At 68.2% G+C, this 40,854-nt stretch carries 42 protein-coding genes and 11 pseudogenes; 31 read left to right on the top strand and 22 right to left on the bottom strand.

Translation table 11 applies throughout. The features are described from left to right. Positions 1 to 624: 624 nt before the first annotated feature. The gene (locus ACZ7M2_RS51385) at positions 625 to 1,539 is read right to left on the bottom strand and encodes an AraC family transcriptional regulator (RefSeq protein WP_471601200.1); all 915 of its coding nucleotides are present in this window, start codon (positions 1,537 to 1,539) and stop codon (positions 625 to 627) included. Positions 1,540 to 1,681: 142 nt separating this feature from the next. On the opposite strand from ACZ7M2_RS51385, the gene ACZ7M2_RS51380 reads away from it, so the two are divergent. From ACZ7M2_RS51380 to ACZ7M2_RS51370, 3 genes are all read left to right on the top strand, one after another. Further along, a complete protein-coding gene (locus ACZ7M2_RS51380) occupies positions 1,682 to 2,092 on the top strand; it encodes an organic hydroperoxide resistance protein (protein ID WP_471601199.1) in 411 nt (136 codons plus the stop codon). A 264-nt stretch (positions 2,093 to 2,356) separates the two neighbouring features. Then, positions 2,357 to 3,397, top strand: a complete 1,041-nt coding sequence (locus ACZ7M2_RS51375) for a hypothetical protein (protein ID WP_471601198.1) — start codon at positions 2,357 to 2,359, stop codon at positions 3,395 to 3,397. A gap of 166 nt (positions 3,398 to 3,563) precedes the next feature. Then, positions 3,564 to 3,773, top strand: a complete 210-nt coding sequence (locus ACZ7M2_RS51370; RefSeq protein WP_471601197.1) for a hypothetical protein — start codon at positions 3,564 to 3,566, stop codon at positions 3,771 to 3,773. Between the two features lie 173 nt (positions 3,774 to 3,946). On the opposite strand, the pseudogene ACZ7M2_RS51365 reads toward ACZ7M2_RS51370, so the two are convergent. Next, positions 3,947 to 4,755 (bottom strand): annotated as a pseudogene (locus tag ACZ7M2_RS51365) (transposase family protein). A gap of 115 nt (positions 4,756 to 4,870) precedes the next feature. Further along, a complete protein-coding gene (locus tag ACZ7M2_RS51360) occupies positions 4,871 to 5,683 on the bottom strand; it encodes a class I SAM-dependent methyltransferase (protein ID WP_471601196.1) in 813 nt (270 codons plus the stop codon). Positions 5,684 to 5,971: 288 nt separating this feature from the next. Here ACZ7M2_RS51360 and ACZ7M2_RS51355 point away from each other — a divergent pair. Next, a pseudogene (locus ACZ7M2_RS51355) lies at positions 5,972 to 6,193 on the top strand (IS5 family transposase); the annotation flags it as partial. Between the two features lie 181 nt (positions 6,194 to 6,374). Then, on the top strand, positions 6,375 to 6,665 hold the full coding sequence (locus ACZ7M2_RS51350; protein WP_471601195.1) for a hypothetical protein: 291 nt from the start codon (positions 6,375 to 6,377) through the stop codon (positions 6,663 to 6,665). A 24-nt stretch (positions 6,666 to 6,689) separates the two neighbouring features. Here the strand turns inward: ACZ7M2_RS51350 and ACZ7M2_RS51345 are convergent. The 3 pseudogenes from ACZ7M2_RS51345 to ACZ7M2_RS51335 form a co-directional block, all read right to left on the bottom strand. Further along, positions 6,690 to 7,013 (bottom strand): annotated as a pseudogene (locus ACZ7M2_RS51345) (IS701 family transposase); the annotation flags it as partial. Positions 7,014 to 7,243: 230 nt separating this feature from the next. Next, a pseudogene (locus ACZ7M2_RS51340) lies at positions 7,244 to 8,046 on the bottom strand (aminoglycoside phosphotransferase family protein). Between the two features lie 57 nt (positions 8,047 to 8,103). Continuing rightward, positions 8,104 to 8,439, bottom strand: a pseudogene (locus tag ACZ7M2_RS51335) (formylglycine-generating enzyme family protein); the annotation flags it as partial. A 19-nt stretch (positions 8,440 to 8,458) separates the two neighbouring features. Here ACZ7M2_RS51335 and ACZ7M2_RS51330 point away from each other — a divergent pair. Together ACZ7M2_RS51330 and ACZ7M2_RS51325 are read left to right on the top strand one after the other, a co-directional pair. After that, positions 8,459 to 9,118, top strand: a complete 660-nt coding sequence (locus ACZ7M2_RS51330; protein ID WP_471601201.1) for a polysaccharide deacetylase family protein — start codon at positions 8,459 to 8,461, stop codon at positions 9,116 to 9,118. Positions 9,119 to 9,189: 71 nt separating this feature from the next. After that, entirely contained in the window at positions 9,190 to 9,516 is a 327-nt protein-coding gene (locus ACZ7M2_RS51325; RefSeq protein WP_471601194.1) for an ankyrin repeat domain-containing protein, read from the top strand. A gap of 15 nt (positions 9,517 to 9,531) precedes the next feature. Here the strand turns inward: ACZ7M2_RS51325 and ACZ7M2_RS51320 are convergent. Next, positions 9,532 to 9,783 (bottom strand): annotated as a pseudogene (locus tag ACZ7M2_RS51320) (IS110 family transposase); the annotation flags it as partial. 3 nt (positions 9,784 to 9,786) lie between these two features. On the opposite strand from ACZ7M2_RS51320, the gene ACZ7M2_RS51315 reads away from it, so the two are divergent. The 5 genes from ACZ7M2_RS51315 to ACZ7M2_RS51295 all read left to right on the top strand — a co-directional run bounded on the left by ACZ7M2_RS51315 (position 9,787) and on the right by ACZ7M2_RS51295 (position 13,439). Continuing rightward, positions 9,787 to 10,068, top strand: coding sequence for a MarR family winged helix-turn-helix transcriptional regulator (locus tag ACZ7M2_RS51315; RefSeq protein ID WP_471601193.1), 282 nt, complete (start codon positions 9,787 to 9,789; stop codon positions 10,066 to 10,068). A 314-nt stretch (positions 10,069 to 10,382) separates the two neighbouring features. Further along, the gene (locus tag ACZ7M2_RS51310) at positions 10,383 to 11,144 is read left to right on the top strand and encodes a helix-turn-helix domain-containing protein (protein ID WP_471601192.1); all 762 of its coding nucleotides are present in this window, start codon (positions 10,383 to 10,385) and stop codon (positions 11,142 to 11,144) included. A gap of 72 nt (positions 11,145 to 11,216) precedes the next feature. After that, positions 11,217 to 12,056: a phytanoyl-CoA dioxygenase family protein gene (locus ACZ7M2_RS51305; protein ID WP_471601191.1), complete on the top strand. Its 840-nt coding sequence runs from the start codon at positions 11,217 to 11,219 to the stop codon at positions 12,054 to 12,056. Then, positions 12,053 to 12,355, top strand: coding sequence for a hypothetical protein (locus ACZ7M2_RS51300; protein ID WP_471601190.1), 303 nt, complete (start codon positions 12,053 to 12,055; stop codon positions 12,353 to 12,355). Before ACZ7M2_RS51305 ends, ACZ7M2_RS51300 begins: the two co-directional genes overlap by 4 nt. Before the next feature lie 100 nt (positions 12,356 to 12,455). Next, positions 12,456 to 13,439: an acetylxylan esterase gene (locus tag ACZ7M2_RS51295; RefSeq protein WP_471601189.1), complete on the top strand. Its 984-nt coding sequence runs from the start codon at positions 12,456 to 12,458 to the stop codon at positions 13,437 to 13,439. 84 nt (positions 13,440 to 13,523) lie between these two features. On the opposite strand, the gene ACZ7M2_RS51290 is transcribed toward ACZ7M2_RS51295, so the two are convergent. Continuing rightward, the gene (locus ACZ7M2_RS51290; protein WP_471601188.1) at positions 13,524 to 14,165 is read right to left on the bottom strand and encodes an alpha-galactosidase; all 642 of its coding nucleotides are present in this window, start codon (positions 14,163 to 14,165) and stop codon (positions 13,524 to 13,526) included. Between the two features lie 351 nt (positions 14,166 to 14,516). Between ACZ7M2_RS51290 and ACZ7M2_RS51285 the strand changes: the two are divergent. Next, positions 14,517 to 15,615: pseudogene (locus tag ACZ7M2_RS51285) on the top strand (integrase core domain-containing protein). Here the strand turns inward: ACZ7M2_RS51285 and ACZ7M2_RS51280 are convergent. The 4 genes from ACZ7M2_RS51280 to ACZ7M2_RS51265 all read right to left on the bottom strand — a co-directional run bounded on the left by ACZ7M2_RS51280 (position 15,527) and on the right by ACZ7M2_RS51265 (position 18,016). After that, positions 15,527 to 16,519: an FAD-dependent oxidoreductase gene (locus tag ACZ7M2_RS51280; protein ID WP_471601187.1), complete on the bottom strand. Its 993-nt coding sequence runs from the start codon at positions 16,517 to 16,519 to the stop codon at positions 15,527 to 15,529. The pseudogene ACZ7M2_RS51285 and the gene ACZ7M2_RS51280 sit on opposite strands and share 89 nt — an antisense overlap. Further along, the gene (locus ACZ7M2_RS51275) at positions 16,443 to 16,904 is read right to left on the bottom strand and encodes an FAD-dependent oxidoreductase (protein ID WP_471601186.1); all 462 of its coding nucleotides are present in this window, start codon (positions 16,902 to 16,904) and stop codon (positions 16,443 to 16,445) included. Before ACZ7M2_RS51275 ends, ACZ7M2_RS51280 begins: the two co-directional genes overlap by 77 nt. A gap of 78 nt (positions 16,905 to 16,982) precedes the next feature. Next, positions 16,983 to 17,546: a zinc-binding dehydrogenase gene (locus tag ACZ7M2_RS51270; protein WP_471601185.1), complete on the bottom strand. Its 564-nt coding sequence runs from the start codon at positions 17,544 to 17,546 to the stop codon at positions 16,983 to 16,985. Continuing rightward, a complete protein-coding gene (locus ACZ7M2_RS51265; RefSeq protein WP_471601184.1) occupies positions 17,543 to 18,016 on the bottom strand; it encodes an alcohol dehydrogenase catalytic domain-containing protein in 474 nt (157 codons plus the stop codon). The genes ACZ7M2_RS51270 and ACZ7M2_RS51265 overlap by 4 nt, the downstream gene beginning before the upstream one ends. Before the next feature lie 213 nt (positions 18,017 to 18,229). Here ACZ7M2_RS51265 and ACZ7M2_RS51260 point away from each other — a divergent pair, with 213 nt between their 5' ends. From ACZ7M2_RS51260 to ACZ7M2_RS51250, 3 genes are all read left to right on the top strand, one after another. Next, the gene (locus tag ACZ7M2_RS51260; RefSeq protein WP_471601183.1) at positions 18,230 to 19,183 is read left to right on the top strand and encodes a LysR family transcriptional regulator; all 954 of its coding nucleotides are present in this window, start codon (positions 18,230 to 18,232) and stop codon (positions 19,181 to 19,183) included. A 136-nt stretch (positions 19,184 to 19,319) separates the two neighbouring features. Continuing rightward, the gene (locus tag ACZ7M2_RS51255) at positions 19,320 to 19,601 is read left to right on the top strand and encodes a hypothetical protein (RefSeq protein WP_471601182.1); all 282 of its coding nucleotides are present in this window, start codon (positions 19,320 to 19,322) and stop codon (positions 19,599 to 19,601) included. Positions 19,602 to 19,787: 186 nt separating this feature from the next. Then, complete coding sequence (locus ACZ7M2_RS51250; RefSeq protein ID WP_471601181.1) at positions 19,788 to 20,570, top strand: SDR family NAD(P)-dependent oxidoreductase; 783 nt, start codon at positions 19,788 to 19,790, stop codon at positions 20,568 to 20,570. A gap of 48 nt (positions 20,571 to 20,618) precedes the next feature. On the opposite strand, the gene ACZ7M2_RS51245 is transcribed toward ACZ7M2_RS51250, so the two are convergent. After that, positions 20,619 to 21,269, bottom strand: coding sequence for a GntR family transcriptional regulator (locus ACZ7M2_RS51245; RefSeq protein WP_471601180.1), 651 nt, complete (start codon positions 21,267 to 21,269; stop codon positions 20,619 to 20,621). Between the two features lie 127 nt (positions 21,270 to 21,396). On the opposite strand from ACZ7M2_RS51245, the pseudogene ACZ7M2_RS51240 reads away from it, so the two are divergent. From ACZ7M2_RS51240 to ACZ7M2_RS51225, 4 genes and pseudogenes are all read left to right on the top strand, one after another. Beyond that, positions 21,397 to 21,885, top strand: a pseudogene (locus tag ACZ7M2_RS51240) (NAD(P)/FAD-dependent oxidoreductase). Beyond that, on the top strand, positions 21,879 to 22,313 hold the full coding sequence (locus tag ACZ7M2_RS51235) for an Hsp20/alpha crystallin family protein (RefSeq protein ID WP_471601179.1): 435 nt from the start codon (positions 21,879 to 21,881) through the stop codon (positions 22,311 to 22,313). Before ACZ7M2_RS51240 ends, ACZ7M2_RS51235 begins: the two are co-directional and overlap by 7 nt. A gap of 121 nt (positions 22,314 to 22,434) precedes the next feature. Then, positions 22,435 to 22,815, top strand: a pseudogene (locus tag ACZ7M2_RS51230) (DUF2267 domain-containing protein); the annotation flags it as partial. A gap of 113 nt (positions 22,816 to 22,928) precedes the next feature. After that, positions 22,929 to 23,314: pseudogene (locus ACZ7M2_RS51225) on the top strand (DUF2267 domain-containing protein). Here the strand turns inward: ACZ7M2_RS51225 and ACZ7M2_RS51220 are convergent. Further along, the gene (locus ACZ7M2_RS51220; protein ID WP_471601202.1) at positions 23,276 to 23,836 is read right to left on the bottom strand and encodes a hypothetical protein; all 561 of its coding nucleotides are present in this window, start codon (positions 23,834 to 23,836) and stop codon (positions 23,276 to 23,278) included. The pseudogene ACZ7M2_RS51225 and the gene ACZ7M2_RS51220 sit on opposite strands and share 39 nt — an antisense overlap. Positions 23,837 to 23,916: 80 nt before the next feature. Between ACZ7M2_RS51220 and ACZ7M2_RS51215 the strand changes: the two genes are divergently transcribed. Further along, entirely contained in the window at positions 23,917 to 24,369 is a 453-nt protein-coding gene (locus ACZ7M2_RS51215; protein ID WP_471601178.1) for a hypothetical protein, read from the top strand. 416 nt (positions 24,370 to 24,785) lie between these two features. Here the strand turns inward: ACZ7M2_RS51215 and ACZ7M2_RS51210 are convergent, their stop codons facing one another. Further along, the gene (locus ACZ7M2_RS51210; protein WP_471601177.1) at positions 24,786 to 25,607 is read right to left on the bottom strand and encodes an SDR family NAD(P)-dependent oxidoreductase; all 822 of its coding nucleotides are present in this window, start codon (positions 25,605 to 25,607) and stop codon (positions 24,786 to 24,788) included. Positions 25,608 to 25,705: 98 nt separating this feature from the next. Between ACZ7M2_RS51210 and ACZ7M2_RS51205 the strand changes: the two genes are divergently transcribed. Next, on the top strand, positions 25,706 to 26,344 hold the full coding sequence (locus ACZ7M2_RS51205; protein WP_471601176.1) for a TetR family transcriptional regulator: 639 nt from the start codon (positions 25,706 to 25,708) through the stop codon (positions 26,342 to 26,344). Between the two features lie 28 nt (positions 26,345 to 26,372). Here the strand turns inward: ACZ7M2_RS51205 and ACZ7M2_RS51200 are convergent, their stop codons facing one another. Then, the gene (locus tag ACZ7M2_RS51200; RefSeq protein ID WP_471601175.1) at positions 26,373 to 26,789 is read right to left on the bottom strand and encodes an MmyB family transcriptional regulator; all 417 of its coding nucleotides are present in this window, start codon (positions 26,787 to 26,789) and stop codon (positions 26,373 to 26,375) included. Positions 26,790 to 26,859: 70 nt separating this feature from the next. Then, positions 26,860 to 27,480, bottom strand: a pseudogene (locus tag ACZ7M2_RS51195) (STAS domain-containing protein); the annotation flags it as partial. 122 nt (positions 27,481 to 27,602) lie between these two features. Between ACZ7M2_RS51195 and ACZ7M2_RS51190 the strand changes: the two are divergent. After that, positions 27,603 to 27,992: a helix-turn-helix transcriptional regulator gene (locus tag ACZ7M2_RS51190; RefSeq protein WP_471601174.1), complete on the top strand. Its 390-nt coding sequence runs from the start codon at positions 27,603 to 27,605 to the stop codon at positions 27,990 to 27,992. A gap of 545 nt (positions 27,993 to 28,537) precedes the next feature. Continuing rightward, positions 28,538 to 29,107 (top strand): DinB family protein, encoded by a 570-nt coding sequence (locus tag ACZ7M2_RS51185; protein ID WP_471601173.1) that lies wholly within the window; start codon positions 28,538 to 28,540, stop codon positions 29,105 to 29,107. Positions 29,108 to 29,493: 386 nt separating this feature from the next. Here the strand turns inward: ACZ7M2_RS51185 and ACZ7M2_RS51180 are convergent, their stop codons facing one another. Next, positions 29,494 to 30,795: an FAD-dependent monooxygenase gene (locus ACZ7M2_RS51180; protein WP_471601172.1), complete on the bottom strand. Its 1,302-nt coding sequence runs from the start codon at positions 30,793 to 30,795 to the stop codon at positions 29,494 to 29,496. Positions 30,796 to 31,223: 428 nt separating this feature from the next. Continuing rightward, the gene (locus ACZ7M2_RS51175) at positions 31,224 to 31,748 is read right to left on the bottom strand and encodes a GNAT family N-acetyltransferase (RefSeq protein ID WP_471601171.1); all 525 of its coding nucleotides are present in this window, start codon (positions 31,746 to 31,748) and stop codon (positions 31,224 to 31,226) included. 147 nt (positions 31,749 to 31,895) lie between these two features. Between ACZ7M2_RS51175 and ACZ7M2_RS51170 the strand changes: the two genes are divergently transcribed. From ACZ7M2_RS51170 to ACZ7M2_RS51160, 3 genes are all read left to right on the top strand, one after another. After that, a complete protein-coding gene (locus ACZ7M2_RS51170; protein ID WP_471601170.1) occupies positions 31,896 to 32,342 on the top strand; it encodes a hypothetical protein in 447 nt (148 codons plus the stop codon). Next, positions 32,320 to 32,772, top strand: a complete 453-nt coding sequence (locus ACZ7M2_RS51165) for a hypothetical protein (protein WP_471601169.1) — start codon at positions 32,320 to 32,322, stop codon at positions 32,770 to 32,772. The genes ACZ7M2_RS51170 and ACZ7M2_RS51165 overlap by 23 nt, the downstream gene beginning before the upstream one ends. A gap of 293 nt (positions 32,773 to 33,065) precedes the next feature. Then, positions 33,066 to 33,731 carry an AfsR/SARP family transcriptional regulator gene (locus ACZ7M2_RS51160; RefSeq protein WP_471601168.1) on the top strand — a complete coding sequence of 222 codons (666 nt, stop codon included), beginning with the start codon at positions 33,066 to 33,068 and terminating at the stop codon, positions 33,729 to 33,731. Between the two features lie 26 nt (positions 33,732 to 33,757). On the opposite strand, the gene ACZ7M2_RS51155 is transcribed toward ACZ7M2_RS51160, so the two are convergent. Then, positions 33,758 to 34,783: a hypothetical protein gene (locus tag ACZ7M2_RS51155; RefSeq protein ID WP_471601167.1), complete on the bottom strand. Its 1,026-nt coding sequence runs from the start codon at positions 34,781 to 34,783 to the stop codon at positions 33,758 to 33,760. A gap of 866 nt (positions 34,784 to 35,649) precedes the next feature. Here ACZ7M2_RS51155 and ACZ7M2_RS51150 point away from each other — a divergent pair. The 4 genes from ACZ7M2_RS51150 (at position 35,650) to ACZ7M2_RS51135 (ending at position 39,100) form a co-directional block, all read left to right on the top strand. Then, positions 35,650 to 36,834, top strand: coding sequence for an IS701 family transposase (locus ACZ7M2_RS51150; protein WP_471601166.1), 1,185 nt, complete (start codon positions 35,650 to 35,652; stop codon positions 36,832 to 36,834). Between the two features lie 274 nt (positions 36,835 to 37,108). Next, entirely contained in the window at positions 37,109 to 37,351 is a 243-nt protein-coding gene (locus ACZ7M2_RS51145) for a hypothetical protein (protein ID WP_471601165.1), read from the top strand. Positions 37,352 to 37,403: 52 nt separating this feature from the next. Beyond that, a protein-coding gene (locus ACZ7M2_RS51140; protein WP_471601164.1) for an IS630 family transposase occupies positions 37,404 to 38,482 on the top strand; the annotation gives its coding sequence in 2 pieces (ribosomal slippage) (positions 37,404 to 37,902 and positions 37,902 to 38,482; 1,080 coding nt in all). A gap of 174 nt (positions 38,483 to 38,656) precedes the next feature. Further along, a complete protein-coding gene (locus ACZ7M2_RS51135; protein WP_471601163.1) occupies positions 38,657 to 39,100 on the top strand; it encodes a DUF6188 family protein in 444 nt (147 codons plus the stop codon). Here ACZ7M2_RS51135 and istB read toward each other — a convergent pair. Continuing rightward, positions 39,097 to 39,882 carry an IS21-like element helper ATPase IstB gene (gene istB / locus ACZ7M2_RS51130; RefSeq protein WP_471601162.1) on the bottom strand — a complete coding sequence of 262 codons (786 nt, stop codon included), beginning with the start codon at positions 39,880 to 39,882 and terminating at the stop codon, positions 39,097 to 39,099. The two genes, ACZ7M2_RS51135 and istB, sit on opposite strands and share 4 nt — an antisense overlap. After that, on the bottom strand, positions 39,879 to 40,394 hold the full coding sequence (locus tag ACZ7M2_RS51125; RefSeq protein WP_471601161.1) for a Mu transposase domain-containing protein: 516 nt from the start codon (positions 40,392 to 40,394) through the stop codon (positions 39,879 to 39,881). The genes istB and ACZ7M2_RS51125 overlap by 4 nt, the downstream gene beginning before the upstream one ends. Positions 40,395 to 40,854 lie beyond the last annotated feature (460 nt).

Here is a 40,854-nt window from a genome sequence, read left to right as displayed (position 1 = left end):
CCACAAGTCCCCCAGAACTCTCGTGGAATGACGAAGCGTCAGCCCAACGACCATACCCACCGTGGGGGCCCCATGACGGGGTAATCGCGAGCGTCCCGGGTGGCTGTACGGGCGGGAGTTCGCGGCCGTGCCGTCAGGGCCCGGCCACCAGCCCAGCAGGAGGATTCCACGCAGAGTCCCGCCACGCCCCCGCCCGCCACGTCCGGGCCGTCGACCGGCGGTCTGGTCCGCTCCCGCGGGTCGATCGTTGCCGCCCGGGGTCGCAACGCCATCCCCTCGGACGGCGGCGGTACCGGCAAGAGCGACGGCAAGCTGCTGCCACCGACCGTGGCCTCCCCCAAGGAGGAGCGACGGTGACCCCTGTCGGCGTACAGGTCAAGGTGCACAAGCGTGTACAGGAAGCGCGCACAGCTCTAACGGTCTCGTGCTGTGGCGACTGTCGGATTGCGACCATGGTGTTGAGATCTCCGGTACTCGCGGAGCAACGGCCGCATCTCCGTGAGCGACATGGCAGAGAGTAACGAACCCGGGGAGATCGGCGCCCGATACGGACCTCGAGCGGTCAGCGGCAGATCGGGATGGCGTCCAACAGGAGGCCGTCGTCGTCACGGCGTGCTGACCGGGCTACCTCCGCGACTGCTGGCGGTAGCGACCGGGGGCCAGGCCGTGCTCTCGTTTGAACGCTTTGGCGAAGGCGAATTCGGAGGTGTATCCCGTGAGCTGGGCGACGGTCTGTACCGGCTTGTCGCTGTCGCGCAGCAGTTGCGCCGCCAGGGTCATCCGCCACCAGGTCAGATAGCCCAGCGGCGGTTTGCCGACCAGCGAGGTGAACCGGCGGGAGAAGGCCGCGCGCGACAGTCCGGCCTTCGCGCCCAGCGCTTCGACCGTCCACTGCCCGGCGGGTTCCTGGTGGATATGGCGCAGTGCTGCGGTGATCGCTGGATCGCGCAGTGTTGCGGCCCACCCGGTGGCCGGGCCGTCGTCGGTTTGCTCGTCGAGCCAGGCCCGCAGGATGTACAGCAGCATGATGTCCAGCAGGGCCGACACGACCGCTTCGGTTCCGTGGTCGGGATTGGCGATCTCCTCGCCGAGCAGGTTGACGGCAGCATGTAGCGGCGTGCGGTGGCCCAGACGTGCCGGAAGGTGGATGACCTCGGGCAGTTCCGCGAACAGTGGATGTGGCCGGGTCTGGTCGAGCGTGTATGCGCCGCACAGCAGGACCGTCGTGGCTCCCTCGCCGTCGTCGGCGCTCGGCGCTAGCTCCCGCAGGGAGGCCGAGGGTGCGCCTGTCAGGGACGTCGACGGGCTGTCGGCCAGAGCGTGTCCGCAGCCGTGCGGAAGGCACACCACATCGCCCACGCTCAGGGCGATCGCGGCGCCCGCCGGCGGGATCAGCCAGCAGGTCCCTTCCAGCACCACATGGAAGCCGGTCCCGGAGAACGGCTCGGCCCGCACTCCCCACGGAGCGCGCTTGCGGATTTCACTGGAATGCGGGCGCCCCGTACGCATGACGCCGATCGCATCGCTGAGTACGTCCATCGCCAGATCGTATCGCGAGACTGCCAAGCACGAGACGATCAGATATGAAACGGAGACGGTGAGCCATGGGGAGCGGCTCCTGACCTCCATACGCTGAGTGCGCCAAGCAGATTGACCGATCGGTCTACCAGAAGGGCAGGACATGAGTCTGTACACCGCCGTCGCGACCGCGACCGGCCGCGACGGCCGCGCCTTCAGTTCGGACGGCAAGTTGGACCTCGAGCTGGCCCTCCAGAAGGAGTTGGGCGGCACCGGCGACGGCACCAACCCTGAGCAGCTCTTCGCGGCGGGCTATGCGGCATGCTTCGCCACCTCCATGCAGTTGGTGGCGCAGAAGAAGAAGATCGACGTCTCGGGCATGTCGGTCACCGCCGAAGTCGGCCTCGTCCCCAACGGGCAGGGCGGCTTCCAGCTCGAAGTCAGCCTGCGTACGAAGCTACCGGACAGCCTGCCCCGGGAAGTCGGTCGCGGGCTCATCGAGGCCACCCACCAGGTTTGCCCGTACTCCAACGCCACGCGCGGCAACATCCCGGTCGAGCTGCTCGCCGAGTAACCGCCGCCCGCTAAACACCACCTGGACCGCAACCGCCACAGTCCGCGATCCAGGTGGCGTCGTTCTACCCGGTTGCCCCACGGCACGGGGCAACGCTGTCCTGTCTCAGATAAGTCTGGGCATGTCAGGGCCCTGAACTGCAGTGCCCAGACTCGGCTGAGACGCTGAGAGCCGATGCGTCTACTCAAGTCCGGGCATTCATGTCTCGGGATCGTCCTGGTGCGCATGCTGGCGGCCGGAGGGGCGATCGTAGACTCGCGCGCCATGGAAGAGATCTTCAGGCTCGGAGAGATCAGCTGCCCATCGGGGGCCCTGGTCATCGTTGACGGCGGTCATCTGGGGTTGTGGAGCGGAGAGCGGTCTCCGGCGGAGATCGATCCTGCTCTGCTTGGCGTTGACGACCCGGAGATGGCTGCCGAAGTGCTCAACTCGGTGGACTTTGCCGTGGTCGGCCCGGACGCCTCGGCAGCGGCCCGCAGCTTCGACCGGCAGCCAGGTGCCATGCTCCACGACATCCCGGACTCTCGGGCAGTGGAGCTTGGGAGGATGTTCCAAGAGCACTGCCTGGCCGCTGGTCTGGACGCTCGCTTGGAGGCGTTGCCGAACCGCGAACCACATGCCCAACGCGCGCGCCGCACTGCTGTTGAAGGCGGCGGTAGTTTCCTGATGTTCGGGGTGCCTGTCGTTGTGGTGGGAGGGGTGCCCAGCGATCATCATCTGCCGGTGCTCGCTTCGCGGGTCGACTTTGGAGACGGTGTCGGGCCGCGCTGGTCAGAGATATCGGTTCGGATGAGCAACGCCCCAGCGGAGTCATCTGTGCTGCTGGGTGACATCCGCGTCGACTGGGCCCGCGTGCTATTCGGCGATGCCGATGCCCTGAACGTCTGGCAGCACGACGAGCCCGTGGACGGCTTGGCCGACGTCGCGTTCTGGGGTGCTGCCGCAGAGGAAGCCGCCGCGACGTTCGCAGCTTCGGAACTGGGCGAACCCGGCGAGGATGGTGTCCGCGGGTGGACTGGGCTGGCCGTGGCGGAAGCGATGGAGAAGGCTCTCGCTGTGCAGAGCTGGAAGGAGGAGACCGGGCGCCGCATGATGGTGGACTTCCGGCCCCATTCCCATCACTGGCAGGTCATGCGACAGGTTCGCGCCTCTGAAGTCGAGGCCGGAACTGTGGATGTCGGCGATGCCCGACTGCTTTGTGCGATGACGAGCTGGGGCGACGGCTACTTCCCCGTGTCGGCCGACCTGGACGCGTCAGGTGTTGTGGTCGCGGTGCGGGTGAGATTCTCCGACGCGACTGAGTAGTCCTTTTGCCTCCGTGGAGGCCGGGGCGTTGACGGGCGACGCCCTGGGCTGAGCGAGACGACGGCGGCGTGGGTTGTCTCAGTTGGCGATGAGTGTGGCGATGCCTTCGAGGTTGCCGAGCCGATACTCGATCTCCGCGGCTGATGCCTTGACGGTCCTCGTGAGCATGAAGCAACACCTGGGCCACCAGCTCGACCAGATCAGCAACCGGCAACTGACCGAACGCATCAGCGAACTCACCGAGACAAACCGGCGACTCGAACGCGAACTGGCCCAACTCGGACCGCTGCAGGATCAGGTCCAACGACTCCAGAAGGATCTCGACGCGGCCCGCACCAGCCAGCGACAGCTGATCCGGGACGGAAATCAGCGCTAACCGGCCGACTATGCCCAGCCTGGCATCTCACGCATATGGGCCAGATGCCGGCCATCGTCACCCCGCTCGCAGCTCAGAGTGCGACCGGTCGGTATCTCAGGGCTTCGTCGACGATCTCCTCCGCAGAGGCATCCTAAGAAAAGATCAGGTCACTGACGTTTTCTCAGCGTTGATCATTTCCGGATGCCGTTGAGAACGATGGCGGCTCGGGCGATGTCGCCGACCCGCCTGGGGCTGAGCGTGACGTGCTGCAGAGTGCGCCACCGCTGCTTGAGCTCGGCTGCGGCGCGTTCCCCGAGGGCACGGATGCCTCTGATCAGGCTGTTGGTGGCGAGTGTGTCCGCGTGCAGGGTCTTTTCGGAGCGGCCCTTCGGACGCCGGACCGGGACAACGATGCCGATCCCCACGCCGATGTAGCCTTTGTCGGCGAGGGTGGGCAGGCCGTCGGCGGCGGCCTTGTACAGCGCGGGCAATGCGTGGATGCGTGCGGCGGTGATGTCGGGGGTGGAGCCGGGCTCGGCGTCGGAGACCCACAGCGGGGTGTCGTCCGGGGCGGACAAGAACTGCAGGTTGCCGCCGAAGGCTTTGTGTTTCTGGCTGAACCACAAGTCGTTGCCGTTGTCGCGGACTCCCGCGACGCGGTCGGACTCGATCAGCGTGCCGTCGAGGATCACGTGGGTCATGCCCTCGCGTCGGCAGCGGTCCAGGACCTGGTGGAGGTCCGGGGCCTGGGCGGCGAGGACATCGATGCCTTCGTGCAGATAGCGGTAGCCCGTGGCCTGGGAGACGCCGGCGTCGCGGCCAGGCAGTGGACGCATCCGCGCTCGCGGAACCAGCGCAGCACCAGCACGGCTTGGCGGAACGGGCCGAGCGCGCGGCTGCCGCGCGGAGTGCCAATTCGCCGCCGGTGCGTGGCCAGCAGACTGGACAGGTACTCCACGACATGGCGAGGGACGTCGAGCGTGGCAACGTAGATGACCAACGTGAGGCCTTTGGTGGTTACGGACACGATCTTGTGGTGAGACTTGTCCTACCAGGGGCTTTACGTCTGTTCGAGCCTGAGGCCCGCATACCCGATCCGCGCTGGATCGAGTGGCTCAAGCCTTCTCGGCGCGGATCGAGTAGGTGAGGGGAGTGCGGGGAGCGCCCTCGGGATGCCGGTAGATGTCGCCGTCGTGGCGCTCAAGCGACTGGCGTTGGAGGTAGAAGGTGTAGTCGTGCTCGTGAAGAAAATGGATCCGTAGCCCAACTCCGGCGATCGCCGAGACCACGGTCGACAGACTGTGCCGCCACTCGACTGTCTCGTTGGCCTCGGTTGTTGCCGCCTCATCGGCGTACGTACCGGGGCCTCCCGAGGCTTCCGGACCTTCATCGAAGTAGTCGTGTGTGACCGTGCTTCCGGTCCCGTCGTCGAGGACGAAGCTGAAGGGATGGAACTCCGCGAGGTACAGGTGTCCACCTGGGGCGAGCAGTTCGGCGACCACCGATGCCCAGCGACTGATGTCGGGAAGCCAGTTCAGCGCCCCGAAGCTGACGTAGACAATGTCGAAGGTCTCCCCCTCGACCGCTGAGACCGCGTTGTAGACGTCCGCGATCACGAAGCGTGCGTCGATGCCGAGATCGGTTGCGAATCGTGAAGCCGCTTCGATCGCGGGTGGAGAGAAGTCCAGCCCGGTGACCTGGGCTCCTCGTGCCGCCCACGACAGCGTGTCCCGGCCGAAGTGGCACTGCAGATGGATCAGGCGCTTGCCCCTGACATCCCCCACCTCGGCTGTCTCGAAGTCCTTGAGCGAATCGGGCCGGGCCCGGAACCCTTCCATGTCGTAGAAGTCCGCGCCCAGATGAATGGGCACCCGCTCGTCCCAGTACGCCTTGTTCAACTCCCGCCAGCGCCCTGCCAGGTCACCCATGAGTCCGGACGATACACGGAGGCGGGACTGGCCCACTACGCTGTCGGACTCGCCAACCAACCAGTGGCCATGTCCAGGTCGATCGGCTCTTGAAATCCCACTCCGGATGCGCGTATGGGGACAGCTCCGCCAACGCAGCGTTGATCTTCCGCGCCCGTCGACTGGCTCACGAGGGCGGCTGCCCAGGCAAGCTGCGGCGGGCGAGTTCGCGCCGGAGGTCGAGGTTCTCGCAGTATTGCCATCGCCTCCAACGAGGCGTTCACGGGCTGGTCCCGTGATGAGCCTGAAGACCACGTTCTGGGCCGGTCTCGGGGAGGCTTCACCACCAAGATCCACCTCGCGTGCGAACAAGGTCAACGGCGACTGTCGCTGCTGGTCACCGCTGGGCAACGAGGTGACAGCCCGCAATTCACGGCCATCCTGCAGGGCATACGGGTGCCTCGTCCCGGACCGGGACGGCCGCGCGTTCGCCCGCTGCGGGTGCGGGGCGACAAGGCCTATTCATCCCGAGCATGCCCAACCCCCGCTACACTCCCCACCGCCAGGCCGTTGACCAGGAGAAATACAGAAGTCCGGCTGGAGTGAGTACTCCATCCGTAGATCGTGATCACGGATGAGAAGGCCTCCCGTCCCGATAGCCTGCGGTGAGGCCGCCACGGCGGCTTCACCCCAATGGTAGGAAGGATGTGCCGTGATCCGTCCGGAGGTTGCTGACTTCACCGCCCTGGGCAAACTCCCGTCCGAGGACGGCGAGCCCGACGAGGCTCTTGAGGAGGCCGTCGAACGCGCGGGAGCTCTTCTGGATCTTATTGAGCGACCCGTGACCGATGAGGAGGCCCATGCCTTGGCGGACTGCTTCGGCGACGACGAATGCTTCGGCGTGGCCCCGGTCCTCCTGCATCTCATCGAGACGGCTCCTCACGCGCGTGAGGACCAGCCTGAAGCCGCTCGACGATGGCGCGATGGTCTGACGAGCCAGTAGTACTCCAGGCGTAGATCTTGATCTTCACGTCCGGGCGGCGGCTTGCCTGCGGTAATGGCACCGGCGTGCGCGGGCTCGGTGCTGGCGTCGCCAGTGTGACCAGCTCAGACGGTGTGCGAGGTCGTGGACCGGGCTGATCGGGGCCGCGAACAGGTGCTGGATTTCGTTGCTGGTCAAGGGGATCAGGCCGTTCGGGGTGGGTCGGTCGCGGCGTTCGGTGGCAGCGATGACGGCAAGGAAAGTGTGAGCGAGCATTGCGAGGGTGACCCAGCGGTGCCACGAGGTCCAGCGGCGGACCTGGTGCCCGTCCAGACCGGTCAGGCCCTTGCTGGCCTGGAACGTCTCCTCGGATGAGGACGGGGAGGGCGAGGAGTGAGCGCGAGGGTGCTGCTCGACGGTTACGCGCTGCCCTCGATCTCGGCCCGCAGCCGGGCGGCGAGGTCACAGCGCCGGACGTGCTCCCAGCGTTGCCGCACGCTGATCCAGACCGGAACCGACTCCTACCGGTTCCAGGGCCACCGAGGACGAACGCGGCACCAAAAACACCCGGTGAGCTTGTCCTCGAACGTCCGGGCCGGTCAGTTCAGCAGGGCAGCCGTGAACGTCTTGCGGTGGTTCACCAGCCAGGTCTGCATGCGGTCCCAGCGTTCCCATCCACCACGCTCGGCCAACGCCTGGAGATAGACGGGGTCTCCGTCGGCCACGCGGCGGGCGACGAAGGCCCGGCAGACCTCCGTGGCCTGCTCGATGACGCCGGGCAACTCGGCGCGGTCCCCCGCCGAGAGGCCGTAGCTGTCGGCAAGAATCCGCAGCCGTGCGGCCGCACCCAGCCCGGGGGGGGATAGAGAGCGGCCGCGGACTCGGGATCAAGCATCGGCATCCAATAGCGGGCGGTCATGGCGATGTCCCAGAGGGCACGGCCCGGGGCCGCCAAGTCGAAATCGATCAGGGCAGCGGCACAACCGTCGCGGAAGACGACGTTTTCCGGGCACACATCGTTGTGGCACAACATCGTTCCCCCCTCCGGGTCGGCGAGGTCCGGGGGCCACTCGGCGCGGGTGTCGACCGCGACGGCCGCGCTGGTCTCATGCAGACGCCGCAGCAGGCTCCCCACCGATTCGAGGGCAGAACTCGTCATCGCCCAGTCCGGGAACGGCGGCAGAGCCACGTCGCCAGGGATGAAAGTCAGTTGCTCACGGCCATCCGCGGTGAGACCGACAGGGGCCGGCGCCGCATCGAAGCCGTGCTCCTTCAGCGCAAGGAGATAGGCATGCAGGGCGCGCGCGTTGCGCGGTGCCGGTCGCTCCACCAACTCCCCCCGGCGGAAGACCGCCCCCGCGTTCACCATCCCGCCCACCAGCGCCTCGTCTTCAGCCGTCATGAGGATCACGCTAGCGCCAGATCGACCCCGCGCGGGCCGGGCTGCACACAACGTGGATCAACGCACGACGGAACGCGCGACGCGGAATCCCACGTCGTCGACCTGGAAAGTCGGGTGGCTGCGGCGCCGCGCGGAGGCCCGGCAACTCCAGTGCTCATCGAACCAACCACCGCCACGGAGCACCCGGTAGGCGCCATAGACTTCGGCGTCGTAGACGTCCCAGCACCAGTCCCAGACGTTGCCGAGCATGTCGTAAAGCCCCCACGAGTTGGGGCGTTTGCCGCCCACCTCGTGGATGCGCTCGTGTGAGTTTCCGCGGTACCAGCCGATCTCGTCGAGCTTCCCGTAGCGCGGCCCGGTCGTCCCGGCACGGCAGGCGTGCTCCCCCTCGGCTCACCGCGCGTCGCGTTCCCTGAGGACCGGGCTTGCCGTCGCCACGCTGGTCGGCGCGTGCACCCTCACGGTCGACGCCGCCGCCCCGGCGCAGGGCGCCACCTGCACCGGCTACGTCGGGCTCACCTTCGACGACGGCCCGTCCAGCAGCACGCCGGCCCTGCTCGACGTGCTCAGGCAGAACGGGTTGCGCGCCACGATGTTCAACGAGGGACGGTACGCCGCCGCCACCCCGACCCTGGTCCGCGCACAGGTCGCCGCCGGAATGTGGGTCGGCAACCACAGCTACACCCACCCCCACCTGACCCAGCTCAGCCAGTCACAAGTCGACTCGGAGATCTCCCGCACCCAGCAGGCCATCAGCAGCGCCGGAGGGGGCACACCCCGACTGTTCCGGCCGCCGTACGGGGAGACCAATGCGACGGTGCGGTCGGTCGCGGCCAAGTACGGCCTGACCCAGATCATCTGGGACGTCGACTCGCAGGACTGGAACGGGGCCAGTACCGACGCGATAGTCCAGGCCGCCGCACGGCTCACCAGCGGCCAGGTCATCCTCATGCACGACTGGGCCGCCAACACCCGCGCAGCGATACCGCGCATCGCGCAGGGGCTGGCGGCGCGCGGACTGTGCGCCGGCATGATCTCCCCACAGACCGGCCGCGCGGTGGCCCCGGCCTGACGGCCGAGGTCTGGAGCGCGGCTGGGGGGTGCCCCTATGCCTTTCGTCAAGCGATCGTGATGATGGCGGGCATGAGGGATGAGGTTGAGGGCCTGGGGCGTGAGAGCCGTCGGGGGTGGACGCCGCTGCACTTCGCGGCGGATGAACAGGATGCTGCTGCTGTCGGTTCTCTTCTGGAAGCGGGTGCGCGGGTGGATACCCCGGACGAGCAGGGCAATACGCCTTTGTGGCAAGCGGTGTTCACGTATCGAGGCGACGGCGCGGTGCTGTCCGCGCTGGTCAGTGCCGGTGCTGATCCGGACAGGGACAACGTTCACGGGGTGAGTCCGCGGCGTCTTGCCGAATGGCGAGTCGGTTCGGATGTCGCGGTGCATCTCGGGAGACGTCCTGCCTCGTAGCATTGTTTCTGCAGGTCAGATCGCCTTCGCGGGTTGGGGTTCGTAGAAGGTTCCGTCGCGGAGCATCGCGAAGAGGACGTCGGCCCGTCGTCGTGCGAGGCAGAGCAGGGCCTGGGTGTGATGCTTACCCTGGGCGATCTTCTTGTCGTAGTAGGTCCGGGATGCGGGGTCGGCCAGGGCAGCGAAGGCGGAGAGGAAGCCGCCGGACCTGGCGGAGCGCAGATCGAGCTGCTGCGAGCCCTTGCGGACGGGCCGCTCACCCCGCAACATGTGGCGGCGCGCCTTCGGGTCGCTCCTTCCACGGTGAGCAACCTGGTGAAGACCGCCCGCGCGGCCGGACTCGTCGACCGCGCCGTGGACCCGGACGACGCACGTGCCGCCCGGCTCAGCGCCACGGATGCCGCACGCGCCCTCCTGGCCCGTTACGACGCCGCCAGTGCACAGGCCCTGGCCCAGGTCATCGACGGCCTGCCGCCGGGCGACAAGGCCGCGCTGCGCGCCGCCCTGCCTGCTCTGTCCCGTCTCGCCGCGGGGCTCGGCGACACCGGCTGACGCGGTGCTCCGAGAGCGTGGAGGTGAGCCGGGGACGGCTGCTTGGCCGCGCCGACGGCGATGCCGCGGAGGCCGGCGGCGGTAAGGGCGCGAACGCTCCGATCGCGCGGGTGGGTGGTGGAGCGGTTCGACGAGGAGGGCCTTGTGCTGCGTGTACGTTGGTGAGCGGGGGTGATGTGCGTCGTAATTCGACGGCGCCCCCGAAGCCTCTCCTGGCCGAGAGGGCTGACGCGGTCGGCCCGTATCCGGCTCCGTGTCCGACCCCGACTTCGCGAGGCGCCGTGATCGAACCCCAGCCCGCAGGAACGGCTTTCGTGCGGCTCGACGCTCCACCGGCCCTCGCCGCCATCGGCATCGGCGTGCACGGCCAGGCCGGCCACGTGGACGAGTTCAAGCTGCCGGATCTGTGGCAGTTCCATCTCTACGACTACGAGGCCGACTTGACCGTGGGTGGCGTCGAGCACGCGATCCGCCCCGGCAATGTCAGCCTGGTACCTCCCGGAACACCGGTGCGCTACCGCTATCGGGGGCGCTCCGAGCACCTCTATGCCCATCTGCGGCTCGGGACGGGCGGGGAGCCCCGTGAAGTGGCGGAGGTTCAGCACGCGGGGGCGCAAGTCGCCACGCTGGAACGGCAGTTGCGACAGGCCCTGGCCGCCTGGCCGAACTCGCCCGCGCGGGCGGTGGCCGAGGTGTGGGCCGCGCTGTGGCGGGTGGCCGAGCTCGGCCCGCCCCGCGACCGGACCGCACACGCCGCCCATCCGGCGGTGGGCCTCGCGATGGCCCTGATCGAGGCGCGGCTCGCGGATCCGCTGACCGTGTCCGAGATCGCGAAGGAGGCCGGGGTGTCCCACAACCACCTGACCCGTCTGTTCCGCGCGGCCACCGGGCAGACGGTGATCGGCTACATCCGCTCCCGCAGGATGACGCGGGCCCGCCACCTGCTGCGGGCCAGCACACTGTCCATCCCCGCCGTCGCCGCCACCGTGGGCATCCCGGATCTGCAGGCGTTCAACAAGGCCTGCCGCCGTGAACTCGGCGCGTCCCCGCGCGCCGTTCGGGCCCGCCTCACTTGATGGTGAGAATTGACCAGTAGACAGTGAACACGACCCACGCGTTCTGTCCGGGCCGCTCCTAGCGTGAAGGCCATGGAGGAAACAGAGAAGAAGACCTCAGGGACAAACAGGCAGCTGCTCAGTTCGGTGCAGATGGCCCGCTTCGTGGCCCGTGGAGCCGTGCGCCTCGACGCGGTGGTTCCGCCCGAGATGAACGCGGAGGCGCTGCACGTACTGGCGGCTGGGGTGCCGGAGGTACCGTACGGAACACCGCTCTCCAAGGCCTTCGCCCAGGGGTCGTTCGTCGACCGGTTGCTCGAACTGCCGCAGGTGGCAGGGGCGTTGCACAGCCTGGTCGGGCCGGGGCCGTCCGTCGACCACCACGCCGTGCACACCCGTGAGCCGCACGAGGGACAGGCCCAGCCGCTGCACGCGGACGCCATCATCGACGTACGCCCTGACGCGTTCGACGTCCAGCTCATGTACTACCCGCAGGAGGTCACCCTGGAGATGGGCGGCACGCTCAGCGTGCCCGGCAGCCATCTGCGGCGCATCAACGAGACCGACACCGGCCGCTACCAGAATCTGCGAGGCCAGGACCGGCTGGTCTGCCCGGCCGGGACCGTGGTGTTCCTGCACCACGGAATCTGGCACGGCGGCCGCCGCAACGACAGCGACATCCTCCGCTACATGTTCAAGATCCGCTTCAACCCGCAGGTGCGCCAGCGGCTCCTGTGGGACACGACGGACCTCGACGATCCGCAGGTGCGCACGGAACTGGACGCGCACTTCCCGTGGTACGAGCAGGCGACCGGCCGCCTGGAGCGCTACAACCGCGTCCTGCTGTGGCGCGAACTGACCGGTGACGACGCCTTCGACCTCGACCACTGGGTGACCAGGGTCAGCAACCGCCCTCAGGAGCCCGTCGCATGACCACCGCCACGACGCCCCCCACCTCGACGCTGCGGCAGCAGGTCCTGGTGCTGTACCTGGCCACCTCCGCCCTGGACTCCTGGGTCGTGGGCTGGTCCCGCTACGACGGGACCGGCCGCACCACCCCGACCTCGGGCGACAGCGACGAGCCGCCCTACGAGACCGGAGTGGCGGCACTCCTCGACGGCTGGCGACTGATCCAGGCGTCCCAGCTCATCCCGCCGTCCCCGGGCCACGAGTACGACGTCTCCTTCCTCAAGCACGAGTTCTTCTTCGAGCGGATCGTGGACGCCGCATAGACGCGGTCATGACCGGGCCTCGCCACCGCGTGCGGTGAGCGGGCCTTGGTCGAACTGCCTCGATTTCCCTCAGGTCGGCCCTCCCCATTCAAGGACCACCATGGATCTGTCCGATCACACTCCTGACGAACTCCTCGCCTACCGGCCGGAGGTGTCGGCGCCGAAGGACTTCGACGCCTTCTGGCAGCGGACCTTGACCGAAGCCCGTGCCCGGGGCGGAGCGGTGAAGGCGGAGCGGGTCACCGACCGGTATCTGCTGAACACCGTGGAGGTGGACGACGTACGGTTCCCCGGCTGGAACGGTGAGCCGGTGGCCGCCTGGGTCCTGAGACCGCGCGGCGCGGAGGGGCCGCTGCCGGTCGTCGTCACCTTCGCCGGCTACTGCGGCGGCCGCGGGCTGCCCACCGACCACCTGCTGTGGTCGGCGGCCGGGTACGCCCAACTCGTCGTCGACAGCCGGGGGCAGGGGCACGAGACTCCGGACCGCGGTGAGGGCGACGGCACGCAATGGGTCGAAGGCTTCATGACCCGCGGCATCGACTCACCCGACAACTACTACTACCGCCGCCTCATGACGGACTGCGTTCGCGCCGTGGACGCGATCGCCGAACTGCCCGGCCTGGACGCCGGGCGGGTCGTCGTGGCGGGCGGCAGCCAGGGCGGCGGCCTGGCCATCGCGGTCGGCGGACTCGCCCTGGACCGGGTGGCGGCAGTGCTCGCGGACGTCCCGTTCCTGTGCCACTTCCGCCACGCGGTGCAGACCAGCGGGGAGGGCCCGTACCAGGAACTCACCAAATACCTGCGCTGGCACAGCCCGCACCGTGTCCAGCCGGCCTTCGCCACACTCGCCTACTTCGACGGTGTGCACTTCGCCGGCCGCGCGACGGCGCCGGCCCTGTTCAGCGTCGGCCTCATGGACCCCACGTGCCCGCCGCCCACCGTCTACGCCGCCTTCAATCACTACGCGGGGACGGACCGGACCATGACAGCCTGGCCCTTCGCCGACCACGGCGGCGGCTTCGGCTTCAATACCGCGGTGCAGCTGAAGTGGCTGCGCGAGCGCGGGCTCGCTCCACAGCAGTAGCCTCCTGGGCTTTCAGCACTGGCTCTCACGCCTCAGGAACGAGCCGGAGCACCACCGCCGACGGTGCCGTGGGAAGCGTCACGCTCAGTTCGGCGGACTCGGGGCGCCACGCGGTCCGTGCCGGGTGGACGCCGGATACAGCACCTCCACGCGGACCGGCGCGCCCCGCAGGCCCGGCAGCGGCAGCACGGCGCTGTCCTCGGTTTCGGGGCGGCGCCACACCGTCGCATACGTGGTGTCGTCCGGTGCGCGCAGGACGAGCGCGATCCACGGGTCGTCCCAGGCGGGAAGCCCCAGCGGCCAGGCGGGCACCGCGACAGCCAGATCCGGCCGGATCGACTTGTACGTCGCCACCGCCTCGTTCACCAAGGCCCGTGCGTCAGGCACGAGTTCGGATAGATCACCGGACAGATGGACACGGCCCAGGAGGGCGTTGGCCATGGTGAAGGCCACCTCGTCCAGGGTGTCGTCGGGCTGCGGGTAGGCCCAGACTGCGCCCTGCTCCGGGGTGACCGCCGTCGGTGCCGCCGCGGCGATGGGGGCGTAGAGCTCCAGGTTCTGCTGATCGCTGGTGGAGTGCAGGGGCAGCCGGGACAGCAGCGCGTGGTCGGTGCGCATCCCGCCGGACGCGCAGTTCTCCAGTACGAGGTGGGGATGGCGGTCCAATATTCCGTCCAGCCAGTCGAGTTGGGCGCGATTGTGGGCGAGGAGGCCGTCGGGGGGCATCTGGGTGGGCGCTCGTGCCCGGCCCCGCGTCGACGTTGTAGTCGAGTTTGAGATAGTTGACGCCGAGGTCGCCGACCAGGCGGTCCACGACCCGGTCGAGGAGGGCGCGGGCGGCCGGGTGACGCAAGGCGAGGTGGTAGCGGCCGGTCTCCAGGACGCGGACGCCGCGCCGCCGGAAGAATGCATCCTCGGGCAGCGGCGTCGCCAACGGGCCGCGGACGCCCTGCCCTTGCCGATAACGTCATCCGCGCTGGTCGGAGCCAGTGCGCGACGGTCTGCGGGATGTCGGCCGCTTCGCCGACGTCGACCACTCTGGCACGACTGGCGATCACCCGGGCATGATGACCGACCATGCTGCTGCGACTGGCGTACCTGGGCATGGCGAGCGCGTGCGCGATGCTGCGGCTGCTGCCGATGAGGGATCGGGACGAGGACGTGGAGATCCTGACTCTGCGCCATCAGATCGCGGTGCTGGAGCGGCAGTTGAACGGGCAGCGGGTGCGGTTCTGACGCGGGCGACCGGGCGTTCCTTGCGGCGCTGCTTCAGGGTCTGCCGCCGGAGGTGTGGCGTGGGATGCGGCTGGTGGTGCGGCCTGTCACCGTGCTGGGTTGGCACCGTGACCTGGTTGCCCGCCGCCACGCCGCCCGGTCCCGGCGGAAGCGCGGGGGCCGACCGCGTACCGTGCGCTCCATCCGCGCTCTGGTCCTGTGCCTGGCTCGCGAGAACCCGACGTGGGGCTGTCGGCGCTTGCATGGTGAACTGCTTGTCCTCGGCGTGAAAGTGGCGGCGTCCACGGTCTGGGAGATCCTCAGGGACGCTGGGATCCCGCCAGCACCCGAGCGGACGTCCAGTACCTGGGCGGACTTACTGCGCTCCCAGGCGGACGCGGTCCTCGCGTGCGACTTCTTCGAAACCGTCACCCTGTCCGGGGCACGGCTGTACGTGTTCGTGTTCATCGAGCACACTGGCCGGCGCATCCGGATCCTGGGTGTGACCGCGCACCCTACCACCTCCTGGGTCGTGCAGGCGGCGAGGAATCTCGTCATGGACCTCCAGGACGCCGACTGCCAGGCCCGCTACCTGATCCGGGACCGGGACGGGAAGTTCCCCGAACTGTTCGACACGATCCTCGCCGACGCGGGGATCGAGGTCGTGCTCAGCGGCATCAGGATCCCCCGCATGAACTCCATCATGGAGAGATGGGTGCAGACCTGCCGCCGTGAACTGCTGGACCGCACCCTGATCTGGAATCAGCGGCATCTCCTTCACGCACTGCGGGAGTTCGAGCAGTTCTACAACGCGCACCGGCCGTACCAGGGCATCGCGAACGCCCGCCCGCTGCACCCGCTCCCCGAACCGATCACCGATCCGGACGAAACCGCCAGCCTCGACATACATCGAACCGACCGACTCGGCGGCCTCCTTCACGAGTACCAGCATGCTGCGTGACCAGGCCGGATGAGGTTTCCGGCAAGGACACCTTCCACAGGGCGTCGGTGTAGGCGCGGGCGCGGTCGTACTCGCGCAGCAGGGCTGTCACCTCGTACATCAGGTCATTTCTCGAGGGGCAGGACGGAAGAGGGAGAGGGAAGAGGGTGTTCAGGCGGCGGAGTTCGCCGGCGCGGACTGCGGGTTCGCGTCGGGCAGCGCGTAGAGAACGGCGTGGGCGGCGCGTTCGCCGCCTGCCAGGGCTCCTTCGATATGGCCGGCGTAGCCGCGGGCGGTCTCGGTGGAGGCCCAGTGCAGCCGCCCGTCCAGGGCGGGGCGCTGGTAGAGGCGGTGGCTGAAGAGGGAGTAGTCGCCCAGCTGTGCCACATGCGCGGGGGACGTCCACTGCTCGGAGCTCCAGCCCCTGGACGTGCAGGTCCAGGGGCTGAGCGGCCTGCGGGCCGAAGAGCTGCGTCAGTTGCCGTGTGACGGCCGTACGGAAGTCGGGGCCGCCGCCTTGCGCGGTGCTCGCGTGGGCGAAACCGAACAGGGCGGCCGGCTGTCCGTCGGGGCCGGACATGTCGTGGATCTCCTGCAGCGGGCCGGTCCGGCTGAACGCGGCACCCAGGCCGTCGGCACGCCAGAACGCCTCGGGGTACTCGGCGACGACCTTCACCACGGCGCCCATCCACACCGGGGTCCGCTCGGCTACGTCGACGAGGTCGGTCGGCAGTTGGCCGTCGAAGTCGATACGGGCCAGGGCGAGCGCGGGTGGCGCGGCGAGGACGACGTGCTCGGCCTCGACGACGGAGTCGGGGGTGTGCACGGCCAGGCCGGAGCCTTCCGCCTCACCGGTCCGGATCGCGGTGACCGGGGTGCCGAGCCGGATGGTGCCGGCGGGCAGCGAGGCGGCCAGCGTGTCCATGAGGGCTGCCGCGCCGGAGGTGAAGCGGTTGGAGCGGGCGTCGATCGGGTTGCCCGCGAGGCGCTGTACGCCGTCCGCGTCCTGGTAGACGGCATCGCCGTCGGTGTGCTGCGGGAAGCTGCCGAGCCCGGCATCGGCGGAAGCTGCCGAGCCCGGCATCGGCGAGCAGGGCGTGGACGTGCCGCTCGTCGTCCCAGAACCAGGTGGCCCCGAGGTCGAGCGAGCCTTCCGGTGCGGCCGGGGCGCTCAGCAGGCGGCCTCCTATCCGGTCGCGCGCCTCCAGGACGACGACGTCGTGCCCGGCCTGAGTGAGGATGCTCGCTGAGGTGAGGCCGGACGCGCCCGCGCCGATCACGACGACGGAGCGACTTGTGTTCTGCGACATGGGCGGACGCCTTTCTTGCCAGAGCCGACCCGTGACATCGGCCCGGTACTGCTCGGGGTGGTGGGGGGAGCGGGGTGGTCAGTCGCCCGTGGTGAGGACCATGCGGAAGCGGGCCTGTCCGGCCTGCTGGGTCTTCAGCGCCTCGGCGGCCTGCTCCAGCGGCGCGGTCTGCACGCGGGGGCGCACGCCGCCGGTCAGGGCGAAGCGCATGGCCTGCTCGGTGTCGACCGGGCTGCCGGTGACGTGCCCGGTGACGTGGCGGGCGTGCATCACCAGCTTGTCCAGCGGCAGTTCCAAGGGCGTGCCGTCGAAGCCGACGATGGTGAGCCGGCCGTGCGGGGTGAGGCCGTCGACGAGTCCGGCCAGGGGCTTGCTGCTGGAGGCCGTGGACAGGATCAGCCGGGCGCCGCCCAGGGCGCGCAGCGCCTTTCCGGCATCCTCGGCGGAGCCGTCGATGTAGTGGTGCGCGCCGAGGTCGAGAGCGGTCTGCCGCTTGTCCTCGCCGCGTCCGATGGCGACCGTCTCGAAGCCCATGGCGGCGGCGAACTGCACCGCGAGGTGGCCCAGGCCGCCGATGCCGAGGACGGTGACCCGGTCGCCGGGCTCGGCGCCGCTGTGCCGCAGCGCGTTGAACGTGGTCACGCCCGCGCAGCCGAACGGCGCGGCCTCCTCGAAGGAGAGCCCGTCGGGGATGCGGATGAGGGCGGTGGCGGGGACGGTGACGGTGGTGGCCAGCCGCTCGGATAGCTGAGGCCAGGGATCCGCCGCTCGGCGCAGCGGACCACGTCGCCCGACCGGCAGGCGGTGCAGTGTCCGCAGGAGCCGCCGAACCAGCCGATCCCGGCCCGCTCACCGACCTCCCAGCCCGCGACGCCCTCACCGACCTCGGCGACGACTCCGGCGACCTCGTGCCCGGGGATGACCGGGAAGCTGTAGGCGGGCTTGGGGTTCGCGGCCATCCCGGCGTCGGCGCCGCAGATGCCGGACGCCTTCACGTCGAGGCGCGCTTCGCCGGGGCCCGGCTCGCGCGGCTGCACGGGAGCGGCGTGCACAGGCCCGCCGGATGCAGTCACCTGGGCGGCCCGGTGCGCGGGGCGGATCTCCTGGGACACGACAATCACTCCTGACGGGAAAGAAGAGGCGGATTCCGTACGGGGAATTCCCCGGTACTGTGAAACGGCCGGACGAAAAAGAGCCGGGATATTTCCTGCCCCGCCGATACGGCGGAGCGTGCTTTGCCCACCGTAGGACGAATGCCGGGCATCCGGTAGACGACGATCATGAATACGGTTATAGCCTGAGGTTGTGGCCGAGAGGGGTTCACGATGAACATCGAAGGGCTGCGGTACGCGCAGGCCGTGTCCCGGACGAAGTCGTTCAGCGCCGCGGCGCGCGACTACGGCGTCACCCAGCCCGCGCTGTCGAACGGGGTGGCCCGCCTGGAGGACGAACTCGGCATCAAGCTGTTCGACCGCTCGCCGCGCGGCGTCAAGCCCACCGTGCACGGCGCGCGCATCCTGCCGATGATCGACCGCGCCCTGGAAGCGCTCGACTCGGTCACGGCCGAGGCACGGCGGCTCACCAGCCCGGCCGCCGGCTCGATCCGCATGGGTGTCTCGCCGCTGATCGGAGCGGATCTGGTGGGCTGCGCCTTCAGCGCCGCCCGCACCCTGACCCACCCGCGCGACCTCGTCCTGCGCGAGGCCGACCTGGACCTGCTGCGCACCGCCCTGAAGGACGGCGAGCTGGACGTACTGCTGGTGCCCGAGGTGGAGCCCATGCCCGCCTACCGGCACCGCACCATCTTCACCGAGCCCGTCGTCGTGATCGACCCGGCCGTCGCCCCCGGCACCGAAGGGCCGGTGGAGCTGAAGGACGCCGCCGGCGCCGACTTCATCCTCGTGCCCGACAGCTGCGGTCTGACCACCTTCACCACGCAGCTGTTCCGGGACAACGATCTGCCGCTGCGCACCTATCCGGGCGAGGCCGCCAGCTACCGGGTCCTGGACGAGTGGGCCCGCCTCGGCGTGGGGGCCGCGCTGCTGCCGAGTTCCAAGGTGACACCGGACCACGCCAGCTGCCGTCCCCTGGTGCGGAGCGGCGCGCCGGTGGAGATCTCGTACGAGGCGGTGTGGGGCCGCGACAATCCGCTCGGCGCCGACCTGGAGGAGTTCGTCGGCTTCCTAGCCGACTCCGCCGGTTGCCGGCTGCCCACCCTCCAGCCGGACAGCGAAGCCCCTTCGGGGCAGGCTGCGGGCCCGTCTGCTGCGACTCCGTAATGAGTAATGCGAGTTGGTTATAGCCGCATCATAAAAGATCCTCTACCGGACGCCTTCGTGGCGACTTACCTTTGTTCTCGTCCGAACCGCCCGCGGAAAAACTCCGCGAGCACATTCCGACGGGAAAGGAAGCGTCATGGCTTACCTGGAAATCACCCTGAAGGTGGCTGAGGAGAACCGCGTCGCGGCGGCCGGCGTGTACCAGAAGTACAAGCAGCCGTTCCTCGACACCGTCCCTGGCGCCGAGTCCAAGGAACTGCTCGTGCGCGACGAGGACGTGCAGGTGCTGCACGGCTTCAGCACCGTGGCCGAGGCCCGCGCCTACCTCGACAGCACCCTGTTCACGCAGGACGTCGTCGGCGGCCTGGCACCCCTGCTGGCCACTGACCCCGAGGTCCGGATCTACGACACCGTCTGACGGTCCCGGACGGGCCGCCGCACCCGTACGGCGACCCCCGCCCTTCCCCCCTCTCCTTTCCGTCGCACGGCCACCTGCGCCAGAGGGCACACCTTGTAGCTTCACGGCGGTTTGCCCAGTTATAGGCACTTTTCAGGTCGCCCGAGCGGTCCCGCTCACTCCCCCCTTCTTTACCAGGAGCACGGCATGTCCCGCACCACCACCATCGACCTCACTGGCAAGAAGGCCGTCGTCATCGGCGGCACCAGCGGCATGGGCCTGGCCATCGCCCGGCACATCCTGGACGCCGGCGGCAGCGTCGTCGTCACCGGCCGCTCCGAGTCCAGCGCGGCGAAGGCCGTCGCCGAGCTCGCCAGCCCGAACGCGTCCGGTCTCGCCGCCGACCTGAACGACCCCGCCGCCGTCGAGCGCCTGCGCAGCGAGCTCTCCCGCGACCACGCCGACGCGACCCTCCTGGTCAACGCGGCCGGCGTCTTCGCGCCCAAGCCCTTCCTTGACCACACACCCGAGGACTACGACCGCTACCAGGCCATCAACCGCGCCTTCTTCCTCATCACCCAGACCGTCGCCGCCAACATGGTCGAGCGCGGCACCAAGGGCTCCATCGTCAACGTCGGCTCCATGTGGGCCCACCAGGCCGTCGCCGCGACGCCGTCCTCGGCGTACTCCATGGCCAAGGCCGGACTGCACTCCCTCACCCAGCACCTGGGCATGGAGCTGGCGCCGTACGGCATCCGCGCCAACGCCGTCGCCCCGGCCGTCGTGCGCACCCCCATCTACGAGGAGTTCATCCCCAAGGCCGAGATGGACAGCGCCCTGGACGGCTTCAACTCCTTCCACCCCCTGGGTCGCACCGGCACCCCCGACGACGTCGCCGCCACCGTGATCTTCCTGCTCTCCGACCAGACCGACTGGGTCACGGGCGCGGTCTGGGACATCGACGGCGGCGTCATGGCCGGACGGAACTGACCACCCGCTCCTGCCTCCGGTGACCACGACCCCTTACGGCGCTCGCGGTCACCGGTGCAGCCGACGCAGTCCGGAGTCGACGGTGCCGCCGACGTGTGAGCGCAGTGTCTCCACGAGGCCCTCGGTGTCCTCGTCACGCAGCCGCGCGACGAGGGCTTCGTGCTCGTCGGTGATCGTCGGGCAGCGGGCCAGGAGGCTCTCACCGAGAGCGAAGAGCAGGAACCGCTGCCGGTCGGCGAGCCGATCGTTGAGCTCGAGCATCACATGGTTGCCGCCGACCTCGACGAAGGAGCGGTGGAAGGCGAGCATCAGCTCGATGAACCGCTTCAGGTCGCCGTCGCCCAGCGCGCTCTTGTGCCGTTCGAGCTCGCCCTCCAGCCGGTCGGCGAAGTCCTTTCGGCGCTGCGGTGTGGCGCGCTGCACCGCGGCTGATTCGAGGACGAACCGGGTGTCGGCGAGATCCCGGGCGTCCTTCTCGCTCAGCCCCCGCACCAGCGCTCCCCGTTTCGGGTACACGGTGATCCAGCCCTCGTCCTGGAGCCGGGCGAGCGCGGCCCTGACCGGGGTGCGGCTCACGCCGAGCCCGGCGGCGAGCCCCGCTTCACCGAGCATGGTGCCGGGGGCGCGGTCGCCGGTGAGGATGCTGTCGCGGATGGCCGCGTACGCCTGCTCGGCAGCGCTCTGACTACTGGTCGTCATGGGCCCCATCCTCCCGTACATCTGGGATACAAGTTGCGTCCCATTGGAATACATCGCGGGGCGGTCGCGCTGGAGCCCCACAGACGTCCGCCGATGCTGGCGGACCGACAGAAGAAGGGACCGTGTCGTGCGGCAGCTCATCGTCATCGGATCCGGCCCCGCCGGATAGACCGCGGCCCTCTACGCCGCGCGCGCCAACCTGCGCCCACTCCTGATCGCCTCCTCCGTCGAGGCGGGCGGCGACCTGATGAACACCACCGAGGTCGAGAACTTCCCCGGCTTCCCCGAGGGCGTCATGGGTCCCGACCTGATGGACAAGATGCAGCGGCAGGCCGGGAAGTTCGGCACCGAGATCGTCTTCGACGACGTCACGTCCGTCGATCTGACCGGCCACGTCAAGACCGTCACCCTCAGCTCGGGCGAGCGGCACAAGGCCCTCGCCGTGGTCTTCGCGACCGGCTCCGCCTACCGCAAGCTGGGCCTGGCCGACGAGGACCGGCTCTCCGGACGCGGCGTGTCCTGGTGCGCAACCTGCGACGGCTTCTTCTTCCACGGTGTCAGACGAAGCGCATTGGCAGTTGCTGCCAGACCTGTGGAGGTGTATTCGCGATGTTGATGCGCACCGACCCGTTCCGCGAACTCGACTGGCTCGCCCAGCAGCTGACGGGTGTGACCGGTACCTGGTCCAGGCGCTCGGCGATGCCGATGGACGCCTACCGTGAGGGCGAGGAGTACGTGATCGCCCTCGACCTGCCCGGTGTCGCGAAGGAGGCGATCGACATCGATGTCGAGCGGAACATGCTCACCGTCAAGGCCGAGCGCCGCCCGGTCGTGAAGACCGACGACGTACAGATGGAGCTCTCCGAGCGGCCCCTGGGTGTCTTCTCCCGCCAGTTGGTGCTGGCCGACACCCTGGACACCGAACGCATCACGGCCGACTACGAAGCCGGGGTGCTGACCCTGCGGATCCCGATCGCCGAGCGAGCCAAGCCCCGCAAGATCGCGATCGGCGGGGAGTCTGAGCACAAGCAGATCAGCGGCTGAGGAGCCAGTTTCCCGACCGCTCCGACGACGGAGGACGGGCATCGATCTCCCCCTCTGGTCCCGTCCTCCGCCCTACGTCCATCACACAACGACGTGAAGGGTAGTGGTGGCCATGCGATGAGAAGCATTCCTCGACCGCGTGCAGGAACGCGGCGAGTACACCACACCCCAGGAAGCCGAGCGGGCCGCGCGTACCATTCTGGCCCTGCTGGGCGCGCATCTGGTGGGTCAGGTCCGGGCCGAGCTGGCCGCCCGGCTCCCGGAGACCTTCGCCGTGATTCTTCTCAACCCGCTGCAGTCCACCGAGCCGCTCCCGCCGGAGCGGTTCCTGCGGGCCACCGCGGCGTGGATCGAGGGAGCCACCGAACAGACCGCGGCCTGGGACGTCAGCGCCGTACTGAGCGTGACCGCCGATGCGGCGGGCGAGGAACTCACCCGCCGCATCCTGCTCGAGCTCCCCCCGGGCTACGACCTCCTCTTCGGCCGTCCCGAGCACGCCTGAGCCCAGGAACGCGTGACCCGCTCATCAATTCAGCAGGGCCGGCCGGCGACCCACCCCCGCCGGCTCTTCCCACAGGCGACAACGCCTTTGCACGAGAAAGGCAACCATTCCCGATGCTTCCGCTGCGTGAACCGGCCGCTGCCCGACCCAGCATGACGTTTCACCAGATGCTGGAAAGAATCCGATACGAAGGCGCGTATCCGACCCGGGAGCGGGCCGAGGACGTCACACGTGCCGTGCTGGGGGCCCTGGGCCGTCAGCTCTCCGGCGACGAACGCGTCGACCTCGCCGCCTGCCTCCCCTCCACGGCTGGGGCTTCGTCAAGGACCTGGCCACCCGCACGGGTACCACCCCCGCGGTCGCGCGCTGGGACACCGGCGCCGTCCTCGCCCTCCTCGGCCGCCTGGCAGGCCCCAGCCTCCTGGACCGCATCCTCACCCAGCTCCCCTCCGGATACGCGCTACTGTTCGGCCGCGCCGAACTCACCCAGGCCGCCTGACCGTTCCGGGCTGGGACCAGGCGGGACAAGTGCACTGACTGAGGACGCGGTTGGAACGTGAAGGGGCTCCGGCGATGACATCGTCGGAGCCCTGTTTTCGGGCTGCTGTTGCCGGGCCTGGTCGTGGTCGACGTCGCGGCCGCCGACGACGCGACCGCGCTCGCCGTCCAGAAGCTGCTGGCTGACCGTTGGCCGACCGGGACCTGCACCAGCCGGTCGCCCCACCCACCGCGTCGGCCGGAGCCCTGTCGCCGGTAAGCGCAGGCGGACGACTGTGACGACCGCCTGCCGGGTGGTGCCCGCCACGGCCTCCACGACGACCTTCCCGCTCACGGGTGTGTAGGCCTCGCCGTCCTGCGGGGACGCGCGCCCGGGCTGGGGGACCAGGCGGGGCGCGACGGCGGCGGCGAGCGCCGTGGTCAGGCGCTGGGACAGCGCGACGTGTCCGGCGGGGAGCCGTATGGCGAGTGTCCGCGGCTGGCGTGCGGTGCCGGTGAACCCGGCCACGGTCGCCTCGATCATTCACCCCGCTGCCTCGCCGCCCCCGATGACCGACTCCATCCGTCACCCGCGTCAGCTCGGCGGGCTGCCATCATGCTCAGATGGCCCACGACATAGTGTTCTTCCTCGCCACCGACGACGAGACCGCTGCTGCGACGCGCCTGCGGGGACCTGGTGACGCCTTTGAGTCAGTGACCTGCCGTTTCATTGAGCCGGACAGTGCCATCGCCGAATGGGACATGTACTTCGAGGAGCCTTCGGCCGAGGCCCCGCCGGTTGAGCAGCTCCTTGGGTGGGCGTGGCCGGAGTGGGTCACTGCCCCCTTGAACGACGGCGTTGAGGTGTTCGCTCTGCCGCAGCGGTTGACCCGGGCGCTGGCCAACGCGACGTCCGCCGAACTGGAAGAGCTTGCAGGCCGCTGGACCACACGGGTCCGGTCTGAGGACGGGGACGACATGACCGACGATGATCTACTGGCGGTCCTGCAGGGAGTTGCCCGGCTTGCGGCGTCTGCGGTGGACACGGGTGGCAGCCTCTACAGCTGGAGCTCCTGACCATTCTCCTGCGAGCAAGAAGGCGGACCGCGCTCTACGCTCCCAACACGCGGCCGAGCAGCGGGAGTCGCGTGCCACCATCGCTGCCTACGCAGACCACATTCAGGCGCTGAGCCTGCGTAACGCCGAACTCGAAGCGGAGAACGCAGCTCTGCGAGGACGCCTTCAGCGAATCGGCGGCACGATCGCCTCTTCTTCGGTGACGCTGTGATCCTGCGGTGCATGGCGATGCACGTGTGCATATTCGCCTTCACGGCGGCGTCGAGAGCCGCGTCAATGCCGGGTCCTGAGTAGTGCCGAGTTCCGATGTCTCTCGGCGTCAGCTGAAAGGCGGCTACTGGCAGGCGGCGCTCCCGTCGCCGCGGCGGTCCGGGTGCAGGACGTCCTTCAGGCGCCCGGATCGCCCTCGGGGGTGCTCAGCTCTGGCCAGCCTCGGCCTCGGCGGAGACCTGGGCCCATTCCTCCCAGGACTTGATCCGCTCGGTGTAGAGCTGCGGGACGACCTGGAGGGCGAGGGAGCCGAAGAAGACCCGCAGCGGGGGGTTCTCGGCGTCGACGATCTTCAGCAGCGCCTGGCCGACGTTGGCCGGGTCGGGGCTCGGGAAGGTGGCGAAGGCGCTGTTGACCGCCTCCCGTACGTCGTCGTAGGCGGCCACGGGCTCGGACCAGGTGGAGGACGTGGCGAAGTCCGTGCCGAAGGCGCCGGGCTCGACGATGGTGACCTTGATGCCGAAGCTGGCGACTTCCTGGGCCAGGGAGTCGGAGAGTCCTTCGACCGCCGCCTTCGACGCGCTGTATGCGCCGGTTGTGGGGAAGGCGGCGATGCCGAGCAGGCTGGACAGGTTGATGATGTGGCCGCTGCCCTGAGCCCGCAGGTAGGGCAGGACGGCCTGGGTCACCCAGAGGGTGCCGAACACGTTGGTCTCGAACTGGGCGCGGATCTGCTCCTCGGTCAGCTCCTCGACCATGCCGTAAAGGCCATAGCCGGCGTTGTTGACGACGACGTCCAGGCGCCCGAAGTGCTCGTGGGCCTGCTTGACGGCCGCGGTCACGGCGGCCTTGTTCGTGACGTCGAGGGACAGCGGAAGTATCGCGTCATCGTGCGCGGCGACCAGGGCGGCCAGGGAATCGGTGTTTCGGGCGGTCGCCGCGACCTTGTCGCCGCGCGACAGCGCGGCCTCGGCGAACCGACGGCCGAAGCCGCGGGAGGAACCGGTGATGAACCAGATCTTGCTCATGAGAGTGCTCCTGGAGGGGTGGTACGAAGCCAACTTTAGGAACGGTAACCCATGATGGAACTAAGTACCACTTCGGGTCTGTGTACTAGACTTGCGGCATGGCCGAGACATCCAGGACTGCATCCGTCCGCGCCGCGGCGCCCACTTCGCTGCGCGCGCGGACGCGCGCGGCGATGCGTGCGGAGGTCAGCGAGGTCGCGTTCCGGCTCTTCGCCGAGCAGGGCTTCGACAACACGACCGTCGAGCAGATCGCCGCCGAGGCGGGGCTGTCGCGCACCACGTTCTTCCGGTACTTCGGCACCAAGGAAGAGGTCGTCCTCGGCAAGATGGGCGAGGTCGGCCACGCGGTCGCCGCCGCACTCGCAGCCCGCCCCGAAGGCGAGCGGCCCTGGGACTCCCTGCGCCGCGCCTTCGACGTGATCACCCAGGTCGATTCCGATGAGCCCGAACAGGCCCTGCATCTGATGCGGCTGCTCAACGACGCCTGCGCCCTGATGACCCACCAGTGGGAGAAGACTCAGGGCTGGCAGAGCGTGCTGGTCCCGGAGATCTCCCGCCGCCTCGGCGGTGGCTCCAAACCCGCCAACGACCTCCGGGCCCAGGCACTCGCGGCGTCAGCGATCGCCTGCCTGGACGCCGCCACCGACGCCTGGACGACCGACGGCGGGACGACCCGACTGTCCGTGCTCGTGGACCAGGCCATGGGCACGCTGAGCGAACTGAACGCCCCCTGCTGATCCGGCGAATCCGCCTGCTGGCGGCTCGTCAGACACCGCAACCACCATGTGGCAGCCCTGTCATGATCCGTTTCGTCTTGTGGTGACGTTGTCGGCGGCGGCGGATGGTTGGATCCACGAGCTGAGGATCCGGAGTTTCTCTTCGCTCGGGGAACCGGGTGCGGGTGACCAGACGGTGAGGTGCTGGTCGAGGGTCTCCGCTCCAGTAGAAGCTGTCCCAGTCGAAGGTGAACTCGCCAAGGTCGGGGTGGTGGATGGTCTTGCTGCCGAAGTCCTGACTCGCGACATGGCGGCTTGCCCACCATTGGCGGAAGAGGGGATAGCCGACCGAGAGTTCGCCGACCAGGTTCGCGAGCCGTGGGTCCGGTGGAGCCGTCGGGTTGGAGGATTTCGGTGACCGTCGCGGAGATCCCCTGCTGCAACCGGTCGGACAGCGGAGCGCCATTGACCGCCCCAACCAACTCCTGGGCCAGGTGGTGGAGTTTGATGTTGGTACGCTGCGAGACCTCGACCAGGACGCTCCAGGCATCCTTGGCGTTCAGACCGTAGGAGGCCATCAGGACTCCACGGGCCAGATCGATGACCGGTCTGGTTTGCATGGCCCGTTTGAGCTGGCCGATTTCGGTGCGTAGGTCCTCCTCGACATCCCTGGGCAACCCGTCCTCCTCCGCGGGGCTGGGGGCGGTACCGGTAGGCATGCCCCGGCCGTTGGCGGCCACGCCGGGACCGGCGTCATCCGGGCGCTTGAAGAGCGGCCAGGTGCGGGTGAGTGTAAGCAGGTGCTCGACCGCGATTCCCGCGGTCTGGATGCGGACCGTCTTGGCCTCCGCCAGGGCCAGGCGGCGGATGTGCAGCAGGATGTTGAGGCCGGAGCAGTCACAGAAGTCGACCTCGGTGAGGTCGAGGTCGAGGCCGTGGAGTGACTGGGCCAGTGCTTCACGCAGGGCGTGCCGCAGTGCCTGCTCCGTGTCGATGTCGAGTTCTCCCGCGACCGCCACGACCGTCCGCTCGCCGGCGGGGTATGCCGCGACCTTCAGGAACGGCGAAGTGTGGGCTCCAAGCGTGCCATCCGCTTGTGTTTCGTGGACGGCTTTGTCTGTGCCCCTCGCCTGGGAAGAAGGCAGATGTTCTTGCATGGGAGTCGCTCCCGGGGCATATCCACTGGTCTTTACTCCAGGTTCGGCCTCCCTCACCTCGCACGTCAAGAGATACATGAACTCATTTTCACCCTTTTGAATACGTGAATGTCGGGCGAGGCATGGGTGGAGTACCTGAGGGACATAGTGGCTGGACCTTCCTGACCAACCGCGCGCGGGTGCTGGCCTCGATCGCCGATGATCCGGGCACTCCTATCCGTGACATCGCGGCGCGATGCCGGCTCACCGAGCGTGCTGTCCAGAAGATCATTTCCGATCTTGAGCAGAACGGCTATCTCACCCACACCCGGCAGGGCCGCTCGAATCTCTACCGCATCGAAGAGGGAACCATCCTCCGGCACCCGGCCGATGCCGGCCTCACCGTGGCGGGCCTGCTGGCCGCCCTTGAACAGCACGAGAGCTCCCATGAAACCCGGCCCGGGCAGGGGGCAGGGGGGCAGGGCATCAGGGGAGCGATGGGGCAGATGAGCCTGCTGACGACGACAGCATGACGGCCACGAGATCCGTTCGGGTCGGCCGTCACCGAGTGAAGTCATGACTCGCGAGGATCGACCGTATGGGGACGGCTCACCAGCGAGTGCCTGGAACGACGTGCCGACGCCTCCGGAGGCTCTCCCGTCCGAACGGGATCTCCCGACCGGGTGTACAGCTACGCGCGCGTGCTGACGTAGCGCTCGGTCGGACCCCACCGTTCCATCACGGGCACCCAGCACGGAGGACGTCGCCCAGCGGTGGTGGACCAACCCCGCCGGGCTGCCCAAGGACTGGCCGACGACCAGCAGCAACGTACGCCTAGAAAAGCTGTTCCCCACTGTTTCGATGTCTCATGAGACATCGTGAGGTCTGCCTGACATGCAAGTTCCCGTGTTCATCGGCGCGAACACGGGATCTCTTGTCGCGGTGGTGTTGAGACACATGTGTCCTGTCTCATCGAAGGCTGGTCATCGTCAGCGAAGCTTGATGACCGCTAGGTACGGCCGCCGACGGTGTCCGCGACGGTCGCAGCAAGATCCCCGTTTGTCTGTAGTGTGCGGACATGACAAGAAGCGAGCGGCTCGCGGAGCAGTTGGACTGGTACTGGCGCAAGAATCTGCGGCCGCGGCTGGACGGTCTTACCGATGACGAGTACTTCTGGGAGCCGGTGCGCGGCTGCTGGAGCATCCGCCCACGTGGCACGTCGGCCGCACCGATGTCGGCAGGTTCGGGGGAGTGGACGATGGAATCCGCGTCCCCTGACGCGGTGCCGGTGCCGGCGCCGGTGACCACGATTGCCTGGCGGCTGGCACACATCATCGTCTCGTGCCTGGGCTATCGGGTCGGATGGTACTTCGGCGGCCAGGATGTCGACTCCGAGACATTTGCCTACGCGGGGACCGCTGACGAGGCGCTGAAACAGCTCGATGAGATGTATGGGAGATGGAACGCGGGGGTCCGCGAGCTCTCGGACGCTGACCTGGAGAATCCGCCCACGGTGGGTCCCGAGCGGTTTCCCATGGAGAACAGGGTCCTGCACGTCAACAGGGAGCTGATCCATCACGGCGCCGAGATTTCCCTGCTGCGCGACCTCTACTGCTGGCAGGACGGAGCCGTACCGCGCCGAATATGACCTTTCGGCAACCGGCGATCGAGCTTCAGTGTCCGTTCTCATCCATCGTGTCAGGGAGCCATGTCGGCGAGCTGCGCACTGACAGCTGCCTTGAGACAAGACGGGCGAGCAATCCGGCTGGGGATCAATGGGCTTGGGCGTCGCGGGGTCGATGTCTCAATGGTCTTGTCAGTTCCGGTGAGCGCCGACCAGGCGAGTGACGGAACCACTGAGACCCCGCGCAGTGGATTCTCATCGATCTTGTCAGCTTTCCGAGTCGACACCGCCTGATCGGAACGTGGCGTGGCTGCCGAACGGGCGCTCCGACGCGCACCATGCGGCATGAGCGGAGGTCGTCCGGCGGTGTCCTACCGAACCGTGGTCCCTCTCGATACGTTATGTGACACCTACGGCTTGGCGGACGAGGTGATCGGCGATCCGGCCGGGGCCGCGGAGTCCGGCGCCCCCGGGTAGTGGGGCAGCTCGATGCCGTTGATCGCGTGCCCGACCAGCTCGGTGAACCATTCGCTGGCGAAATCGGGGCGCGGCTCGGCGTCTGGCCCGGGGACGTCGCGGCTGCGGGCGTTCAATCGGCCGATCTCCTGGTTGGCCTCGACGAACGAGCGCATCCGCGCCTCGTAGCGGGTGAACCCGGTGTCGGGGTCCCACTCGGCGGCGGCCAGCTCTCCGGCCAGCAGGTAGGCGCCGACCAGTGCCAGCCCGGTGCCCTGCCCGGACATCGGCGACGAGCTGAACGCCGCGTCCCCGAGCAGCCCCACCCGTCCGCTCGACCAGCGGTCCATCACCACCTGGGCGACCTGGTCGAGATAGAAGTCCGGAGTGTCGTCCAGGTGCGCGAGGATGCCCGGGGCCAGCCAGCCCAGGTCCGCCATCCGCTCCCGCAGCAGGCGCTTCTGGGCCGCGACGTCACGGTAGTCGACGTCGAAGTCAGCCGAGGCGAGGTAGAACATGGCCATCGCCCGGGTGGCGTCCTGGATGGGTCGCAGGAGGGCTGAGCGCCCGGACTCGTGGTCCTGGTACTCGAGCAGCCAGCGGTCCAGCCCGAACTCGTTGGGCACACTGTAGAAGGCCAGCACGTGCCCGAGGTGGCGGAGGAACCGCTCATGCGGCCCGAAGACCATCGCCCGCAGCTCCGAGTGCAGCCCGTCGGCCCCGACCACCAGGTCAAAGCGCCGCCGGTCACCGCCCGCGAAGACCACGTCGACCCCGTCAGCGTCCTGGGCGAGCTCGGCGATTCGGTCGCCGAAGATGTACTCGACGCCGTCGCGGGTGTCGTCGTAGAGCACCTGGGACAGGTCCCCGCGCAGGATCTCGATGTCCGCGATGAACCCGTCGCCACCGTCGTCGTCCGCGCTGAAGGTCTCCAGCACCTGCCCGTCCGCGTCCACGGTGTGCGCGCCGGCGGTGTCGGTGCACGCCGCGCGGACCGCCGCGTCCAGCCCCATGCGCCCGATGACCTCCTTGGCGACCCCGCGCGCGTCCACCGCCTGCCCGCCGGGACGCAGTTCGGGAGCCCGCTCCACCACGGTCACCTCGGCCCCCCGCCGGCGCAGCCAGTGGGCCAGCGAGGGTCCCGCGATGCTCGCCCCCGCCACCAACACCCTGGGACCGCTCACCCGGGTCCCCTGCTCGCCAGTCCGAACGGTGTGCTCCCGCTCGGAGTCGTCGACGCTCAACACTGCCCCCATGTACTTCCTCCCGCGCTGGAACGTTTCCCGCACAGGCCCACCGCTGTCGATGGATCCAGGGGTATCGACTGCGGATCTGCACCAAACTCATCGGTACGGCCGAGATCACGTCCACGCTCCCGCAAACACCCAGAACTCGGCATGCCCACGCGTCGGGCATGGTCATGATCGCCTCGACCTCGGCAGACATCGATGAGAAACGCCGACCCTGATGAGACTCACATCAGCCCAGACCGCTGTAAACCAGGTGAACCAGGCCGTCAGCCAGGCCGCCGCCTGAGACTTCGCCAGATCTGCGCGCAACACGGTGAGACTCTGAAAGGACCAGTGAGAACGGACATTCAGACCCGCCGCGCTCAACCTTCGGTGACACTGCCCAACCTTCGATGAGACAGGACAAGATGCTTGGCGTCAGAGCGGTGCCAGGATCATAGGATTTCGTCGCGATCATCCCCGGGGTCGAGGCGAAGAGCGCGCGGCCAACGACCGATCTCCTTCCAGCCCAAGCGGCCGTAGAAGTCCTCCAGCCCAACGCCGCCGCGTGCAGCCAAGTGGAGTTGTTCCAGTCCCATCTCGTCGCGGGCGATGTCACGAACGTGATTCATGAGAGCAGCCCCGATGCCGCGGCCCCGCAGGCCCGTCCGTGTCTGGACATGGTGGAGCGTCCCCCAGTGGGAGATGACCTCAAAGGGATCACGCCGAACATTCAGCCACCCAGCGAGGCTGCCGTTGATCGATGCGACCACGAGGCGGCTCGTCTCTGGGGCAAGGCCCTCGATGAGGGAGTCGACCGCAGGGGCGGCCTGGCTCGCGTCGATGGGCGGGAAGGGGAACCCTGCTGCTCCGCCGGCGTTGGTGACCTCAATCCAGCATCCGATGAGTGCTCGCCTCAGCTCCGGCGTGACGTCGTCTGGGGCTGTGACCTGTCGCAGGTCGAGGGGTCCGCTATTCATGCAGGAGATCCTTGCACCCAGCACTGACAGTTCTGGGTGGGCCCGGGGTCAGCACGGGCCGATCGTTTCGGTTCGGGAGGCGCGTCGTTCGTCGAGCGCGACGATGGCGCCGCGTCCGGCCAGTTCCTCACGGAGGCCTGCGTTGTCATGGTGCAGGGCGACAATCACGGTGGCTGCTGCGTCAAGGCGGCCCTGGAGCTGGGTCTGCTCACGTTTCAGTTCTCTCAACTGGCGCCGGACGTCACCGAGTTCGGTGTCTCGGCGGGCTTCGCCGGGGGTGCGGGCCGGGGTTTCGCGAAGGCGTTCGGTGTGGTGGGTGGCACCGCCAGCGCCGCACGGTACCCGGTGGACGTCTACAACTATGGATTCGAGGAAGTGACGAAGCAGCTCTCGGAATCCCTGACGGACCCGCTGGACGTGGTCCCCGACGGCCCGGGCGCGGGGTGTGTGTTCTTTGGTGACCCCGATGGCCTGCCCCCCCACCGGACCACCTACCAGACGCGCCACCGGCCGGGAGTAATTTCCGGCCGGTGGCGCGGTATTATTCGACATAATATGAAAGAGGATGGACATGCAAGGAATCACCTCGGGTGAATTGGTCGCGCAGCTCCTGCGACTGCTCCCGGAAGTGGAGCCTTATTTCGAAAAGGCGGCCGAGCGTCACGACCTGCGTGTGTCGCAGGTGATCCATTGGGAGCAGGTCAACACCCACCCGGGGACACTCCTGTCCGAAGTGCTTGTTTACCCTCTTTTCAAGCCCTTGATGAAATCTCCAGAAGTCGACGCGGAGGCAGAGGACTTCCTGGCGCGTTGTTTCGAGTTCATCGAGGGGCTCGAGGAGGACCCCGATGGTTGGCTGGTGGATACGGCCCACTTCACTTTCCTGGAGTTTTTTCTGGAGAGCAGGGAAGTGCTCGACCGCGCCTTCCGGTTCGCCAGGCCGAAGACCCGGGCGGCGACTCTGTCCATGCTGCGAGGCTGGAACGTCCCCGTGGACCCGTCCTGGGAGGACCCGCCGCGGTAGGGGAGTTCGCCGGCACGGCCGACGCTCCTGCGGCCGACGCGGCGGCCACCAGCTCCACTTCGGTCACCTCGGACTCCCTGTCCATTGCGCGACGCTGCTCCGTGGCTCCCGGTCGCGTCTGCACCCGTGGCAGGGCATGCTGCAACGCTGGTGAAATGCCGATGATGTGCGGGAGTGGAGGCTTCGGGGTGGACGGCGGATCTCCTGAGCGACTTCGGATGGAGGTGCTCGGGCCGTTACGAGCCTGGCGGGGCAGAACACCACTGGATCTGGGGCCTGTCAAACGACAGGCCGTGCTGGCCGCGTTGCTGCTGCGCCCGGACGCTGTGGTGAGCCATGAGCTCCTGCTCGACGGGGTGTGGGGGGCGGAGACACCCGCATCGGGTCACAAGGTGCTGGCCAGTCATGTCAACCCGCTGCGCAGGACGCTCGACGCGTTGGGCACCCGGCCTGCGGAGTCGGTGATCCGCAGCGGCAAGGGCTGGTACCGCTTCGTCGTCGACGGGGTCCGGCTCGATACAGCGGACCTGACGGAGCGGGGTGACGGGGCGCTGCGCATGAAGGCGTCCGGCGATCTGGCGGGCGCGACGGATCAGTTGTCCGCGGCGCTCGCGCTGTTCCGCGGAGAGCCCTTGGTCAACCTTCCTGGACCGTTCGCGCAGAACGAGCGGCAGCGGCTGCTGGAGCGGCGGCGGACGCTCCGGCTGGCGAGTCTCGAGTGCCTGGTGCTGCTCGGCCGGTTCGGCGGGGCCCTGGACGACCTCGGCGCCCCGTCCGCGTCCCCGTCCGGACCCGTTCGACGAGTCGCTGCTGGCGCTGCGCATGCGGGCCCTGCACGGCTGCGAACGTCAAGCGGAAGCGCTCAACGCCTGTCAGGAGACGCGCGTTCGCCTGCGGGACGAATGGTAGGCACCCTGAGCCTCGCGGCCACCCGGCGTCACGGCATGCCCGCACCGTGACGCCCCGGCTGCACACTGCGGACGGGCTACGTCATCAACTCGATGTGCGGATGCTCGGGCTCCGCCGGGCAGACGAACAGGTGCTGCCGGTAGCCGCTGCCTATCTGGACACCGGTCGCGTTGTAGCCGCGGTGGCCGGGATACGGTCCAGCACCTGGGTGGGGGTGCGGAGACCAGCTGTTCCCGGCGTCGTCCCCTTCCTCGAACGTGGCGACGGTCATCAGGACCTCCATGCCGGTGCCGCACTCGGAGCAGGGCTGCGAGCTGGGGTCGGTGGAGTTCCAAGCGGGCCAGCCGCCGACCTTCCAGCCGGGTGCGTTGGACAGCACACAGTCGTAGTACGTGTCCGGGTCCATGTCTTCGTCTGCCGCCTGCGGCACACTCCACTGCTTGAGCTGCTCCCGCAGTTCTTCGCTCAGCTCCAGATGGTCGGGGTACTCGGTGATCTGCTCCGGTTCGAGCACGCACGGTTCCGGTAGATAGCCGTCGAACTGCACTGCGGGCGGCTCGGGGGGCGTGTCGAGGATGTCGGTGACGGCGGCTGCCGAACGCCAGAAGAGCAGGGTCCTGGGCATGATCGGATGATCGAAGGGGCACCACAGAACCTGCAGCAGGTCCTTGCCCTCCGGCGGGCTCAGATCGGGCACATCCCGTACGTACAGCTGCGCGACGGGCAGCATCGCTATGGGGCCGTCGTACGCCTGGACCGCCAGACTCACCGGATACGTCCGAGGGGGTCGGATCCGCTCGAGAGTCTCCCGTTCCTCCGGAGTCAGGTCCCGGCCGTGCGAGGCGGCGAAGATCCGTCGTTCCAGCCGCAGATCCGCCGGGGACTGGGCTGGGTTGATGCCATCCACCACATGCGGTTCCTCGCAGTGCGGCCACGGCTCCTCAGCGGGCCAGAGCAGCGGCCCGCCGATCGAGCTGTCGTGCCACGTCGGCGCCCCGGGGCGGGGGTGCAGGCGGGTTGCCGTGCGGGCCAGCGGAGCCAGTTGGGGAAAGACCGCGGCAACGTCGATCGGCCGTGGCGGAGTGACAGGAGTGACATTCATGGCCGCAATCTTGCCAATCGCCTCTGACAACGGCCCTCGTGGCCGCCCCACGAAGAGTTCCGTCACGGGCGCCACTCGGGAGAGCGCTACCGCCGGTCCGTTGCCGGCAGATGGCCCGCGAGCAGGTCCACGATCGCCGCGTGGATGTCCGTCCACGCGCGCGGTTCGTCGCCACGTACCACCTGGACAGGGACGACCTTGACGCGTCCATTCCGTCCGGGCCGCCGCCGGTCAGGAGATGGTCCATCACGATCTCCATCGGCAGGCCGTGGCCGACCCCTTGAAGTTGAGCATCTTGCCGATGGTGAGGTACGCAGACGGCCCTGGTGCCGCCCCACGGGGGAGGGCGGCACCAGGGCCGATCTACGGATAACCGTAGCGCTGAAGTGCTGGTCAGGGGCGGCGAAGCGGCAAGCCGGGCGTGAGGCGGGGACTTCGAGGGCGTACGACACGAGGTCGAGCGCCGGCCTGCCGGTGGGCTGGGTGACGACGATGACCCGGCCGTCGTCCAGGCGGGCGGCGAGCGCCTCGTACGGACCGTCCGGCACCGCCTGACGGTATGGCACCGTGACCGGCCGCCGGGTGAGTCCGGCGATCAGCCAGACGAGCCGGGCCTTGGCGTCCCACCCGTACGAACCGGCCGCGTACGCGCGGGAGGCGGGGTACTCGACACCAGCACGTTTGGAAGAGCTGCGCCGTAGCGCGCCGAATACGCCGAGGCGACATGAAGGTGCACAGCGCACATCGCGTCTACCTCCCTGTCCTCGCGCACCCCCCTTCCCGATCCGTCTCCTGTTTTGCTATCCACCCTAGTACTGCAACGGTTCTTGCCGTGACTGATGGCCAGGTTGGTCGTTGGTCTGGTTATGGGTGGGGACCTTGCTGATGTCAGGTTGTGGGCAGGTGAACTCGAGTCGGTGCACGAGCGGTTCGTGCACCGGTTCAACAGGTCGGAGCCGCGGGAGTCGGCGCTTGCCTATATGCGGGGACTGGTCGCGCCGCTGGAGCGGAAGAACGGTTGGACGCTGGCGGAGGAGGCCGGCCATGCCGGTCCCGATCGCATTCATCGGCTGTTGAACCGGATCGAGTGGAACGCTGACGAGGTCCTGGACGACGTGCGTGACTACGTCGTGGAACACCTCGGTGACCGTGAAGCCGTTCTGATCGTCGATGACACCGGATTCCTGAAGAAGGGCGTCCGCTCGGCCGGGGTCCAGCGGCAGTACTCGGGCACTGCGGGACGCACCGAGAACTCCCAGATCGGGGTCTTTCTCGCCTACGCGACGCCCCGCGGACGCACGCTGATCGACCGGCGGTTGTATCTGCCCACGTCATGGACGGACGACCGCGAGCGATGCCGGCGGGCAGGCATCGACGACAGCGTCGCCTTCGAGACGAAAGTGGCCATGGCGAAGGCGATGGTCCGCAGGGCCATCGCCGACCGGATTCCGTTCGGCTGGGTGACCGCGGATGCCGCCTACGGCTTCAGCAAGGGCTGGCGGTTCGAGCTGGAACAGGCCGACATCTTCCACGTCATGGCCACCACCCGCCACGACACGGTCGTCACCCTCTGGTCCATCGACCACCCCGTCCATGACCTGTTCCCCAACCTGCCTCGGCAGAAGTGGAAACGCCGTTCGTGCGGCGATGGGGCACATGGACAGCGGATCTACGACTGGGCCCGCATCGAGGTCCGTCCCTGGCACCGCGAGGACCGCCGGCACTGGGTGATCGCCCGCCGCAGCGTGAGCAGGCCCGAGGAGATCTCCTACTACATCGCCTACTGTCCCGCCGAGACCACGCTGGACGAGCTGATCCGCATCGCCGGCAGCCGATGGGCCGTCGAGGAATGCTTCCAGACCGCGAAACAAGAATGCGGCCTCGACGACTATCAAGTCCGCCGCTATCCCGGCTGGCACCGCCACATGACCCTGGCCATGGCTGCCCACGCCTGCCTCACCGTCCTGCGCGCCCGCCAGCTGGATCAGGAAAGAGCAGAAACGGATCCTCCCAGCTCATCCATCTCAGCCTTGCTGAAATCCGACGGCTGATCACGCGCCTCACGGACCGCCGGGCCACCTCGGTCAGCCAAATTCTGCACTGGTCACACTGGCGACGACGACGCCAACACCAAGCCCGCGTCAGCCACTACAAACGACGCGGACACAATCCATGACATCTACCCAGCACTCAGGGCAAGCACCGTTGCAGTACTAGACCATGAATAGCGTAAATGTTCGAAAGGGTAATGTGTAAACGTCGCACTTGACGCATGTCGGGCACATGTCAGGAATGTGAGGGCGGGCGCGTCCCGGTCTGCGGGCCGTGGCGACCGGGGTCTCCCGGCTGGAGCTCCAGCACCTGCACCTCAAGATCGGCCGCACGTTTGTCGGCGAAGCGCAGGTTCGCGCGGGCTCCCTCGAGCCGCTCCTGGAGCCGTCGGTGTTCTCGGGTGAGCTGTTGGACGCGGTGCTTGAGGTTGGTGTTCTCGGTGACCAGGGCCTCGACGGATTCGCCGGGCGCGGTCTGGCTGGCTTCACGGATACTGACTTCGGCTCGTTAGGGTGATCTTCTGCTAAGTCTCTGATGGGCCCGGAGCGTTGTCTGTATCCCGTGGTGTATGAGGTATGCGGATGGGGGCGGGCTGACCCCTGCGGGACGTCAGCGCCGGGAGACGGTACGGATGCAGGCGGCCGAGCTGTTCGAGCAGAACATCAAGCCGCCGGAGGTGGCACGGCGGCTGCGGGTGAGCCCGAAGTCGGCCTACCAGTGGCACCAGATGTGGCGGGACGGTGGCGTGCCGGCTCTGGCCTCTCGTGGCCCGGGTGGATCGCGATGCCGTCTGTCCCCGCCCTGTCTGGAAAAGCTGGCTGCGTACCTCGATGAGGGACCAGCCGCGCATGGCTGGGTGGAGGACCAGGTGTGGACCGCGGCGCGGGTGGCCACGCTGATCGGCAGGAAGTTCCACGTCTGCTACAGCGTCTCAGGGGCCACACGGTTGATGCACCGGCTCGGCTTCAGCCCGCAGGTGCCCGCGCGGCGGGTGGCCGAGCGTGACGAGCAGGCCGTGACCGTGTGGAAGGAGGCGACTTGGGCCGAGGTAAAAGAGCCCGGGCGGCGTGCGGGGGTTACGTCTGCTTCGAGGACGAGGCGGGTTTCACCCGGCGGCCGCCCAGAGGGCGCACCTGGGGCCGACGGGGCCGCACCCCGGTCGTGACGGTGAGCGGCCGCCGCTCGGGACGCCTGTCCGTGGCGGGACTCATCGCGATGCGGCCCGGCTCCCGCACCCGGCTGTGCCACCGCCTGCGCACCCACCCCGCGGGCAGAGGCAAACGCCGCAGCATGGGCGAACGCGACTTCATCGCCCTGATCGACGGCGTCCACCACCTCGTCAAGGCCCCGATCGTGCTGGTCTGGGACCGGCTTTACACTCATGTCTCCCACGCCATGCGTGAGTTGATCGCCGAGCGCGAATGGCTGACGGTGTTCCTGCTGCCCGCGTACTCGCCGGACCTGAACCCCGTCGAGTGGGTATGGGCCCATGTGAAGCGCAGCCTGGCCAACCTCGCCGTCGTCGCCCTCGATCAGCTCGAAGTCCTCGTACGCAACCGGCTCAAGCGCCTCCAGTACCGGCCCAACACCCTCGACGGTTTCATAGCAGGGACCCGCCTGCCCCTCGACGACCCAAAATCACCCTGATGCGCTGAAGTCAGTAAGTAGTAGTGGCCCCGTTTGGGAACGGGTTTTGGCCCCACCTGCGCCCGGGGCAGGGGTTGATCACCAGTGAGTTTTGGCTCCACCTGGAGGTAGCTGTGGGGCTTCGGGGACAGATCTGGGTGGCATGGTCGGTATGTAGCAGTGCATCGTGCGGTGGTGAACGAATCTGCCTTTGTTGAGCACGAGGACCGTTGGATCTTGGGTCTTCGGGGTCTGGCTGTCACCAAGATCAGCGTCGACTTCCAGTTGACGTTTCTGCTCGACTCGGAAGCCTGGTTTGTCCTGGAATGTCCATTCTGGCTCGGTCAAGGTTCGGCCGGCAGCGACGATCTGCACGAGATGTTGGATCCGGGACGGCAGGACGTAGCGGCGGCTCTGGCCCTGTTCGGCGCCAAGGTCTTGTCGGCTGTGGCCTTCAAGTCGGGATCACTGCGTCTGGTCTTCGACAGCGGACTGCATCTCAACTGCCGGGCAGACCCGTCGTTCGAAGCCTGGCAGGTGGCGGGGCCGGGAGGCTGGCGGCTTGTGTCGATGCCGGGAGGGGAGCTTGCGGTGTGGCCGGCTGGCACCGAGTCGACCGCCAGCAGCGGACAGGATTAGCCGGTGGCCTGTTGGGCTCGGGTCTGGGCAAGGCGGTAGGAGTCGGTGCCAGTCTCGATGATGTTGCTGCCGAAGGTGAGACGGTCGACGATGGCGCCGCAGAGCCGGGGATCGGTGAAGGTCTTGGTCCAGCCGGAGAAGGACTCGTTGGCGGCGATGGCCACGCTGTTCTTCTCCTCGCGTTCGGTCAGAACCTGGAAGAGGAGTTCGGCGCCGCGGCGGTCCAGTTCCATGTAGCCGAGTTCATCGATGCAGAGCAGATCGACGCGGCCGTAGCGGGCGATGGTCTTGGTCAGTTGCTTTTCGTCGGCCGCCTCGACCAGTTCGTTGACGAGTTTCGCGGCGAGGACGTAGCGGACACGGAAGCCGGCCATCGCGGCCTCGGTGCCGAGGGCGATCAACAGGTGGGACTTTCCTGTCCCCGAGTCGCCGATCAAGCACAGAGGCTGGCCTTTGCGGACCCATTCGCAGGTGGCGAGGGTATGGACGGCAGTCGGTGTGACATTGGGGTTGGCCTCGAAGTCGAAGTCCCGCAGGAACTTCTGGCGGGGGAATCCGGCGGATTTGATGCGCCGCTCGGACCGGCGCCGGTCGCGGTCTTCGCACGCGGCCATCAAGAGCTCGGCCAGGAAGCCGCGATAGGTCATCTGCTCGCGCTCGGCGGCGTCGGCCGTCGCGCTGTACTGGCCCCGGATGGTGGGCAGCCGCAGCACCCGGCAGGCGGTGTCGACGGCCGCGTCAGCGGCCTGCTCGGTCAGGCCGCGATGGCGTTGTTCACTCACGGCAGTTCTCCCTTCCTGACAGGGGCTGTGGGCTCTTCGGGTGGCGGCCGTTGCCGCCTGAGCAGAAGATCGTAGGCGGCCACCGACGGCAGTGGCCGGGTGTCCGGGGGCAGGGCGCCGGGCTTTCGCAGCAGGGCCTCGAGGTAGTGGTCCAGTTCCAGACGAATCCCACCTCGGGTGGCGAGCCGTTCATGTCGGGCGACTTCGGTGCGGCCCTCGTAGATGACCAGCTCGGAAGCGTGCAGCAGGACCTGCACCTGTCGGCCGATGAGCCGCACCGGCACCGAATAGCGGTTTATGCGAACGCTGATCTGCCCGTATCGGTCCACTCGTGGGCTGAACAGCCGTGCGGTCTCGCAGTGTTCTTCTGGTAAGGGTCGCAACAGAGGCTGTTCGACCGCGAAGTGCTCGCCGACGGTGTGGGGCCGGGAGCCGATCCGGCGGTCGTCGTCCGCCAAGTCCCATCGGTCGACCAGGGTGTTGAGGTCAGCCAGGGAATCGACTTCTGGCACCGGGACCAGGTGGTTGCGGCGGAAACGGCCGACTTCTCCTTCGACTCCTCCCTTTTCGTGGGCCCCCTCCTTGCCGGGTTGGCAGTAGAACGCCTCCAGTCCGAACGTCCGCGGGTTCGCGAATTCTGAAGGCGTCTCGGCACGAACCCACGGGTGAAGAGGTAGGAATTGGCCTGCTTGAGCACTTGGGTTCCGAGGCCGACGACGGCAAGGTCCGGTAGTGAGCGGGACCGCACTGGGGCGTCGAGTCTCAGGGCTTGCAGCCGAGGGCCATATCGAGGTCATCCTTCATATCAAGGTCCAGCCGTTCCCGGCATGATGTGATGCGCTGCATTACCCAGGTCCGAACGGCTTCCCTGTTGCCTCTGAGGTTGAAAGGGTGGGGTGACAGTCGGCGTTGGCGGTGCTACATCCTCGTCATGAGGTACGCGGATAGCGGTGGTCTGACCGCCGTGGGGCG

This window comes from Streptomyces sp. NPDC111507 (genome assembly GCF_055638955.1).
The sequence above is the reverse complement of the archived record's forward strand: the minus strand, read 5'-3'. Positions and strand labels throughout refer to the sequence as shown.

Coding starts and splice junctions, on each gene's coding strand:
- ACZ7M2_RS51385 (WP_471601200.1), bottom strand. CDS start 1,539: ATGGACGTACTCAGCGATGCGATCGGCGTCATGCGTACGGGGCGCCCG.
- ACZ7M2_RS51380 (WP_471601199.1), top strand. CDS start 1,682: ATGAGTCTGTACACCGCCGTCGCGACCGCGACCGGCCGCGACGGCCGC.
- ACZ7M2_RS51375 (WP_471601198.1), top strand. CDS start 2,357: ATGGAAGAGATCTTCAGGCTCGGAGAGATCAGCTGCCCATCGGGGGCC.
- ACZ7M2_RS51370 (WP_471601197.1), top strand. CDS start 3,564: ATGAAGCAACACCTGGGCCACCAGCTCGACCAGATCAGCAACCGGCAA.
- ACZ7M2_RS51360 (WP_471601196.1), bottom strand. CDS start 5,683: ATGGGTGACCTGGCAGGGCGCTGGCGGGAGTTGAACAAGGCGTACTGG.
- ACZ7M2_RS51325 (WP_471601194.1), top strand. CDS start 9,190: ATGAGGGATGAGGTTGAGGGCCTGGGGCGTGAGAGCCGTCGGGGGTGG.
- ACZ7M2_RS51305 (WP_471601191.1), top strand. CDS start 11,217: ATGGAGGAAACAGAGAAGAAGACCTCAGGGACAAACAGGCAGCTGCTC.
- ACZ7M2_RS51300 (WP_471601190.1), top strand. CDS start 12,053: ATGACCACCGCCACGACGCCCCCCACCTCGACGCTGCGGCAGCAGGTC.
- ACZ7M2_RS51295 (WP_471601189.1), top strand. CDS start 12,456: ATGGATCTGTCCGATCACACTCCTGACGAACTCCTCGCCTACCGGCCG.
- ACZ7M2_RS51290 (WP_471601188.1), bottom strand. CDS start 14,165: ATGCCCCCCGACGGCCTCCTCGCCCACAATCGCGCCCAACTCGACTGG.
- ACZ7M2_RS51280 (WP_471601187.1), bottom strand. CDS start 16,519: ATGGACACGCTGGCCGCCTCGCTGCCCGCCGGCACCATCCGGCTCGGC.
- ACZ7M2_RS51275 (WP_471601186.1), bottom strand. CDS start 16,904: ATGTCGCAGAACACAAGTCGCTCCGTCGTCGTGATCGGCGCGGGCGCG.
- ACZ7M2_RS51260 (WP_471601183.1), top strand. CDS start 18,230: ATGAACATCGAAGGGCTGCGGTACGCGCAGGCCGTGTCCCGGACGAAG.
- ACZ7M2_RS51255 (WP_471601182.1), top strand. CDS start 19,320: ATGGCTTACCTGGAAATCACCCTGAAGGTGGCTGAGGAGAACCGCGTC.
- ACZ7M2_RS51250 (WP_471601181.1), top strand. CDS start 19,788: ATGTCCCGCACCACCACCATCGACCTCACTGGCAAGAAGGCCGTCGTC.
- ACZ7M2_RS51245 (WP_471601180.1), bottom strand. CDS start 21,269: ATGACGACCAGTAGTCAGAGCGCTGCCGAGCAGGCGTACGCGGCCATC.
- ACZ7M2_RS51235 (WP_471601179.1), top strand. CDS start 21,879: ATGTTGATGCGCACCGACCCGTTCCGCGAACTCGACTGGCTCGCCCAG.
- ACZ7M2_RS51220 (WP_471601202.1), bottom strand. CDS start 23,836: ATGATCGAGGCGACCGTGGCCGGGTTCACCGGCACCGCACGCCAGCCG.
- ACZ7M2_RS51215 (WP_471601178.1), top strand. CDS start 23,917: ATGGCCCACGACATAGTGTTCTTCCTCGCCACCGACGACGAGACCGCT.
- ACZ7M2_RS51210 (WP_471601177.1), bottom strand. CDS start 25,607: ATGAGCAAGATCTGGTTCATCACCGGTTCCTCCCGCGGCTTCGGCCGT.
- ACZ7M2_RS51205 (WP_471601176.1), top strand. CDS start 25,706: ATGGCCGAGACATCCAGGACTGCATCCGTCCGCGCCGCGGCGCCCACT.
- ACZ7M2_RS51200 (WP_471601175.1), bottom strand. CDS start 26,789: ATGGCGCTCCGCTGTCCGACCGGTTGCAGCAGGGGATCTCCGCGACGG.
- ACZ7M2_RS51190 (WP_471601174.1), top strand. CDS start 27,603: ATGGGTGGAGTACCTGAGGGACATAGTGGCTGGACCTTCCTGACCAAC.
- ACZ7M2_RS51185 (WP_471601173.1), top strand. CDS start 28,538: ATGACAAGAAGCGAGCGGCTCGCGGAGCAGTTGGACTGGTACTGGCGC.
- ACZ7M2_RS51180 (WP_471601172.1), bottom strand. CDS start 30,795: ATGGGGGCAGTGTTGAGCGTCGACGACTCCGAGCGGGAGCACACCGTT.
- ACZ7M2_RS51175 (WP_471601171.1), bottom strand. CDS start 31,748: ATGAATAGCGGACCCCTCGACCTGCGACAGGTCACAGCCCCAGACGAC.
- ACZ7M2_RS51170 (WP_471601170.1), top strand. CDS start 31,896: ATGGTGCAGGGCGACAATCACGGTGGCTGCTGCGTCAAGGCGGCCCTG.
- ACZ7M2_RS51165 (WP_471601169.1), top strand. CDS start 32,320: ATGCAAGGAATCACCTCGGGTGAATTGGTCGCGCAGCTCCTGCGACTG.
- ACZ7M2_RS51155 (WP_471601167.1), bottom strand. CDS start 34,783: ATGAATGTCACTCCTGTCACTCCGCCACGGCCGATCGACGTTGCCGCG.
- ACZ7M2_RS51150 (WP_471601166.1), top strand. CDS start 35,650: ATGGGTGGGGACCTTGCTGATGTCAGGTTGTGGGCAGGTGAACTCGAG.